Raw genomic sequence first — 43,774 nt, 5'->3', positions numbered from 1 at the left:
GCAATTCCAGCCGTTCGCACCGCCCGCAGCCCGATGACCTGCACCTTCAGCCCGCAAGAGCCTCCAAGGCGCTCGAATTACGTCGAACCCGGGATACGGGGAGTCCCTTCCGGATGTGCCCCCGGCCGTGGGGCGGGCCGAGCTCACTGGGGCACCCCGGGCCGCTCGGAGCCCGCCAGCCAGGCGGCGCCCTCCGCGTAGAGGCGGTCGACCGCCTCGCCGACCAGGCCCGGCAAGCCGGGCTTCACCGTGAACCCGGCCTTCGTCTGCACATATCCGAGGTAGCGGTAGCCGACCGGGAACCGGGCCAGCAGCTCGGGGGCGAGCTTGAGAGAGGCGCCGGGGTCGACGACATCGAGGCGGTCCTTCTCGTAGATGGGCTGTCTGCGGACGATCGTCCACTCGCCGTCGTCCCGCGAGAGGAAGTCGTAGAACCGGCCGGTGCACACCACATCCACCAGCACGCCGTCCACTTCCGCGCGCTGACTGATCGTCATCTTCGTCTGGGCGATCGCCCGTTCCCCCGCCACGTCCGAGGTGTGGCCGCCGAGGAAGTGCAGGATGCTGACCCCGTTGTCGAAGCCCTCCTTGCTGGCGGCTATGAACTCCGCGGCGGGGGCCTGCAACCATGTGGCGCTCATCCACCCGTCCATGTGCCAGACGGTGGCGAACCGTTCCCAGTCGCCGGCGTCCCGCCACAGCGCCCAGTTCTCCACGAGCTGTCTGATCTTCGCTTGATCCGCGTTCACCGAGATCTCCGTTTCTGGTCGGTCGTCGGGGACACCGCCCATGGGGGGAATGGCCGCCTGCTGTTTCCGGCGTATGCGATGCGCGTACGCCGATCAGATCGGGTAGTGCCGCTCCCCCGACTGGATCGTGACCCAGCGGAGTTCGGTGAACTCCTCCAGCGCCGCCTTGGAGCCGAAGCGGCCGAAGCCACTGGCGCCGACGCCTCCGAACGGCATCTGCGGCTCGTCGTGGACCGTGGCACCGTTGATGTGGCAGATCCCCGACCGGATGCGGCGCGCCACGTCCAGCGCGACTCCGCCGTCCCGGCCGAACACCGCGGCGGAGAGCCCGTACTCGCTGTCGTTGGCCTTGGCCACGGCATCGTCGATGCCATCGGCCTCGATGATCGATGCGACGGGCCCGAACGACTCCTCGGTATAGATCCGCATCTGCGGTGTCACGCCACGAAGAACGGTCGGTTGGACGTAGAGCCCGTCCGCATCGCCGCCGGTCAGTACCTGCGCGCCGCGCGCGCGGGCGTCCTCGACCAACGCGAGGAGGTGGTCGCGGCCCTGTGCGTTCACGAGGGGACCGATCTGGGAGGAGGGGTCATCGGGCGGTCCGACGACGAGTTTGGCGGCGCGATCGGCCAGCCGCCGACTGAACTCGTCGGCCACCGAACTGTCGACGATCACCCGCTCGGTCGACATGCAGATCTGGCCCTGGTTCATGAACGCGCCGAAACTGGTCGCGGCCGCGGCGGCCTCCAGGTCGGCGTCGGGCAGTACGAGCAGAGGTGCCTTCCCGCCCAGTTCCAGCACGACACGCTTGAGGTGCCGCCCGGCCAGTTCGCCGATGATCCGGCCGACCCTCGTCGACCCGGTGAAGTTCACCCGAGCCGTGCTGGGATGAGCAACCAGGGCCTCGACGACCTCGGCGGCGTCCTCGGGGGCGTTGGTGATCAGATTGACCGCACCGGCCGGCACACCCGCCTCGTGCAGCACCTCGACGATCGCGGTCTGGGTGAGGGGCGTCTGCTCGGACGCCTTGAGCACCACGGTGTTGCCGTAGACCAGCGGCATCGCGATCGCCCGCACGCCAAGAATCAGCGGCGCGTTCCACGGTGCGATTCCCACGACGACGCCGGCCGGCTGCCGGATCCCCAGGGCGGTCAGCCCCGGCACGTCGGAAGGGATCACCTCACCGACCGCGGAGTACGCCTGCGCCGCGGCCTCGGCGAGCATGCCCTTGGCGACGTGGGCGTTGAACATGCACCACGGCCGGGTCGCCCCCATCTCCGTGCCCATGACCGCGGAAATGTCGTCGGCTCGCGCCTCCAGCAGCGCCGCCGCACGCTCCAGCACCTCCCGGCGGCGGGCCGGTGGCAGTCCCGACCATGCCGGAAGTGCCGCGGCCGCGGCGTCGACCGCGCGGCGGGCGTCGGCGGCGGAGGCGGCCGCGACCCGAGCGATCGGCTTGCCTGTCAGCGCCTCGGTCGTGTCGATGTACCGCTCCGCCTCTGCCGCGACCCGGCGCCCGTCGATGAACAGGTCACAGGTCGGGGTGGCGGGCTTGGGCTCGGTCCCTGACATTCTTGTCTCCCTCGACAACACGGGCTGCTCGCCACGGCGGCGACAGCGACTATCTGAATTGACGCGGATGCCCCTGAAGCGGACTGCTCATCGACTTTCCACTGTTCGGGCCCGAGACCGCGCGGACCGCTGGTGACGATCACGGCTGTTCACTTCGGCCCCTCGGGTGCCGCCACGATGGTGTTCCGGAGCACACCGACGCCCGACACCTCGATCTCGGTCACGTCACCGGGAGCGAGAAGACGCGGCGGATTCGCGGCCAGCCCGATCCCGCCCGGCGTTCCCGTGGCGATGACATCGCCGGGGGCCAGCCGGGTGAACCCGGTGACGTAGCGCAGAATGGCCGTGAAATCGAAGACCAGGTCATCGAGCGTGGCGTCCTGCCGTTTCTCACCGTTGACTCGCGTGGTGAGCCGTACCGACCCGAGGTCGTCGAATTCGTCCATGGTGACCAACCAGGGACCGAACGAACCAACACCGGTGAAGTTCTTGCCCGGGAGCCACTGGCTGTTGTGCAACTGCCAGTCCCGCAGGCTCAGGTCGTTGTAGCAGGACAGTCCCGCGATCGCCGCCCGCGCGTCGGCGTCCGTCTCGATCCTCGACACGTGACGTCCGATGACGACCGCGACCTCGCCCTCATAGTCCAGCTGCTTCGAGTTCGGCGGATGCACGACGGGTTGTCCGTGGCCGACCTGGGTGTCGGCGAACCGGCTGAAGACGGTCGGGTGCTCCGGTTTCTCGACGTGCCCGGTCTCCTCCCGGTGGTCTGCGTAGTTGACCCCCACACACAAGATCTTCGCGGGGTCGGGGACCGGCGGCAGGAACTCGATCTCAGCCAGTGAGTACGTGGCCGCGCGGCGCGCGCTGAGCCGCTCCAGCGTCCCCACCAGGTCGCGCTCCAGCAACTCGCGGATCGATGTCGCATCCCCGGCGAGTGTTTCGGCGCCGTCGACGACCCCGTCGGCCGACAGGACGCCGAACGACTCCTTTTCACCGACGCGATAGGTGAGCAGCTTCATGGGCAGCCCTTTCGGAATCAGCCGTCACATCCCTGGGCAACGGACTCATGCGAGTGTCTTCTTCTCGGTCTCCAGACCCACATACCGGCCGCGGTGGAAGACCAGCGGCTGCTCCCCCGAAACCCCTTCGAAGTCAGCCGCTTCCCCGACGACGATGAAGTGGTCGCCGTGCTCGTGGACGGCCGTGATCCGGCAGTCGATCCATGCCCCCACCCCCTCGAGCACCGGAGAGCCTGTCGCCGGCGCAGGACGCCACGACAGGCCCGCGAACTTGTCGGCCGCAGGCACGGCGAAGGCGTTGGAAATGTGCTCCTGGTCCGCAGTGAGCACGTTCGCGCAGAAGGAACCGGACCGGCGTATCCGGCCGATGCTCGTCGACGACACCCCGGGCAGAAACCCGACCAGCGGCGGATCCGCCGACACCATGAGGAAGGTGGCGACGGTGAGCCCGACCGGTTCACCGTCGTCGACGGCGGTTATGACGGCAATGCCGCTCGGCATCGCCGTAAGAAGCTCACGGAAACGGTCGGCGTCCTTTCGGACGTCGCCGTGCGTCGGTTCGTAATCGTCACCCACGGAACCCTCCTCATCCCGCGATCGCGGCCTTCTCCGCGATCACGACCGCCATTGCGTCCACCCAGCGGCGCGCGGCTCGGGATCCACGACCGTCGCCAGGATCTGATATTTCAGGTCATGCTAGTTGATGTGACCTAGGCAGGCAGAGCCTCGCCACACCCCCGTCGGCCGACGATCTCGACCTGCGGACTGAGTAACCATTGACAAGTTTTCGTGCACTGACGCTATCTTTGATGTGTCAGATCGGCAAGATTGATGTTCCACAGTTCCCGATGAGGCAGCCGCACGCCCGGAGCCTTGGCTGACGTCCGAACGAGTTCGCCCTGCGGCGCCCACCCGACGCGACCAGAGTTTTCGAGCTCAAAGGAGAGAACGATGACTGTCACGTCTTCCGGCCAGGACACCGGGACCGGTTACGGCCGTCCCGCCTCATCGCATGATGCCCGCCTGACCGAGGTGGGGCCGGAGACCCCGATGGGCGAGGCGCTGCGCCGGTACTGGCATCCGGTCGCCTCGTCGAGTGCGCTGACCAGCGACCTGCCGCACCGCACGCGGATCCTGGGCGAGAACCTGGTCGTCTTCCGCGACGGCAGTGGCCGTCCCGGCGTGGTCTTCGAGCGCTGCGCGCACCGCGGCAGCAGCCTCTTCTACGGCCGCGTCGAAGAGGACGGCATCCGCTGCTGCTACCACGGCTGGAAGTTCGACGTGCAGGGCCACTGCCTGGAGCAGGCCTGCGAGCCCGGCCGCGGCCTGCGCCGTGACGTCGCCCGCCAGCCCTGGTACCCGGTCGAGGAGCGCTACGGCCTCGTCTTCGTCTACATGGGCCCGCCCGACCGCAAGCCCCCACTGCCCCGCTACGAATGCCTCGAGAACCTGGCGGACGGCGAGTCGCTGTTCTCCGAGGTGCCCGTCCCAGGCCAGAACGTCACCGGGCTTGTCGGGGACTTCAACTGGCTGCAGGCCTTCGAGAACGCGATGGACCCGGTCCACGCCATGTGGCTGCACTACACCCACAGCGGCCCGCAGTTCGAAGGGACCGGCACCATCGGCTTCCCCCCCTCCTACTTCGACCCGTACACGGTCTCCGACAAGATCCGGTACAACATCACGACCGACCACGGACTGATGTACCGCCAGCGCTGGCAGCGCGACCAACCGGACGGCACCACCGCCGACATGGACTGGTGCTTCGAAGTACAGCTGCCCAACATCATCGCCCTGCCCGACTTCGTCGAGGTCGTCCCCGACCGCCGCCACGACTGCCTGATCTGGATCGTGCCGTCCGACGACACCTCCTACCGGGCTTTCATGGTGGTCCGGGCCCAGAGCCCGGACCGGCTGATGCGGATCGTCCTGGGCATCAAGCAGAACGGCAAGCTGTTCTTCGAACTGACCGAGGAGGAGAAGCAGCGCTTCCCCGGCGACTTCGAAGCCCAAAGCTCCCAGGGCCCCATCACGCAGCACTCCGAAGAGACCCTGGCCACCTCGGACAAGAGCGTGGTGGCGCTGCGCCGCATGCTGAGGAAGATGGTCGACGACGTCGAAGCCGGCCGCGACCCCATCAACGTCGAACACGGCCAGGCCCAGCTGCGCCAGGTGAAGTCAGGCGTGTTCACGGTCAGCCCCGGTCTCACCGCCCGGTCCACAGCCGTTGCCCCGTCCGTCGCCGACGCACGAGTGGGTTGATCGATGACGGCTTCTTGGACCGACGCGGTCGTCGCCGGCCGGACCATGACGACCCCCCGTGTGGTCGTCCTCGACCTGGAACCGGCCGACGGCACCCCGTTCCCCCCGCACGAAGCCGGAGCCCACATCGACGTACTGCTGGAGCGCAACGGCCCCGACGCCGAGCTGGTCCGCCAGTACTCCCTGTGCGGCGAACCCGGCAACCGCAAGCGCTACCGCCTCGCCGTCCTGCGCGAGGAACACTCCCGGGGCGGCTCGTCGGCGATGCACCGACTCCAGGTCGGCGACCACGTACAGATCTCCGCCCCACGCAACAACTTCCCGCTCGCGCCGGCACGCAGGCACCTGCTGTTCGCCGGCGGCATCGGCATCACCCCACTCGCCGCGATGGCCCAGGAACTCGACGACGCCAACGGCGACTACACCCTCCACTACTGCGCACGCTCCGCCACGGACGTCGCGCTGACCGAATGGCTCTCCGGCCACCCACACATCGTCCTGCACCTCGACGACCAACCCGACGAGCAGAGACTCGACCTGCACCGTGACCTCGGCCACCCGGCCGCGGACACGGCCGTCTACGTCTGCGGCCCGGGCCCCTTCATCGACCACGTCCTCGACGGCGCCCGCGAGCTGGGCTGGCCGGCCGCCGCCCTGCACAAGGAACGCTTCACACCGACCACAACCGCCGCCGACAGCGACCCCGGCAACGGCTTCACCGTCCGGCTGGCCTCCACCGGCGCCGAATACGACGTCCCCCCGGACGAAAGCATCCTCGACGTCCTGCTCCGCAACGGCGTCGACGCCCCCTCGTCCTGCCAGCTGGGCATCTGCGGCGAATGCGTGGTCCGCGTCCTGGCCGGAGAGCCCGACCACCGCGACGACGTCCTCACCGACGACGAACACGCCGGCGGGCTGTTCACCCCCTGCACCTCCCGCGCCCTAAGCCCCCACATCGAACTCGACCTCTGAGCCCACACCCGGTGAAGGCGACAAACACCGTGACCACGAAACCCCCAACCACCCTCGAGGACGCCGAAACGGCCCTGCTCACAGCGTGACCCGCCCCCACCGCCGAGCCCCTGCGCGCACCCCGGTTCACCGCCGCCCACCACCCGCCGGTCCTCCCGGACCGCCCTCATCCTCAAGGAAACACATGACTGCCCCCTCCTCACGAGTGCTCCCGCCCCCGAGGCACGCCCACCCGTTCGTCGGCGGTGCGGCATGAGGGCCCCGCTGACCTACGAAGCCGCCCGCGCCGCCGCCGACGCCGTCCTCACCGCCGGCCGCGCCGAAGGACTGCACCTCGCGGTCGCCGTCGTCGACCGCGGTGGCATCACCCGCATCCTGCTCGCCGACGACGGCGCCGGACCCATCGCCATCGAAACCGCCCGCCGCAAGGCCTACACCTCCGCCGTCACCGGCTTCACCACCACCGTCTTCGCCCAGTTCGCCGCCAGCCCCCAGATGGCCGCCGTACCCCAGCACACCATCGACGCCAACCTCCTGCCCGCCCCCGGAGGACTGCCGATCACCGTCGACGACTCAGAAGTGATCGGCGGCATCGGCGTCGGCGGCGCCGACGGCGAAACCGACGACCGCATCGCCGCCACCGCCCTCAAGAGCATCGCCGACCTGCTCGCCTGACCGGCTCGACTGCCAAGGATGTGCCTCCTATGACCACTGTCCGTGATGTGACGTACGAGCTGCTGCGGACGCACGGCCTGACAACCGTCTTCGGCAATCCGGGTTCGAACGAACTGCCGTTCCTCGCGGGCATGCCGGACGACTTCCGCTACATTCTGGGCCTGCACGAGGGCGCGGTGCTGGCCATGGCGGACGGCTACGCGCAGGCATCCGGTGGGCCCGCCGTGGTGAACCTGCACGCCGCGGCCGGAACCGGCAACGCGATGGGCGTGCTGACGAACTCGGTGTACTCGCACACCCCGCTCGTGGTGCTGGCGGGCCAGCAGGTCCGCAGCACCATCGGCCAGGAGGTGGTGCTGTCCATCGTCGAGCCGGAGACGCTGCTTCGGCCGCTGGTGAAGTGGAGCGGCCAGCCGGCCTGCGCCGAGGACGTGCCGCGGGTGATCAGCCAGGCGATCCACACCGCGACCCTGCCGGCCCGGGGCCCGGTGTTCGTGTCGGTGCCGTATGACGACTGGGCCCAGCAGGCGCCCGAGGAGACGGCACACCTGCTGCGGCGGCGGACCGCCGCCGGGGCCTGCCTGAGCGGTGACCAGCTCGCCGAACTGGTCACCGCGCTCGACGAGGCGGCCAGCCCGGCGCTGGTGCTGGGGCCCGATGTCGACGCCTCGGGCGCGTACGGCGAGGCGGTGCGGCTGGCGGAGGCCCTCAACGTCCCGGTGTGGCTGTCCCCGTTCTCGCCGCGCTGTTCCTTCCCGACCCGGCACCCCAGCTTCCGCGGCCTGCTCCCGGCGTCGGTGCGGGGCGTGACACAGGCGCTGGCCGGGCACGACCTGATTCTGGTGATCGGCGCCCCGGTGTTCCGCTACCACCAGTTCGATCCGGGACCCTACCTGGCGCCCGGCGCCCGGCTCCTGCAGGTCACCAGCGATACGGGCGAGGCGACTCGCGCTCCGATGGGAGAGGCCTTCGTCGGCGCGATTCACGACACCGTCACCCGGCTGGCCGACGCCGTCACCCCCGGCCGGCGTCCCCCGCTTCCTCCCCTGCCCGACTTCCCCGTCCCGGCGGCGTCGAAGGACCGGGTCCACCCGGAGCGGCTGTTCGCCGACCTGCGTGCGCTCGCGCCCGCCGACACCATCTGGGTGTCGGAAACGACCTCCACGATAGGCGCCTTCTGGGCGCACATGGACATGCAGCACCCCGGCAGTTACCTGTGGCCGGCGTCGGGCGGTCTCGGATTCGGCCTCCCCGCCGCGATCGGCGCCCAACTGGCCCGGCCAGAACGGCAGGTCGTCGCGCTCATCGGTGACGGTTCAGCGAACTTCGGCATCACCGCGCTCTGGACGGCCGCCCAGCACGACATCCCCGTCATCACGGTCATCCTCAAGAACGGGACCTACGGGGCGCTGCGCTGGCACGCCGAGATCATGGACACCGGCGAGGTGGCCGGGATGGACGTCCCCGACATCGATTTCACCCTGCTCGCACGTGGCTACGGCATGGACGCCACATCGGTGAGCACACCCGAGGACTTCGCCGCGGCGTTCAAAACGGCCCTCGGCAGCGGCAAACCCACCCTGATCGAAGTCGAGACCGAGCTCACCCGGCCGTGACCGTGGTGCGGGCGGCCCGGGGTGGCAGCCGACGGACTCCGTACATCCCTGTCGATTGATGAGGAAACCGCGATGATCAAGCCTTGGCTCTTCGAGTTCTTCCAGTCCGTGCACGACCCGGCCGGACGCGACGACCCCGCCACCGTGCACGAGCAGTTCCGCCGCTACCTCGATCTGTGGGTCGACGACGAGGCACTCGGCTTCGAGGGCGTCTTCTTCAGCGAACACCACTTCGGCCCGGGCTACAGCCCGTCGCCGAACCTGGTGATCGCCCACCTCGCCGCCCGCACCACCACCCTGCGCCTGGGCGTACTCGGCTCCGTGTCGGTCTACGCCACCCCGTGGCGGGTCGCCGAGGAGTTCGCCATGCTCGACCACCTCACCGAAGGACGGCTGGAGATGGGAGTGGTCAGCGGCATCCCGCCCGAGCTCGCCGTCGTCGGCATCTCCCGCGAACACGCCGCCGAAGTGCACGCCGAGACACTCGACGTGCTGCTGGCCGCCGTCACCAAGCCCGCCGTCACACACCAGGGCAAGCACTTCTCCTTCGAGGACATACGCATCACACCCCACTTCCTGCGGCCCTCACCACCCGTCTGGACCGCCGCCACCAGCGAGGCCTCAGCCCGCCGCGCCGGGGAGCGGGGGCTGAAGATGTGCGGCGGCTTCGCCAACGTCGACAAACTGGTGCCGGTCTACGAGGCCTACCAGGACGCTGCCCGCTCCGCGGGCATGCCCACCGGCCCCGACCAGGTCGGCATCCGCCGCGAGGTCGTGCTCGTCGAGGACGAGGCGGACCTCGAGCGGGCCACACGGACGGCCAAGGACGGCCACGACGAGTTCTTCCGGGTGTCTTTCGAGAGTCTGAAGATCCCCGACGCACCGCAGATGAAGCTGGACCCCGACGAGCTCATCCTCGGCACACCGGCGCAGGTGGCCGACGAGATCATCCGCCAGTGCCGGGCCCTCGGCGCCGGCAACTTCATGGCCACCTTCAACTACGCCCCGGCCGAACTGCGCCGAACCCACGAGGTGTTCGGTCGCGAGGTCATTCCCCTGCTGCGCGCGGCAGGGATCGGCTGACCCGGCGATGAGCGACTTCTCCACCTTCGACTACGTTCCCGGCGGCGACCCGCGCCAACGGCTGGACGTCTTCGCCCCCGACCCGGCCGCCGATCTGCACACCGCCGTCCTGGTACTGCACGGTGGCGCCTTCCGGCTCGGCGACCGTGCAGCCGTCCACACCCGGTGCCAGGCACTCGCCTCGCACGGAATCACGGCGATCGCCGCCGGCTACCGGCTGCTGGACTCCGCGGCATGGCCCGCGCAGCTCGACGACGCCCGGGCGGCTCTGCGGTGGACACACGAGCACGCCGACGAACTCGGCATCGACGCCGGGCAGATCGTTTTGCAGGGGCACAGCGCGGGCGCCCTGCTCGCGCTGCTCCTGGCCGGAACCGCAGGCCGCGACGAACCCGACGTGCCCGGCGACGCGTCCCCGGTGCCGGTCCCCGCGGCCGTGATCGCGTACTACGCTCCCGCCGCGCTGTCGCTGACGCCCGGTCAAGATGAGCTGCCGGCCCAACAGATACTCGGGCCCGACGCCACGGCCGACGACGCCGCGGCGGCCAGCCCGATCAGCCACATCGACGGGCATTACCCACCGACCGTGCTGTTCCACGGCACCTCCGACCGGTTCCTCCCATCCGCCACGAGCCTGCGCCTCTTCGACGCCCTCACCGCAGCCGAGGTGATCAGCGAGCTCCACCTGATCGCCCGCCAGGACCACGAGTTCGACACGACACCGCGCTACACGCAGAGCAGCGCCCGACTCGTCGTCGACTTCCTGCGCGCGCAGGTCATCGAACCCGACCAGGTCGCGAAGGAAGTACTGGAGGGCAACCCCCTCGCCTCGATGCCCCCACCGGGGGGCACGGTCGGCGGGACAACCAACCATGCCTGACACATCGCTCGCGCCCTGTCCCTCAGCTGGTCCAGCGGCGCGATGAGCCCCGCCTGGACGCCACCGTCGAGCAGCGCCGGCAGATCATCGTCGCGTTCTCCGCGGCGCTCCGCGGCGGTCGCCTCTCCCCGTCGCATGGGCGCCTCGCCGCCGGTCGGGTCGCTTCGCCTGCCCTGCCGCGGTGGCCGACAACGACTACCTGACCAGGATCCACGACCGACTGCAGAACGACATCACCCGCGTCCTGGCGCGCATCCTCACCGAGTCCGACACCTCGATGGGCCGGTCGCTCGATCGGCACGGAGGTGGTCGAGTTCGTCGAACGCCGCCACGGTGGCGCCGCCGCGCATAACCGCGACTGCATCGGCGACTTGCACGCCCGCGTCCTGAGGCACGCCCGCGTCCTGAGACGGCCGACGGACCGTGTCGCAACCGGCTCGGCTGTGGCGGTCAGATGACCGCCACAGCCGAGCCGGTTGCCTTACACGGCCAGCGCGGTTTCCTCGACGGGTGCCATCGCCTGCTTCTCGGCCACGCCTCCGTCGCGGGGGCGAAGGAAGAGCACACCGATGAGCAGGGTCACGAAGGCGACACCGGCGACGGCCAGCAAGGCGGTCGAGATACCGGAGTCGCCGTAGATGAGCACACCGGGCGCCGGGGACTTCGCGGTGGGCGTCATGATGGCGAACACCGTGGTGGTCATGACGGCGCCGATGAGGCCCGAGCTGAGACCGCCGGCCGACGACATCGCCCCCTGCTCCGACGCCGACGTGCCCGCGATCACCAGGTTCGGGCTGGAGGCAATCGCCGAACCGCACCCGAGACCCGCGATCACACACGCGACGAGCATCTTCCCGAGCGTGTCGTGCGCGGACATCAGCACCAGATAGCCGACGGTGATCAGACCCAGGCCCAGATACATCAGCAGCCGGGGGCCGACCCGCCGGACGAGCACGCCGACGGCGACGCCGGCCACCACGCTGGCGAGGGTGAACGGCATGGTCACCAGGGCGTAGTGGGTCGCCGAGAAGCCCAGGCCGTAGGTTCCGCCCAACTTCCGCGGCGTCATGGCCAGCAACGCCAGCAGCGTCGTCAGCACCAGCGCGAGGCTGTTGCCCATTCCCCCGCCCAGCACGCCGAACAGGACGGTCCGGCGGGACAGAACCCTCAGGTTCAGCACCGGTTCCTGGGTCCGCAGCGAGACGAGCGCATAGACCGCGAGCACGACCGCGCCGCCGATCAGAAGGCCGATAACCCGGGCCGAGCCCCATCCCCAGTCCGCGCCCTTGCTCACCGGCAGAAGGATCAATGTGACGCCGCCGGCCAGCAGCAGCACACCGAGCACATCCATGCGCGCGGGGCGGCGCACGCTCGTCTCCGGGGTGGTCAGCACCAGGACCGCGCCCATCACGACCAGCCATGCGAGGTTGAAGACGTATATCGAACGGAATCCGAAGTTGTCGATCAGCGCGCCGATCAGGAACGGAGCACCGACCAGCAGCAGCCCCATGCCCGTCACCGACACGCTCGCCGCGAAGGGAACGAGCTGCTTCGGATAGACGTCCCGGATCAGCGAGTAGCACAGGAACAGCAGGGCGGTGAGCGCCCCGAGCAGAACATGGCCGACGATCATCACCCAGTACGCGGGAGCGGCAGCCGCGAGGATCTCGCCGAGGCCGGCCACGACCAGCGAAATCAGGATCATCCGGCGCTTGCCGTGCAGGTCGGCCAGCTTGCCGAACAGTGGGGAGGAAGCGGCTCCGGCCAGCGAGGAGACCGTGACCAGCCAGCCACCCTGGGTGGTGTTGAAGTGGCCGATGATCTGCGGAAGCGCGGTGTTGGTGGCTATGTTGGCGAACGCCGCCGACTCGACGAGGCAGACCAGGGAGATCAGGGACAGGACAAGCCGCGGAGTCCAGCCGGCACTGCGGATGGAGCCCGCAGCGGCGGGGACGGGAGTGGACGAGCTCAAGGGGTCCTCCGAACGCGTCGTCATTGAAACGTCGTGAGTTCCTTGAAATATCAACCTGGGTTTCCGGGATGTCAACTAGTCCGGTTGTTCTCTTGCTATGCAGGTTTTGACATCTCAGAATGTGCCTGCTGTCGTGCGAACCCTTGCGCGAACGTGAGGCGACGCGGTTGGGCCCGGTGACCGGCGGCTTTCTCCATCGCGACCAGAACCTCCCGGCCTTCTCCGGCCGCTTCGGCTTCGATGGCACTCGATGCAGGGCACGTTCCCGGCCAGCAGGCTGTGCCGGCGAATGGTGGTGATGTGGCAGTCGGCTCCGGATCACGTACCCACACCCATGACGGTGAGCGGAGGACATTTTTGTCCTCCGCTCACCGTGGAGATGACGGGCGCAGGGTGGTCAGGCCCCCGCGTTCCAGACGAGCGGCGCCTTGTGGATCCACGTGCCCTGCTCGACGGTGTCCAGCAGGAAGCCGGCGAGGTCGCCGCGGTTGATCCGCGTGCCCGGTTTCTCGGTTCCGGCCTCGGCGGCCCGCACCGGGGTGACGACGGGCTTGTCCCCGAGCAGGACCGCCCGGACGAGGGTCCAGTCGGTGTCGGAGGCGCGCACCACCTCGTCCACGCCGTCGTGGTCGTCGAAGGTGACCTTGAGGTTGGAGAGCTTGACGAGGGCCTTGAAGACCGGGTTCATCGAAGCCCGGCCGTCTCCGGTGTTCTGCGTGGAGGTGAGGACGATCCGGCGGATGTTCTGCTCGCCCATCACGGTCAGGGTGTTGCGGATGGCGTCCGTCATGAACATGGGCGGACTGACGGGCTTGGCCCAGGGGTTGTCGGAGGCGCGGGAGTTGTTGAGTGCGCTGATCACCGCCTCGCTGCCCTGGACGGCCTTGCGGATGTCGTCGATGTTCGAGGGCGTGCCCTGGATCAGCTGGACGCCGGCCGGGGCCTGGACGGTGGCGGGGTTGCGCACGAGCGCGCGGACGCGGTGGCCGCGTGCGGCGGCCTGAGTGAGTACATGGATTCCGGTGCGGCCGGTGCCGCCGAGAACGAGCAGATTGGTCATGGAAGTCACCTACAGGTTGATGAACCCGAGTGCCTTGTCCGCCTCGCGGTGCGGAACGGCCTTCAGGGGCGGGTGGACGGCTCGGGTTCCGGGGCCGGGCTGCCCGCCGACGGGGCCTCGAGGGGCTCGTCGGGCGGGTCGACGGAGAGGTGGGGCATCCTGCGGTCGAGCCAGGCCGGGATCCACCAGTTGGCCTTGCCGAACAGATGCATGGACGCCGGGACCAGGATGGTGCGCAGGATGAACGCGTCCAAGGCGACCGCGGCGGCCAGTCCGATGCCGAACTCGGCGATGGTGCGCTGGCCGCCGAAGACGAAGGCGATGAAGACGCAGACCATGATGGCCGCGGCAGCGGTGATGACCCGCGCGGTCTCCACCTGGCCGACGCGCACCGCTCGGGCGTTGTCCTGGGTGTGCACCCATTCCTCGTGCATCCGGCTGACCAGGAACACCTGGTAGTCCATGGACAGGCCGAACAGGATGGAGATCATCATCACGGGGAGGAAGGCCTCCACCGGCCCTGCCTTGCCGAGCCCCAGGGAGTCCGAGCCCCAGCCCCACTGGAACACGGCGACCAGGACGCCGAACGAGGCGCCGGCGGCGAGCAGGTTCATCACCGCCGCGGTGGCCGGGATCAGCAGACTGCGGAAGGCGAGCAGGAGCAGCAGCCCGCCGAGGACCACGATCACCGCGATGAACAGCGGCAGTTTGCCGGTGAGCACGGTCGCGAAGTCGTTGAATATCGCGGTCGTTCCGCCGACGTAGACCTTGAGGGTGGTGCCCTTCTCGGCCGCGGGGATCACCTTGTCACGCAGGTGATCGATCAGGTCGGAGGTCTGCTTGGCCTGGGGGGAGGTGGTGGGGATGACCTGGACGATGCCCACCGTGGAGCCCTGCCGGATGGGCGGCGCGGCGACGCTCGCGACCCCTTCCACGTTCTCCAGCTGGGCCGACAGTTTCGTCAGGGCGGCCTTGTCCGCGGCCGAGGGGGCCTCGGCGACCAGTTGCAGCGGCCCGTTGAAGCCCGGGCCGAATCCGTCGGCCAGCAGGTCGTAGGCCTTGCGCGTGGTGGTGGACGCCGGGTTGTTGCCCGCGTCGGACGACCCCAGGCGCAGGGAGAACACCGGAATGGTGAGGGCGACCATGACCACCAGGGCGACCAGGGACAGCACGCGCGGGCGCCGCTGCACCAGCGCGGCCCAGCGGACCCAGGGGCCGGAGGTGACGTTCTCGGGCAGTGGCTCGCCCTCGGCCAGCCGGCGCCGTGCCCGCCGGCCGAGGACCCGGGTGCCGAGCAGTCCCAGCATGGCCGGAAGCAGGGTGACCGAGGCGAGCACGGTCAGCGCCACCGTCAGCGCCGAGGCGATGGCGACTCCGTTGAGGAATTTGGTCTGGAGAACGAACATGCCGAGCAGGGCGATGCAGACGGTGCCACCGGCGAACAGTACGGCACGTCCCGAGGTGTTCACGGCCCTGACCAGGGACTCCTGGACGTCGAGCCCGGACTGCAGGCCCTTGCGGTGCCGGGTGACGATGAACAGGGCGTAGTCGATGCCCACACCGAGGCCGATGAGGGCGGACAGCGTCGGGGCGATCTCACCGATGGTCGTCGCATGACTGAGCAGGCCGGTGGCGAGGATGGCGGTGCCGACCCCGGCGACCGCGGTCAGGATCGGCAACAGCATGGCGAACAGCGAGCCGAAGGCGAGGAAAAGCACCACGGCGGCTGCCACCACGCCGACGAGTTCACTGGTGGCCGGCGGTGTCTGCTCGGTGCTCTCGATCGCCTGGCCGCCCAGTTCGACCTCCAGACCGTCGGTCCTGGCCGCCTCGGCGGTGTCGATCACCCGCTGGATGTCCGACTTGTCGAGGTCCTGCTGGACCTTGGCGAAGTTCACCTGGGCGTAGGCGGTGCGCCCGTCCTTGCTGATCTGGGCCGCACCCTGTGGGTCGTAGGGGCTGGTGACGTCGCTGACCTCGGGCAGCTTGGCGATCTTGTCCAGGGTGCCGGTCATCTGCGCCTTGGTCGCGCTGTCGCGGACGGACCCGGCCTCGACATGCCAGACCACGGTGTCCGAGTCACCGGCCCGGGCCGGGAAGGAGGACTTCAGCAGGTTCAGGGCCCGGGTGGACTCGGTGTTCGGCAGCGAGAAGCTGTTGTTGTAGGCGCTCCCGGCGCCCTGCGAGGCGGCGGCGAGCCCGACCAGCAGGCCGAGCCAGACCAGGACGACGACGAGCCGGTGCCGGTAGCACCAGCGTGCGAGAGTGGACAATTCGGGCTCCACGTTCATGGGGGGGGGGCAGTTCGGCGGGTGCCGAAAGACGGAACAGACCGGCTCGCCGCCGGCTGGGACGCTCCTGCTCCGCGCGGGGATGGTGAGGCTCACGCCAGGAGCCGGGCCGGTCATCGCGCACGGGCGATGACGAGGTCAGTGAGTGGCGCTCGTCGGCGGATCGGCGAGGCACCGGGGCTGTTCCGCGGTCGGGAGGTCTTCATCGCCTCGGCGGCTTCGCGCATGTGGTGCGGTTCGGAGCCGCCTGGTGGGACGACGACGGTGTGGCCCTGCCGGCGTGCCGTCGGACCCCTCTGACCAGGGTGACGCCCTGGGCCTGGTGAGCCATGGCCGCGGTGTCGGTGCGGGCCGGGCCGGGGACGTCATGCGCCCCATGCCCGCGAGACGGCGGGCGACGGCACCGCCGGCGAGCCCGGTGGCGCCGATCAGGAAGTTCTCCACGACGGTTTCCTCACACCGGCAGCCGACTGGTCTCGCCGCCGTCGGCGAAGACGATCGCGCCGTTGATGTAGCTGCTCGCGGGGTCGGCGAGGAAGGCGACGATCTCGGCGATCTCGCTCGGCTCGCCCGCCCGCCCTCGGGCGCCGGCCTGGTCGAGTACGGCGATCTGGTCCCCGAGCGCGGCGGAGAGGCCTTCGGTCCTCACCGGACCGGGTGAGACGGTGTTGACGCGTACCCCGCTGTCACCGAACTCGGTGGCCCAGTACCGGGTGAGGATCTCGACGCCGGCCTTGGAGACCCCGTAGGCCGCGCCGATCGGCGCGGGAGTCCTGACGGAGCTCGACCCGATCGTGATGATCGAGCCGTACCCCCGGTCGGCCATGGCCGGGGCAAGGGCGCCGACCAGGAGGAACGGGGCCCGGGTGTTGACCGCGATGTGGTGGTCGAAGGCGGCGGCGTCGGTCTGCGCGGTCGGTGTGAAGGCGGTGAAGACACCCGCGTTGTTCACGAGGATGTCGATGTCGCCCGCCTCCGCGGCCAACCGCAGGGTGTCCTCGGCGTCGGCCAGGTCCGCGGCGACGAACCGGGCGGATCCGCCCGCCTGCTCGATGTTCTTGGCCAGGTCCTCGCCGCGGGTGCTGTCCCTTCCGTGCAGGACGACCTGCGCGCCCTCCTCCGCCAGTCGCCGGGCCACTGCACGACCGATGCCCGCGGTGGCCCCGGTCACCAGGGCGGTACTGCCCTGCAGCGGGGTAGTGCCACTCATCGCGTTCTCACTCCCGATCCGCGCAGGTTGAGCTGATGGGCAGAAACTATGCACGACAGATGTTCTGCTGACAAGACTATCTGGAATGCTGTGAACGTGCGGTAAATTGGCCGGGTGAGCGCATCCCCTTCCCCTGCCGACGGAGCCGGAGTCGAGTCGGAACTGGGGTGGGCACTTCGTTTGGTCTCCTCGACCTTCGGCCGCATGGCCAGGAGTTGCGTGGAGGACCTGCCGGGCGGACCGCGCGGCTACCTCGTCCTGGTCGCCCTGGCCTCCGGCGAGCCCCCGTCGCAGCTCGCCCTCGCGCAGCAGGTGAACCTCGACCGCACCGTCATGACCTATCTGCTCGACGATCTCGAGGCCCATCAGCTGATCACGCGCAAGCCCGACCCCCGCGACCGACGGGCACGCCAAGTCCTGATCACCGAAGAGGGACGCGCCCAGCTCGCACGCGCCCAGCACAGCCTCTCGCTCGCCGAGACCCGCCTGCTCGCCGACCTCGACGAGGACGACACCCGCCAACTCCGCCTTCTCCTCATGCGGGTGGCCCGGACGGCGGCACGCGAGGCACTCGGCCCCGACACCGGCTGCTGAGCGGCCCCGGGGGCCCGGCGCTGCGCCAGGCCCCCCGCAGGTGGTCGGCGTCAGGCGTCGCCGTTGAGCATGGCGGCGGTCAGGACGTTGCCTGCAACGCCCCAGCCGCCGTCGACGACCTCGTCGACGAGCACGACGGTGGTGGGACGAGCCCGCTCACCGTAGATCTCCGCGTACAGATCGGTGGTGCGCTCGACGATCTTCTTCTTGTCTTCGGCGGTGAGGGTGCCTGCGGGGACCTTGAAGTTGGCGAGAGGCATGGGTATTTGCTCCTTTGAGTGGGTTTCTTCCATGGGATCGGAAAACTGCCTCAATCTGTTCAGCGAGGACGGCGGGCAGCGCCTGCTGTGGTTCACTCCCGCAGCCGGTACGGACAGTTCCGGCCTGCTCGACCTTCTCGCGGTCATCGGCACTCAAGAAATCACCGAACCGACACCCTGACGAACGGCTTGCGCGCCACCGGCCTTCGTCAACCGGGAGACAGTTCCGCGTTGTTGCCGACACCTCGGGCAGGCGTCTTGGCCTGCCGCGCCCCGCTCGGGTCCGGGTCGAGTGAGGGCGGGCACGATTCGGCAGCTGTACGGCCAGCCGTCGGGCAGCTGACCGTACTCCGCTTCCGCGCAGGCAGTTGCTCAGGCAGACGGCGGCAGACTGGCGGCACGGTTCCTCACCACGGCACGACGCCGTTGTCGTCGAACAGTTGGCCCGTGGGGCCGTCGTCGGGCAGCGCCGCCAAACGGATGGCGATCGCCGCACCCTGCTCAGGGGTCTGAGTACCGCTGAACCCATTGAGGTCGGTAGCCACGTAGCCGGGGCAGGCGTTGTTGATCAAAATGTTGGTGCCGCTCAGCTCCTTGGCGTACTGGATGGTGACGGCGTTGAGGCAGGTCTTCGTCGGCGCATAAGCCCCGCTGACCCCTCCGAGGTCGACACCGGGCGTGGTCTGCAAGGCCAGAGAGCCGACGTGGCTGGACTGGTTGACGATCCGCGGGTGCGCCGAGCGGCGCAGCAGAGGCAGCATCGTGTTGGTGACCCGGATGACGCCGATGACGTTGGTCTCCATCAGCCGTCGCACAGTGTCCAGGTCGATGGTCGACGGCTCCTCCGGCCAGCCGCCGGCGATGCCGGCGTTGTTGACCAGCACATCAAGGCGTCCCGCTCGCTCCTCGAGCAGCTGCGCTGCGGCAGTCACGCTCTCGTCGTCGGTCACGTCCAAGGGCACGCCGAACGCGTCGACACCTGCCGCGCGAAGTTTCGCCACGGCCTCCGCCCTGCGCTGCTCGTGTCGAGCGCCGACACCGACGCTCCAGCCCAGTGCGCCCAGCCCGGCCGCGATCTCGTACCCGATTCCCTTGTCCGCGCCGGTGACCAGCGCGATTGTCTTCTCGTTCACGACAGCGAGCATGGCCGGACTTCGACCGAGCACCAACACCACGTCGGTCATGCAGCAATACCCTGGCGACATCGATCGACCGCCCACCGAAGCTACTGTGCGGGCATGGACATACGCGAGCTGCGGTACTTCGTCGCCGTCGCCGAGGAACTGCACTTCGGCAAGGCCGCCGAGCGTCTGGAGATGGCCCAGCCACCCCTGTCCCGTGCGATCGCCCGGCTGGAAGGACAGCTCGGGGTCGTGCTGCTGGAGCGCACCAGCCGCAAGGTCACGCTCACCGAGGCCGGGGCCGTGCTGTTGTCCGAGGGGCGCGCGATCCTCAGCGCGGTGGCTGCCGCTGAGCGGCGCACCCAGGACGCTGCGCGGAGGCGTCCCCGCTTGGTCCTTGCCGTCAAAACCGGCACCGCCGACTTGTTGTTGGCCAAACTGCTCGATGCCTACAGCGCGGAGCCCGGCGCAGCGACCGTCGACCTGTTGCTCTGTGAGGCGCATGAGCAACAGAAGCTGCTGCAGGACGGGCAGGCCGACGTGGCTCTGCTGCATCTGCCATTCGACTCGGCGGTCGGACTCGACACCGAGACCCTGCACACCGAGGGACAGGTGGCGATCCTGCCCGCCTCTCACCCACTTGCCGGCCGCCGCGAGATCCGGGTGGCCGAGGTCACCGCCTTGCCGGAACTCCCGATGGCTCGCTGGCCCGGTCCTGGCGGCAGCTATCCGGAGGGACCAGGGGCAGAAGTGCGGAACCTGACACAGCTCTTCCAGCTCATCGCGCTCGGCCGCACCACCGTGATCATCCCCGAGTCAGCCGGCACCGACCTGCGCCGGGACCTCGCCGCCGTGCCGGTCTCTGACGCCCCGCCGGTGACGACAGTGATCGCTTGGCCGCCGCACAGCCGACTTCGCGCAGTCGCCGACCTGGTCCGCGTGGCATCACGTCTTTGACTGGCCGGCCGGGAGCATCGGACTTGGCGATCCGCCCGTACTCCATGAACGCCTGGCCCAGCGGGGTCGGGCGGCCCTCGCGGCCGAACATCCGCAGCCGTCGTAAGCCCGGACCTGGCCGGTCACGGGCGCTGTGCGTCACCCGGGACCAGTAGGCCGTCCACCACCAGTCCGGCCAGGGCCTCCGCCTTGGCGAGACGGTCCGCCAGCGTCAGGTGCTCGTCGCGGCTCATGCGCCGGGCGAGCGGCTCCTGCACCAGTCCTGACACCGGAGTGATGATGGCGAAGAACACCACGTCCATCGGGATCTGTGCCATGCGCCCGGATGCCATCAGCCTCTCGATACTGGGCGCGACGAGGGCCAGCGTCGGCTCGATGTAGCGCTGGTAGAGGTAGTCCAGCCGCTCGGTGTCCCGTGCGGATTCATCCGCCATCAACATGGCGAGGTGCGGTTCGCCGATCGTGGTGCGGTAGAACTCCCTGACGAACTGCCGCACCACGTCCTCGTCGTCGCTCCCGGGGGGAGCAGGCGCCATGCGGGTGAGCTGAGCCCCGAGTGCGGCGTCCACCACCGCACGCCAGTAGGCCGCCTTGGAACCGTAGCGGTCGTTGATGAAGGTGGGGCCGACCCCGAGACGGCGAGCGAACTCCCGCGCCGACGCCCGGTCGTACCCCAGCTCCGCGAACGCCTCCAGGCCCCGCAGCAGCACGTCTGGCTCCCCGGGCACCGCGGCGGAATCCGCGCTGGGACGGCCCGGGCGTCGCGTGGTGGTCGGCTTGCCTCCCACGTGTCCTCCTCAGTCGGCTGTGCGGGCGTGTGCCCGTCAGTCGGCCCAGCGTAGCCGCCCCGATCCGCGCATCCGAGCATCGTCCCAGGCCAGCACCTGTCCCGGAGCTGATGCAGCGGTCCCTGCCCGGGGCACCGGTTTGACACGGGCCCCACAACAGGTAATCCTACAGGTGTTGGATATTTCTTCGGGTGGCCGGCGCGGCGCCCCGAGGACAGGCGCCGCCCACCATCGGGTGGGCGTTCATCGGCATTGCAGGTTTCCTTCCACCCACAACCGCATCCATCGAGAGTACGAAACAGTTTCGTACATAGATCTCGCGCAAACCGTGCAGGACATCCGTACAAGGAGCCATCATGCGCAAGACCACCATCGGCGGGGCCGCCGTCGCCTCCGCCCTGATCGCCTCGTTCGCCCTCGCCTCGGGAGGAACGGCCACCGCGAGCACCGCCGCCGGCCCGGCCGCGGCGCACGGCACCGCCTCCGGACAGGGGCTGAGGCAGACCGGTCTGCCGGTCGCCGTCGACCCCTCCGCCGGCCTCACCGCCAACCCCGACCAGGTCAACGAGTCCTGGTATGTGACCGCGCACGTGACCGCGGGAGGTCACCGGTACGGATTCCTGGCCCACTATCTGAGCGCTGGTGACGCCAAGCAGGGCCGCGCCGCCTCAGCTGTGTCGATCACCGACGAGGACACCGGCTGGTACACCAGGTCGGAGGCCACCCTCCCGCCCCGGGCGGGCCTGTCCGACAAGCAGGGCGTGGACATCCACACCGACAACATCACCTGGACCGGCGACACCAAGGAACAGAAGCTGCGCGCCAAGGTCCCCGAGGGAACCATCGACGTCACCTTCCGCCCCCAGGGCAACGTCCTCTACAACATGGGCACCGGCTACTTCCCCATGTTCGGCGACGCGAAGTACCCGAACTACGAGTACGCGCTCCCCACCATGGACACCTCCGGCACGCTGACCCTCAAGGGCCACACCGAGAAGGTCCGCGGGGAGTCCTGGCTGGACCGCCAGTGGGGCCCCCTTCCCAACGTCGCCGAGGGCGAGGCCTCATGGGGCTGGATGAACCTCAACCTGTCCAACGACGACAAGATCAGCCTCTGGAAGACGAAGGACAGCAAGGAGAACACCTGGGCGACTGTCTTGAAGCCCGACGGCACGCAGACCGTCGCCGAGGCGACCCTCACACCTGACGAGTCCACCCTCTGGACCAGCCCGACCACCGGCAAGAGCTACCCCACGCGCTGGAAGGTCACCATCCCGGGCGAGCACGCCAAGCTGAACGTCAAGACCTACGCCGACGACCAGGAACTGGTGATCACCGGGCCCCGCTACGAAGGCGGCGCCGCCATCACCGGCACCTACGACCACCGCCCGGTCACCGGCACCACCTACATCGAGGTCGCCCCCTCGAAGTAGCCGTGACCTCCTTCTGACCGCACGAGCCAGGTCGTCGGTGTTCTCGGCGTCGCCCCATAGGGGCGGCGCCGAGCCGTTCCGGGGGCGTCGGCAGCAGAAGTCCGCAGCGTCCGGTGTCCCTGGTGGCCCGCCGCCTCACCGGTGAGGCCACCGGTGATCTGCTTTCCACGCGTGGGGGACGTGGTCCGACGAGGTCACCATCCCCTGCTTCGCGTCACTCGTGCTCCGTGTGCGAAGAGTCGCGTCTGGATGTGGCCGACCGCGCGTCCCACGGCGTCGGCCACCTCCCGTACCCGGGCCGTCGGCATGCGACTGATCGGTGCCGCGACGCCGACACTGCCGACCGGTTGCCCGAACAGGTCGAGGATCGGCACGCCCACCCCGGCGACACCGGCCGTGATCTGGTTCTCGATGTAGGCGAAGCCCTGGCGTCGGGTCCGGGCGATGAGGTCGTCGAGAGTCTGCTCGGTGATCCCCCAGTCCTGCTCGACCGGCTCCACGACGTCGCGCAGCACGTCGTCGCGTTCCGGCTGCTCGATGGCCGCGAGGATGGCGAGACCGGCGGCGCCCACACCGAGCGGACGGCGGCTGCCGATGCGCAGGGTGACGACCTGAATCGGCGCCGGGCCGCTTTCGACTTCCAGACAGACCGCTTCCGACCCGCTGCGCATCATGAGGAAGACGGTGTCACCCAATTCGGTCGCCAGCGTGATCAGGGCGGGGCGGCTCCGGCCGCGGATGTCGAACTGCTGGGCGGCGGCGACGCCGAGCTCGAAGGCGAGCGGTCCGAGGGAGTACATGCCGTCGGGTGCGTCCTGGTGCACCAGATGAGCTTCGCGGAGCTGGCTCAGGACCCGGTGGGCGGACGAGTGGGGCAGGCCGCATCGCTCGGCGATCTGGGTCAGCGCGAGACCACCGGGCCCGGCGCTCGCGAGAGCCTTCAGTACGACGACTCCACGCTTGAGCGAGCCCACGGCTCCTGTCTGCGGCATGGTCCGGATAGTGGATCGCTTCGCCATCCGAAGTCAAGAGCAGTCATGCCACAGGGCAGTGACCGCGCGAAAGAGGGGCAGAAGTGCCTTTCGATGTCTTTCCGATAAGCGGAAACCGCTCCTGACAGCCGCGCGACCCGTCTCTTCAATGGGACGCGAAGCCGACCGACTGGGGAAGGACCGCACAGTGAAGCTGGGCAGTTTGGTTGAAGGAGGCCGTGACGGCACTCTCGTCGTCCTCGATCGCACACTGACCCGTGCCGTACCGGCGACCGGGATCGCGTCGACGCTCCAGGCCGCGCTCGAGAACTGGGCCGAGGTGGAGGAGCCGCTGCGGAAGCTGAGCGAGGCCCTCGACGGGGACGGCGTCACCGACGCCCTGCGCGTCGCCGACCTCGAGATGGCAAGCCCGCTCCCCAGGAGCCACCAGTTCCTCGACGGCTCCGGCTACCTCGACCACATGCGCAAGGCACGTGCCGCCCGCGGGGCGGAAATGCCGCCGAACTGGGAGACGGAGCCCCTGATGTACCAGGGCCTGTCCGACCGTTTCCTCAAGGCCCGGGACGAGATGGTGATCCCCGACGAGGATCTCGGTCTCGACTACGAGGCCGAGATCGCGGTCGTACTCGACGACGTCCCGATGGGCACCACCGTCGAGGAGGCGGCGGCCCACATCAAGCTGTTCGTCCTGCTCAACGACTACACGCTGCGGACCCTGACGCAGAGCGAGCTCCCCAAGGGCTTCGGCTTCCTCCAGGCGAAGCCGACCAGCGGGTTCGCCCTCGCGGCGGTGACCCCCGACGAGCTCGCCGAGCGGTGGGACGGTGAGCGGATCCACCTGCGGGTGCGGACCAGCCGCAACGGATCGATCGTCGGCGAACCCGACTCGGGCACCGGCATGTACTTCACCTACCCGCAGTTCATCGCCCACGCCGCTCGCACGCGCGACCTCGCCGCCGGCACCATCCTCGGCGCGGGCGCGGTCTCCAACGAGGGCGCCGAGAGCGGACACGGATGCCTCGCCGAGGTGCGCATCTGGGAGACCGCGACCTACGGCGACGTACGCACGCCTTGGCTCCTTCATGGCGACGTACTCGAAATGGAGGCCTTCTCCGACGGAGATTCGGTCTTCGGCCCGCTCGAACACCGCATCACGGCGCTGAACAAGCTGAACAAGACGGGCGAGCCCGCGGGCGACCAGCGATGAAGCGGTACGACGCGGTGATCGCGGGCATGGGCCCGACCGGGGTCACTCTCGCCAACCTCCTCGCGCGCAGAGGGTGGAGGGTCCTCATCGCGGACCCCGCACACGAGGTCTACCCACTGCCCCGGGCGATCACCGCCGATCACGAGGTGATGAGAACGTTCCAGGCCATCGGCATCGCCGATGAGGTCGCCCAGGAGTGCATCCCGCATCCGGGATCGGACTACCTCGGTGTCGACGGCGGGCTCATCAAGACGTTCTACCCGGCTCCGCCTCCCAACCCGCTGGGCTGGGAAGCCAACTTCCTCTTCTACCAGCCGCGGCTCGAAGCCCGGTTGAGGCGGGAGCTGGAGCGCTACCCGAACGTCGAACAACGACCGGGGACCTCGCTCGTCGACGCGGCCGAGAACACGGACTCCGTCGTGGTCGTCCTGGAGCGCGACGGAGCGACGGAGCGCGTCGAGGCGGAGTTCCTGATCGGGTGCGACGGCGCGAGGAGCCGCACGCGCTCACTCGTCGAGCCCACGATCACCGATCTCGACTTCGACGAGTGGTGGGTGATCGTCGACACCAACCTCGTCGCCGACACCGACCTTCCCTCCAGGGCCACCCAGTACTGTCAGCCGTCCCGGCCGGGCACCTTCATCATCGGACCCGGCTCGCTCCGGCGCTGGGAGATCAAGCTGCTCCCGTCGGAATACCCCCAGGACTTCAAAGACCACGCCGTGGTGAGAAGGGTCCTGTCCCATTTCGTCGATGTCGACGCTCTGGAGATCGCACGGGTCGCCGTCTACCGGTTCCATGCCCTGGTCGTCGACAACTGGCGGCGCGGACGCATCCTGCTCGCCGGCGACGCGGCCCATCAGATGCCGCCCTTCCTCGGGCAGGGAATGTGCGCCGGAATCCGGGACGCGGCCGGACTCGCCTGGAAACTCGACGCCGTCGCCAAGCGCGGCTGGCCGGAACACGTGCTGGACACCTACGAGGCCGAGATGCGGGTGCATGTGCGCGAAGTCGTCGCGCTCGCCAAGGAGTTCGGAAAGATCATCGGCGAGCTCGACCCGGACCGCGCGAGGGCTCGGGACGCCCGGCTCCGCGAGGCACGCCGGCTGCGTCCGGACCCCACACGGCAGCAGGTCATCCCGCCGCTGTCGGCGGGGCTGATCGCGTCGCCGCCGAACGTGGCGGCGGGCACCCAGTTCCCTCAGCCGTGGGTGCGGGACGCGAGCGGTGACCGGGTCCGCCTCGACGAGGTACTGGGCGACTGGTTCGCCGTCGTGCGCATCGAGAACGCCGACGAACCCGCGGCCGACGCCGAAGACGAGTCCAGGCAGTTCTTCGAGAGCGTGTGCCGAGCACTCGGTGCCCGACACGTGGCCGTCAGGAGACCGACCGATCACGAGAACGGCCGTACGACGACCAGGGCGGCGGACACGGCGGACGCGGAGGTCGTCGACCTCGACGGCACTCTCGTGGGCTGGGCCTCCCGGCTCGGCATCTCATGGGCGGTCGTCCGGCCGGACCGTTACGTCTACGGCACGGCCGACTCTCAAGGCGCGGTCCTCGGGCTCATGGAGGAGCTATGCCTGCGGGGAGAGGTGCTCGCGTCCGAGCCGGTCGTCGATCGGCACTGAGCGCTCCGCTGGAAGAGCGGTGACAAATCCGCGGGCCGGCGGGGGCTGGTCGCTCCCCCACTCTCGGCTTCGCTCGAGCGGGGACCCCCATCGCGGCGGAGCCGCATATCGATACAGCCCCGCGCCCCTTACGGGGGCGGTACCGCTGAGACGTCTCCCCCTTCGCCCAAGCCGATCCGCAACTCCCCCGTCCCCTCCCGCCCTGCCGACGAACCGGCCGTGAAAGGAACCGACATGGCTGTCATCAACCCCACCGCCACCGAGGCGCTGCACGAACTGCTGTCCGACGGGATGACCCTGGCCGTAGGCGGGTTCGGCCTGAGCGGCATCCCCGACGACCTGATCGCGGCGGTCCGCGCGTCCGGCGTCCGGGATCTCACCGTCATCTCCAACAACATGGGCGTGGACGGGATCGGCCTCGGTGTCCTCATCGAGGGCGGTCAGGTCCGCAAGGTCATCGCCTCCTACGTGGGTGAGAACAAGCTGTTCGCGCAGCAGTACCTCGACGGAGTGCTCGAGGTGGAGTTCAACCCGCAGGGCACCCTGGCCGAACGGCTCCGCGCGGGCGGCGCCGGGATCCCCGCCTTCTACACCCGCACCGGGGTGGGCACCGAGGTCGCGGCGGGCAAGAAGACCGAGGTCTTCGACGGAGTCGAGTACGTCCTCGAACGCGGCCTGGTCGCCGACCTCGCGCTGGTGCGCGCCCACCGCGCGGACACCGCCGGCAACCTCGTCTACCGCTACACCGCCCGCAACTTCAACCCGGTCGTGGCGACGGCCGGCCGGGTCACCGTGGCCGAGGTCGACGAGATCGTCGACGAAGGCGCCATCCATCCCGACCACGTGGTCACGCCGAGCATCTACGTGCAGCGCGTCGTACGGACGTCGAGCCGGGTCAAGCACATCGAGCAGCGCACCACGCGGCAGCGGACCGAGACATCCGCGTGAGCGTCTGCCCCGCAGGTACGAAGAGCCGCGTTATGGAGAAGAGGAGCAGTCATGACATGGTCGCGTGACGAGATGGCCGCCATCGCCGCCTCCGAACTGAGAGACGGCGCCTACGTCAACCTCGGCATCGGCATCCCCACCCTGGTCGCCAACCATCTCCCCGAGGGCGTGAAGGTCACCCTCCAGAGCGAGAACGGCCTTCTGGGCATGGGCCCGTTCCCGTATGAGGGGGACGAGGACGCCGACTTGATCAACGCGGGCAAGCAGACCGTGACCGTGCTGCCCGGCGGCAGCATCTTCGACTCGGCGGCCTCCTTCGCGATGATCCGCGGCGGGCACGTCGACCTCACGATCCTCGGCGCCATGCAGGTGTCGGGCTCCGGAGACCTCGCCAACTGGAGCATCCCGGGATCCGTCGTCAAGGGCATGGGCGGGGCCATGGACCTCGTCGCGGGGGCGCGCCGCGTGATCACCCTGACGACCCACATCGCCAAGGACGGCTCCCCCAAGATCGTCCGCAAGTGCACCCTCCCGCTGACCGGTGTCGGCGTCGTGGACCGTGTCATCACCGACCTCGCCGTCTTCGACGTCGTCGAGGGCGGTCTGCTGCTGGCCCGGACCGCGCCCGGGGTGACGGTCGACGACCTCCGTGACGTCACCGAGGCGGAGTTCACCGTCGGCTCGGCGTACGGGGCGGCGGCATGACTCTCGCCCAGACCTTCGGAACCGACATCGTCATCTCCGGTTGGGGGCACACGCGCTTCGGTTCATTGCGCGACCAGTCCCTCGAAGACCTCGTCACCGCCGTCGCCCGTGACGCGATCGTCTCGGCGGGAATCGACGCCGGGGACGTCGACGAGATCTGGTTCGGCCAGTTCAACTCGGGCCTGTGGCCACTGGCCTTCGCCTCGTCCCTCGCCCTCCAGATCTCCGACGACCTGTTCGGCGTACCCGCCACCCGGGTCGAGAACGCCTGTGCCTCCGGCTCGGCGGCCGTCCACGGCGGCGTCAGGTCCCTGCTCGCGGGCACCGCCCGGACCGTCCTGGTGATCGGCGCCGAGAAGATGTCCCACGCCCCGGCGGAGCAGGTCGGCGCCGCCCTGCTCGGGGCCGACTACGAGCTCGCCGGCCAGGAGTCCCGCACCGGTTTCGCCGGGCTGTTCGCCAGGGTCGCCGAGGCCTATCAGGAGCGTTACGGCGACCTGGGCGACGTACTCGGGCAGATCGCGGCGAAGAACCACGGCAATGGGCTGGCCAATCCGTGGGCTCACCTCCACAAGGAGCTCACCCCCGAGTTCTGCGCGACGACCTCGCCCAAGAACCCTGTCGTCGCCGGTCCGTTGCGGCGCACCGACTGCTCCCCGGTCTCCGACGGCGCGGCGGCGCTCGTCCTCACGACCAGGCCGAGCGGCGGCGCGGCCCAGAGCCCGGTCCGGCTGATCGGCTTCGGCCAGGCGAACGACTTCCTGCCCGTCGGCAAACGCGACCCGGTCGAGTTCGCCGGCAGCGCCGCCGCCTGGAACCGCGCGAAAGGCATGGCCGGCGTGGAACTCGGTGACCTCGACCTGATCGAGCTGCACGACTGCTTCACGATCGCCGAGCTGGTGATGTACGAGGTGCTCGGCATCGCACCCCGGGGGAAGGGGCGCGTCGCGCTCGACGAGGGCACCGTGTTCCGGGGCGGCAGCCTGCCGGTGAACCTCTCGGGCGGGTTGAAGAGCAAGGGCCACCCGGTCGGCGCCACCGGGGTCTCCCAGCACGTGATGGCCGCGATGCAACTGTCCGGCACCGCCGGTGACATGCAGCTGCCGGGAGCCCGTCGCGCCGCCGTGCACAACATGGGCGGGCTCGCGGTGGCCAACTACGTCAGCGTCCTGGAGGCGACCTGAGCCCGTCCCAGGTCCCCAACACCCAACGGAGTTACTCATGACCACAGTTGACAGGTCACTCACCGACATCACCGGACCGGCTTCCGCGCGCGACCTCGCGTATCTCTCGGGTTTCGGCAACCAGCACGTCACCGAAGCCGTCCCGGGGGCCCTGCCGCAGGGCCGCAACAGCCCGCAGAAGGCACCGCTGGGGCTCTACTCCGAGCAGCTGAGCGGCACTTCGTTCACCGCGCCGCGCCAGGACAACCTGCGTACGTGGGTCTACCGCATCCGGCCGTCCGCGAAGCACTCCCCGTTCCGGCAGGTCGACGCCGGCAACCTGACCGCGAGCCCGATCGCGAACGCCGCCCCTGCCCCCAACCGCCTGCGGTGGGACCCTTACGAATTCCCCGCCGAGCCGAAGACGTTCGTCGAGTCGCTGTTCACCATCGGCGGCAACGGCGATGTGCGCGCGCAGACGGGTGTGGCCATCCACATGTACGCCGCGGCCAGGTCGATGGACCGCGAGTACTTCGTCAACAGCGACGGCGAGATGCTCATCGTCCCGCAGCAGGGCGGTCTGCGCGTCGCCACGGAGCTCGGCGTCCTCGCCGTCTCCCCCGGCGAGATCCTGGTCATCCCCCGCGGCCTCCGCTTCAAGGTGGAGCTGCCCGACGGTGTGGCCCGTGGATACACCATGGAGAACTACGGCCAGATCTTCAGGTTGCCCGAACTCGGCCCGATCGGTGCCAACGGCCTGGCCAACCACCGGGACTTCCTGTACCCGACAGCGGCCTACGAGGAACGGGACGAGGAGGTACAGGTCTTCAACAAGTACCTCGGCAACCTGTGGGTCTCCGACTACGACCACTCCCCCCTCGACGTCGTCGGCTGGCACGGCAGCCTCGCGCCCTACAAGTACGACCTGAGCAACTTCATGGTCATCGGCACGATCTCCTTCGACCACCCGGACCCGTCGATCTACACCGTGCTGACCTCACCCAGCGGAATCCCCGGAACGGCGAACGCCGACTTCGCGATCTTCCCGGACCGCTGGCTCGTCGCCGAGAACACCTTCCGTCCGCCGTGGTTCCACCGCAATGTCATGAGCGAGTTCGTGGGGCTGGTGCACGGCACCTACGACGCGAAGGCCGAGGGCTTCCTCCCCGGCGGCGCCAGCCTGCACAACTGCTTCGCCTCGCACGGTCCCGACCGTGAGACCTACGAGACCGCCAGCACGGCGGAGCTCAAGCCGCGCAAGATCGACAACGGTCTCACGTTCCTCTTCGAGACCCGACTCCCTGTCATCCCGACCGCCGCCGCCCTGGCGCTGCCGACGCTCCAGGACGACTACGACGCGGTCTGGGACGGCCTCCAGCGCCACTTCGAGGGCTGACCCCGCCGTACGACACATCTTCCGGCCCGCCATGGAGTGCGGGCCGGAAGCGTGTGTCCTACGGCATCGTCAGTGGCTTTCGCGCCACCTGTCGAAGTCCTCTTTCCAGCGCCCCGTTGGAGGGAACAGTCCCTCGACCGGATTCCCCTCCGCGATCCGCTCCGCCACCCAGGCGTCCTGCTTCTCCTGGTCGGCCGCGGCGGCGGCCACCTCTTCGACGAGGTGTGCCGGGATGACGACGACACCGTCGTCGTCTCCGACCACGATGTCCCCGGGCTGGACCGCCACTCCCCCGCACGTGATCGTCGTGTCCCTCTCCCAGGGGACATGGCGCCGGCCGAGGACCGCGGGGTGAACCGACTGGGTGAAGGTCGGAATGCCTACGGCAGCGACGGCGGCCGAGTCCCGAACGCCACCGTCGGTGACGATCCCGGCAGCGCCGAGCGCCTTCGCGCGCAGGGCGAGGACATCGCCGAACGTCCCCGTGGAGGGATCCTGGCGTGCCTCGATCACCAGCACGTCGTCGGCCTGGAGATCGTCGAAGGCCTGTTTCTGGGCGTTGTAACCGGATCCGTACTCAGTGGAGAGGTCGGGCCGGTAGGCGACGAAGCGGAGCGTTCGTGCAGGGCCGACGAGCTTGCTGCCCGGCAAGCGGGAGTGAACGCCGTCGATCGACATGTCCGGGTAGCCTCTCCGGCGCAGTTCCGCGCTGATGGTGGCGACGGCTGTGTGCAGCAACTTGTCCCGCACTTCGGCGTGCAACGCGGTGCCCTTCACGGCGTGCCTCCTCCCATGTAGGCGGACATCAACCGCTCACTGCCCCGCGCCAGCAGGTCGACGTCGGCGCCGACGAGGATGAAGTCGGCGCCCGCTTCGATATAGCGCTGGGCGAGGGCGGGGGCGAACGCGTTCACCCCGACCTTCCTTCCCGCACGCCTCGCAGCCGTGATGCAGGTGGTGACGGCGTGGATGACATCCGGGTGATCCTGTTGGCCCAACAACCCCATGGATGCCGCCAGATCGGACGGGCCGACGAAGACGCCGTCGATGCCGGGCGTGGTGGCGATCTCCGCGATGTTCTTCACCGCGGTGCCGGACTCGACCTGCACATACACCGAGAGCGTTTCCCGGGCCTGTCCCAGGTAGTCCGGCACCCGGTTCCAGCGCGACCCGCGGGCCAGCGCACTGCCGACGCCCCGGATCCCCTCCGGCGGATAGGTGACGGCTCGTGCCACTTCCCTGGCCTGCGCACTGTCGTCGATCATCGGAATCAGCAGGTTCTGGACGCCGAGGTCGAGATACTGCTTGATCGTGACCGGGTCGGCGCTGGGGGGCCGTACCACCGGGGTGATCGGGTAGGCGTGGGTGGCCTGCAACTGGCCCTGCAGCGTCATGAGGTCGCCTGGACTGTGCTCTGTGTCGATGAGCAGCCAGTCCAGGCCGCTGCCGGCACAGATCTCGGCGACCAGGGCACTGCCGCTGCACACCCACATCCCGATCAGTGTCCGGTCCGCCTCGGCCAGCACCGAAGCGAAGGGCGGGTCTAGACGAAGCGGCATGTGACCGCCCCCAGGTTTCCGTAGTCGGCGTGGATCGTGTCACCGCGCTCGACCCACAGGGGACGGGTGAAGGATCCCGAGAGGACGATGTGACCGGCGCTGAGTGTGGTGCCGTGATGGAACAGCTTGTTCGCCAGCCACGCGACTCCATTGGCAGGGTTGTTGAGCACCCCGGCGGCGAGACCGGTCTCCTCGATGGTCTGGTTGCGGTAGAGGAGCGCGCCGACACGCCGCAGGTCGATGTCGCCGACGGGCACGGGACGACCACCGATCACCATGGCTCCCATGGCCGCGTTGTCGCTGATCGTGTCGACAATGGTTCGTCCGGCGAGCTCGATGTGGGAGTTGAGGATCTCGAGCGCCGGTACGACGTACTGGGTTGCGGCAAGAACGTCGAAGACCGTGCAGCGCGGTCCTGTGAGGGGCCGACTCAGCACGAAGGCCAGCTCGACTTCGATGCGCACGTTGGAGAAGGCGTCGTGCGGGATGTCGGCACCGCTCTCCAGCACCATGTCGTCGAAGATGACGCCGTAGTCGGGCTCGGTGATGCCGGTGGCCTCCTGCATCGCCCGGGACGTCAGGCCGATCTTGTGTCCGACGACGGTGTGGCCTTCCTCTTCACGCCGCCGCGACCACAGCCCCTGCACGGCGTAGGCGTCCTCGATCGTCATTCCCGGGTTGCGGGCCGCCAGCAGTGGCACCACCTTGCGGTTGTGACCCGCTTTGGCCAACTCGTCGGCGATCTCCTCGATGCGTGCGTGTTCGAGCATGTACCCTCCCAGCCAATCGTGAGCTAAAATCATATACGATTACAGCTATGAAACCATGCATGATAGTGCGCGGAGCGGCTCCACCGGCCCACTCCCGGTGGCTGTGACGGCGAAAGGACGCTCTGGTGATCAACCCACTCCACGATCGACCTTCGAAGATGGTGGCCGTCCACCTCAACTACCGAAGTCGCGCCGATCAGCGCGGCAGGACGCCCGCGTTCCCGTCGTACTTCCTCAAGGCGCCTTCCACCCTGGCGCCCTCCGATTCCGTGCTCGGCGTACCCGCCGACTGTGAACTCCTCGCCTTCGAGGGAGAGATCGCCCTCGTCATCGGAGCCGAGGCGCACCGCGTCAGCCGGGAGACCGCGTGGCGACACGTCGGCGGGGTGACGGCGGCGAACGACTTCGGCCTGTACGACCTGCGCTATGCCGACCCCGGGTCGAACGTCCACTCCAAGGGCCTCGACGGCTGCACCCCGATCGGCCCGGCGGTCCTGGACGCGGCCCGGCTCGACCCTTCGAGCCTGCACCTCCGGACCTACGTGAACGGCCGGCTGGAGCAGGACGCGCGAGTCGCGGACGACATGATCTTCGACTTCGCCTATGTGATCGCGGATCTGTCACGGTTCATGACGCTCCAGCCGGGTGACGTGATCCTGACCGGCACACCAGCCGGCTCCTCCGTCGCACAGCCGGGGGACGTGGTCGAGGTCGAAGTGTCCGGCACACAAGTGAACGGACTTCGCACGTCGACCGGCCGCCTGCGCACGTCGATCGCCAAGGACGACTACCGCGTCGGACCGCTGCTGCCGGCTCCACAGGCCGACGCGGCCGCGAAGGAGGCGGCGTACGGGCACCCCGCCCCTCAGGCCACGGACGGCGCCCCGCGCGCGTAGCCGCCGCCCGACGGCCGGGTCGACAATGTCCCAACCCAGGAAGCTGAGGAACTGACCAGGTGAATGCGCCATACGAGGCCCCCGAGACCATCAAGCGGATGCTGTTCTCCACGTGGGCGCTCTTGAACTCACTGACGCCCGATCAGCGTGCCATCGCTTCGTACCCCATGTCCGATCCCCGGCGCCTCGACTGGGACTTCATCCCGAAGCCCGACCGCACAGGGATCGCGATGTCGGCGCTGCACGGGCACCAACGAACCCTGGCCCAGCACCTGTTGGCTTCGGGCCTGAGCACACGGGGCTACAGCCAGGCGCTGCAGATCATGGCCATGGAGAACATGCTGCGCGAGAAGGAGGTCCATGAGCGCGGCCTCGGCGTCATCGCGGGTGACTTCCGCGATCCCGACAACTACTCCTTCTCGTTCTTCGGCCGCCCCGGCTTCGAGGACACATGGGGCTGGAGAGTCCTCGGTCATCACCTCTCCCTGAGCTACACGATCATCGGCCAGCGCTACCTGACGGTCACACCGTGCAACATGGGTGCGCAGCCGGTTCCCTCGGGCGTCTTCCACCCGCTCAGGGACGACGAGGAACTCGCCTTCGAACTGCTGCACGGCATGTCGGACGTCCACCGCAAGGCGGCGGTGATCCACGACGTGGCGCCCGCCGACTACGTCACCCGGCAGGTGCCCCGCGTCGGCCGTGTCGAGCTGCCCGACCACGTCGACCTGGGCATTCCGAGCTACCGCATCTCGGACGCGGACCGGGAGGCGCTCAAGTTCGAGGCCGACCGGCCGCGCGGGGTGGCCGCGTGCGACCTGGACAGCCGGGGGGCCGCGTTGGTCAGGCACCTCATCCGGACCTACGTCGGCCGCGTCCCCGACGAACTGGCCGACACCTATCTGCGCACGCTCGACGGTACGAACGACGACAAGATCTTCTTCTGTTGGGCGGGCGGGACCGAGCACGGAACGTCGCACTACTACCGGATCCAGACCGATACGTTGCTCATCGAGTTCGACAACGCGATCGACAGCGGCAACCACATCCACTCGGTCTGGCGGGACTACCACAACGACCTGGGACACACGTTGCTGATCGACCATTACGAACAGCGGAAGGACAGCGATCACCATCTGTCCCGCCGGACTCGCTCCACCGTGCCCGCAGAGGAATGACATGCTGAGGAACGCCGGTCCCCCGCCTGCCAGCCGGCTGTGCCCCTTGTACGTTCCAGACCAGACCCACCGGCGAGGATGAACCGATGCCTTCCCCCGATGCACAGACGACTCGGCTGTCGAAGTCACAGCTGGTGTATCGCGCACTTCGCGAGCGCATCATGGACGGCACCTACAGCCCGGGATACCGCCTGGTCCTCGAACAACTGGCGCGCGAGTTCTCGGTCAGCGCCGTCCCGGTACGCGAAGCGGTACGGCTCCTGGAAGCCGAGGGCCACGTCACCTTCGAGCGGAACGTCGGCGCCCGGGTCGCGATCGACGAGACGAAGTACGAGACGGCGGCGGAAGCGCTGGCGGTGGTCGACGGTGCCGCCGTCGGGCTCAGCGGTCCGCACCTCACCGAGGACGACCTCCAGGCGGCCCGCGAGGTGAACGAGAAGATGCGCCGGAGCCGCGAATCCTTCGACCCGGTCGGCTTCGCCAGGCTGAACGGCGAGTTCCACGCCATCCTGCGCAGCAGATGCCCGAACACCGACCTGCTGACCATGGTCGACCGGCAGCTGCAACTCCTCGACCGGATCAGAAGGTCCCCCTTCGACTTCGTACCGGCACGCTCGCTCCAATCGGTCGAGGAGCACGAGGAGTTGCTCGCGCTCATCGAACGGGGTGCGGAACCGGACGAGGTCGAGCGCTACGCGCGGCAGCACCGGCTGAACACCTTGCAGGCGTTCATCGAGCAGCGCAGGCAAAACGCCGAGTGAGCGCGCGCCCTACGCGCGGGCGGCGAGTGCCAGGAGGCGCCGCGCGCGTTCCAGGACGGGCCTGTCGACCATCTGGCCGCCGACCGTGGTGACGGAGTCCCCGGCCTGGACCACGGCGCGGGCCCAGTCCAGTTCGTCTGCGGTGGGGGCGAATCCGTCGGTCACGTACGAGAGTTGGTACGGGTGGACGCAGAGCTTGCCCGTGAAGCCCAGGCGTCGGGCGTGGGCGATGTCCGAGCCGAGCGCTTCCCCGTCCCGTACGGCGGTGGTGACGCCGTCGATCGGCGGGCTGATGCCCGAGGCGGCCGAGGCGAGGACGAGGCTGGAGCGGGCGTAGGCCAGTGCCGTGTGGTCATCGTGGGCGACGCCGAGCTGGGCGGCGAGGTCGACGTTGCCGAAGGCCGCCCGGACGACACCGGGTGCGGCGCACACCTCGCGGGCCCGCTGGACGCCGAGGGCCGTCTCGATGAGCGGCACGAGGGCGCACCGTCCGGCCGTACGGTCGGCGAGTTCGGTGAGCACCGTCGGATCCTCGGCCTTGGGCACCATCACCGGGAAGCCGTGGTCGGCGGCCACGGCGAGGTCACTCTCGGACCAGGGGGTGCCGGGCGGGTTGATGCGTACGACCGCCTGGTTGCCGAGGGCGAGCCAGGCGGCGGTATTGTCCCGGGCGCGAACCTTGTCCTCGGGGGCGACGGCGTCCTCCAGGTCGACGATGACCAGGTCGGCACCGGAGGAAGCCGCCTTGTCGAAGCGGTCGGGCCGGTGTCCCGGGACGAACAGCAGGCTGGTCGCGATGGCGATCCGGTCGTGGGGCGCGGTCATGCGAAGGTCACCTCGGCCGTGGCGTGCCGGTCTTCCCGGTGGGTGGCGATGTACAGTTCGGCGCCGCCGCCCGCGGGCGTGCCGCAGGCGATGAGGTGTTCGCCGGCGAACACCGGCCGCCGGAGCCGGTAGGACAGCGAGCGCACGGGCCGGTCGGGGGCATGGCGTCGGGGCAGTTCGAGCATGAGCAGGGCGAGCAGGGGGCCGTGGACGACGACTCCGGGGTAGCCCTCCTCGTCCCGGCAGTACGGGGCGTCGTAGTGGATGCGGTGGGCGTTCGCGGTCAGGGCGCTGAACCGGAACAGCAGGGCGGGACCCGGGCGCAGCGGAAGCTGCCACGGGCGGTCGGGGTGGGGAACGGCGGATTCGTCGAGGGCGGCCGGGTGCTGTCCCGCCGTGCGCCCGGACCGGTAGACGATGTCCTGTTCCTCCACCAGGCAGACCAGGCCGTGCTGACGGAACTCACGGCGTTCGGTGACGAACAGCATCTCTCCGGTGCGGCCCTGCTTGGCGGTCACCGCGCCGAGGCTGCCGGTCCGCTCGGCCGGCTCCCCCAGGAGCAGCGGCCGGACGATCTCGCAGCGGCCGCCCGCCCACATGCGCTGCCGCTGCGGGACGGGCGGCAGGAAGTGGCCGTCGCGGGGGTGGCCGTCGGGGCCGAGATCCCGCCCGGCGGGCCAGCTGAGGAAGTACAGCCAGTGCCACAGCGCGGGAAGCGGATCCCCGGCCTTCGCGACCGGGTCGGGCAGGTCCAGGACCGCCGAGAGGGCGGCCACCGGCCCGGTGGGCAGGGGGTCCTCGTCGGTGACCGGCCCGGGAGTCCAGGACTCCACGTATGAGTCGAGTGGGGGCGGAGTGGGCTGCATCGTCCTGCTGTCCTTGTGTCCCGGTGTCCTGCTGGCCTTGAGTCCTTCTGGCCTTCTGGCCTTCTGGCCTTCTGGCCTTCTGGCCTTCTGGCCTTCTGGCCTTCTGGCCTTGTGGCCTTGTGGCCTTGTGGCCTTGTGTCCCTCTGTCCCTCTGGTCCTTGTGTCGTTCTGTCTTTCTGTCCCTCTGTCTTTGTCGGCCGCCGCAGGTTCTCTCAGCGCAGGACGAAGGGGTTGCCCGTGGGGGCGCCGGTGTTGATCCAGACGGACTTGTCCTCCAGGTAGGAGGTGATGGCGCCGATGCCGTTCTCGCGGCCGATGCCGGAGTCCTTGAAGCCGCCGAAGGGAGCCAGGTAGCTGACCGCGCGGTAGGTGTTGACCCAGACGGTGCCGGAGCGGATGCGGTCGGCCATGCGGAAGGCGCGGGAGATGTCGCTCGTCCACACGCCGGCGCCGAGGCCGTAGCGGCTGTCGTTGGCGATCTCCACTGCCTCGTCCTCGTCCTTGAAGGGGATGACGGACAGGACGGGGCCGAAGATCTCTTCCTGCGCGATGCGCATGCCGTTGCTCACGCCGGTGAAGACGGTGGGTTCGACGAACCAGCCGCCACGCTCGGCGGCCTTGCCGCCGAGGACGAGCCGGGCGCCCTCCTGCCGGGCGATGCCGATGTAGTCGAGGACCTTGGCGTACTGGGCGGGGGTGGTGATGGGGCCGACCTGGGTGGCCTCGTCCATGGGATCGCCCATGCGCGCGGTACGCGCCAACTCCACGAGCCTGCCCACGACTTCGTCGTGCACATCCTCCTGCACCAGCAGCCGGGAGCCGGCGATGCAGGTCTGTCCGGTGGCGGCGAAGATGCCGGAGACGGCGCCGTTGACCGCGGCGTCGAGATCGGCGTCGGCACAGACGATGTTGGGGGACTTGCCGCCGAGTTCGAGGCTGACGTGCTTGAAGTCGCGGGCCGCGGCCTCGTTGATACGACGGCCCGTGGCGTCCGAGCCGGTGAAGCTGACCTTGCGGACCAGCGGGTGCTCGACGAGTGCGGCGCCCACGTCCTGGCCGAAACCGGTGACGACGTTGAACACACCCGGCGGCAGCCCCGCCTCGTGGAAGACCCGGGCCAGTTCGAGAGTGGAGGCGGAGGTGAACTCCGACGGTTTCACTACCACCGTGCAGCCCGCGGCGAGGGCCGGAGCAACCTTCCAGGCCAGCAGCAGGAGCGGGGAGTTCCAGGGCGTGATGACGGCGACGACCCCGACCGGCTCCTTCTTCGTGAAGGCGAAGTAGCCCTTCTTGTCCAGCGGCGGGACGGTGCCCTCGACCTTGTCGGCGAGTCCGCCGTAGTAGTGGAACCACTGGGGGACGTAGGCGACTTGCCCGTGCATCTCCGTGAACAGCTTGCCGTTGTCACGGACTTCGAGCTCGGCCAGGTGCCGGGCGTTCGCGGCGATGGCGTCGCCGAGCCGGCTCAGCAGGGCGCCACGGGCGCTGGCGGTCAGCTCGGCCCAGGGGCCGGTGTACAGGGCGTGATGGGCGGCGCGGACCGCGTCGTCGACGTCCAGGGCTGTGCCCTTGGCGATCTCGGCCCACGGGGTGCCCAGGTAGGGGTTGTCCGTGGGAAACCACTCACCGCCGGCGGCCTCGCGGCTCTCCCCGTCGATGAACAACTCGTAGCGCTGCATGGAAGGGGGATCCCGTCAGCTAGAGGTCGGCTCTCATCACTCCCCATCATGAGTGCTGATGGACAGGGTTGGACAATAGAAAGCTGTGATGTCCGCATGCGTCGCGTGCATGTATGCGGAGCCTCTCCGCATGGGCACCCTGAACCTGGGCGAGTCACTCTCCCGCGGCAGGGGCGTCGTCTTGCTGGACCTGGGCCGAGGGCCATCTGCCCTGAGTCACCGCGGAGTTGATCCGGCGGACCAGCTCCCGTGCGACGACCTCCACGGCGGGCGGGGTGCGCCGGAACCGCGGCGTGCCGAGGACGACGGAGCGCCACACGTCGGGCTCACTCAGCGGCGCGGCGCTCAGCGTGCCCCGCGCGACGTCCTCGGCGATGCCCACGCCGGGCAGGACGGTCCAGCCGTGCCCCGCCTGGACGAGCTGCTTCTGCACCCGCATGGAGTTGGTCTGCGCGGCGACGTCGATGGCGGCCCCGGACCGCACCGCGGCCGCGTCGATCAGCCGGCGCAGCGCGTGCCCCGAGGTGGGCATGACGAGCCGGTGCTTCGCCGCCTCCGGAAACGGCACGGGCTGGTCGGCCCGGAGGCGGGCCGACGGGGGCGCGACCGCCCACAACCGTTCCCGCAGCAGCGGATGCGCGCTGAGGGAGGGTGTGCTGTCCAGGTTGTAGAGCAGGGTCAGGTCGAGGTCCCCGTCGTCGAGCCACTGCTGCAGATGACCGGAGTAGGCCGTCATCAGGCGGAGTTCGACGCCGGGGTGGTCACGGGCGACCGCGGTCACGAGCGGCTCGGCCAGCAGGTCGCTGGTGCTCTCCAGCAGCCCGACGGTGACGATGCCGGTCACCACGCCCGGGGTCGGCTGCACCTCGGCGCGGGCCCGCTCCAGCTCGTTCAGGGCGCGCCGGGCCCGGTCGACCATGATCGCCCCGGCCTCGGTGGGCCGCATGCCCGTCCTGGTCCGTTCGAAGAGGGGGGTGCCCAGTTCCTGCTCCAGGGTGCGGATCTGCCGGGTCACCGCGGGCTGCACCAGGTGCAGCAACTCCGCGGCGCGCGTGACGCTGCGCACCTCGGCGACCGTGACGATCGCCTTGAGCTGCTTGAGGTCCAAGACGTTCTTCCTTCCCCCGCCATCCGAGGTACGCATGGTGGTATGCCGTATTGGTATTTCACCTACGTCGTCATGAGTGTTCATGATGGCACTAACGGCACGGGATCCACACCCTCCTGGAGGTCACCTCATGACCGCGCTCCCGGCAGCACCGCCCCTCTCCGGCATCACCGTCGTCAGCGTCGAACAGGCGGTGGCCGCCCCCTTCGCCACCCGTCAGCTGGCCGACCTCGGCGCACGGGTGATCAAGGTGGAGCGGCCCGGCGGGGGTGACTTCGCCCGTCGGTACGACACCACGGTGCACGGCGAGTCCAGCTACTTCGTGTGGCTCAACCGCTCCAAGGAGTCGGTGACGCTCGACCTGAAGACGGACGCCGGCCGCGCGATCCTGGAGCAACTCCTCGCCGGCGCCGATGTGTTCGTACAGAACCTGGCCCCGGGCGCGGCCGTCCGGATGGGCCTGGGCGCCGAGGCCCTCGCCGAGCGCTTCCCCTCCCTCGTCCCGTGCTCGATCTCCGGCTACGGCTCGACCGGGCCGTGGTCCGACCGCAAGGCGTACGACCTGCTGGTGCAGTGCCAGACCGGGCTGGTCTCCCTCACGGGCAACGAACACGGGGGCGCCCGGGTCGGGGTGTCGATCGCCGACATCGCGGCCGGCATGTACGCCTACTCGGGCATCCTCACCGCCCTGTTCACCCGGGCCACCACGGGTGTCGCCCGGGCCGTGGAGGTCTCGCTGTTCGAGGCGCTGGCCGAGTGGGTGAGCCAACCCGCCTACTACACCCGTTACGGCGGCACCCAGCCCCCACGCCTGGGCACCCAGCACGCCACCATCGCACCCTACGGCGCCTTCACCGCCGCCGACGGCAGGGCCGTGCTGTTCTCCGTCCAGAACGAGCGCGAATGGGCCGCCCTGTGCGAGCGGTTCCTGGGCCGGCCCGGGCTCGTCACGGATCCGCGCTTCGCCACGGGCTCGGCCCGGGTGGCGCACCGCGAGCAGTTGAACGCGCTCGTGGCCGAGCGGTTCGGTGAACTGGACAGCGACGAGGTGACGAAGCTGCTGGACGCGGCGGGCATCGCCAACGCCAGCGTGAACGACATGACCGACTTCCTGGCACACCCGGTGCTCAGCGGCCGGGACCGCTGGCGGGACGTACCGATTCCCGGCGGAGCCGCGGTGTCCGCGCTGCTGCCGCCGGTGGATCTGGCCGGAACGGCCCCACGCATGGACGCCGTCCCCGCCGCCGGGCAGCACACCGACGCCATCCTGGCCGGCCTGGGATACGGCCCGGCCGACATCGAGGGCCTGAAGGCCGAGCACGACATCTGAACCGCCCTTCGTCACCCGTCACTTCAGCAAGGAGCACCGCCGCATGGGCACCCTGGACCTCCTGTCCGAGGACGAACAGCTCGTCGTCCGTACCGTGCACGACTTCGTCGACAAGGAAGTGAAGCCCGTCGTCCGGGAGTTGGAGCATGCCAACACCTACCCCGAGGCCCTCATCGAGCAGATGAAGACCCTCGGGATCTTCGGCCTCGCCGTCCCCGAGGAGTACGGCGGCACCCCGGTCTCCACCCCCTGTTACGTCCTGATCACCGAAGAGCTGGCCCGTGGCTGGATGAGCCTGGCCGGCGCGATGGGCGGCCACACCGTGGTCGCCAAGCTGCTGCTGCACTTCGGCACCGAGGAGCAGAAGCGCCGGTACCTGCCGAGGATGGCCACCGGCGAGATCCGCGCGACCATGGCCCTGACCGAACCGGGCGGCGGCTCGGACCTGCAGGCCCTGCGCACCGTCGCCCGCAAGGACGCCGACGGCGGATACGTGGTCGACGGGGCGAAGACCTGGATCACCAACTCGCAGCGCTCCGGGCTCATCGCCCTGCTGTGCAAGACCGACCCGGACGCCACTCCGGCGCACAGGGGCATCTCGATCCTGCTCGTGGAGCACGGCCCGGGCCTGACCGTCTCGCGTGATCTGCCCAAGCTCGGCTACAAGGGCGTGGAGAGCTGCGAGTTGTCCTTCGAGGACCACCGGGCGCCGGCCGACGCGCTGCTCGGCGGCGTGGAGGGCAAGGGCTTCGCGCAGATGATGAAGGGCCTGGAGACCGGCCGCCTTCAGGTCGCCGCCCGCGCGCTCGGGGTCGGCCGTGCGGCGCTGGAGGACGCCCTCGCCTACGCCCAGGAACGCGAGTCGTTCGGCAAGCCGATCTGGCAGCACCAGTCCATCGGCAACTACCTGGCCGACATGGCGACTTCACTGACCGCGGCGCGGCAGCTCACCCTGTACGCGGCACGGGAGGCGGACGAGGGCCGCCGTGTGGACATGGAGGCGGGCATGGCCAAGCTCTTCGCCTCCGAGACCGCGATGCAGATCGCGCTCAACGCCGTCCGCATCCACGGCGGTTACGGCTACTCCACCGAGTTCGACGTCGAACGGTACTTCCGCGACGCCCCGTTGATGATCGTCGGCGAGGGCACGAACGAGATCCAGCGCAACGTCATCGCGAGCCAGCTCGTCAAGCGCGGAGGACTGGACGGCGGCTGACGCGATAAAGTCTTGACACATCAGATTCAAATTGAAATATTTACGTAAGGCCATTTAAACATGTTTCAATGGCCGCGAGGCCTCACGAGCAGGATCACCCAGCTTCCCCTGTGATCGAAAGTTGGCCCCCCATGACATCTGCATCCGCAAAGTACGGCTCCGCCTTCACCGAAGGTGTCGCCCAAGCCGACGGTCACCCCATCCGCTACTTCCGCGCCGGCGCCGGCGACACTCTCGTCGTCATCCACAGCGCCGTCGGCCTCCGCTTCTCCCCCTTGCTGGACCGCCTCGCCGAGCAGTACGACGTCATCCTCTTCGCACTGCCCGGATGGGGCGACGAGCCCGACGGCGGCCGCGGCCGCAACTTCGGCGAACTGGCCGACACCGTCTACCAGGCGACCCAGGACCTCGGACTGAAAAGCTTCCACCTGCTCGGAACCACGCTCGGCGGCAACGTCGCCCTGAACATCGCCCTCGATCACCCGGAACGGGTGGCCTCACTGGTCCTCGAGGCACCCAGCACCTTCCAAGAAGGTGTCGACCCTTCGGCACAGGCGGACCTCACACCCGAGGAAGCCCTGCGCTTGGTTCGCGTCCACCCCGAGCGGGAGCCGGTCTTCGTACCGCCCCACCCCGACTCCCAGGCTCGGATGTTCGCGCTGATCTCCAGGCTCGACGGAGCGAACCCCGACCACGCGAAGCAGATCACCGAACGTCTGCCGGAGAGTTCCGTTCGCACGCTGGTGGCGTTCGGCGAGCAGGACGGCTTGATACCGCCCCAGAACGGACGCACTTTCGCCCGTCTCATGCCCGACTGCAGCTTCGTCCTCCTTCACGACGCCGCACACGACCTGCAGGGCGACCGCGCCGAGGATCTGGCCGCCCTCATCGCGGACTTCCTCGCTCACGGACCGGACTTCCAGCTTCCCCAGGACGCCACCCTCGTCACCCCGTGAGTCACGCCATAGCGCCATGAAAGTGGGCGGGGGGGGGGCGGAAACACGCCCACACCCCCCCAAAGGGGGGAAGC

At 69.2% G+C, this 43,774-nt stretch carries 40 protein-coding genes and 2 pseudogenes; 22 read left to right on the top strand and 20 right to left on the bottom strand.

The features are described from left to right. Nucleotides 1–143: 143 nt before the first annotated feature. From ACWCQ1_RS39990 to ACWCQ1_RS39975, 4 genes are all read right to left on the bottom strand, one after another. Nucleotides 144–749, bottom strand: coding sequence for a nuclear transport factor 2 family protein (locus tag ACWCQ1_RS39990; RefSeq protein WP_451028600.1), 606 nt, complete (start codon nucleotides 747–749; stop codon nucleotides 144–146). Between the two features lie 93 nt (nucleotides 750–842). Beyond that, nucleotides 843–2,321, bottom strand: a complete 1,479-nt coding sequence (locus ACWCQ1_RS39985; protein WP_451028599.1) for an aldehyde dehydrogenase — start codon at nucleotides 2,319–2,321, stop codon at nucleotides 843–845. A gap of 149 nt (nucleotides 2,322–2,470) precedes the next feature. Further along, on the bottom strand, nucleotides 2,471–3,340 hold the full coding sequence (locus tag ACWCQ1_RS39980; protein WP_390700673.1) for a fumarylacetoacetate hydrolase family protein: 870 nt from the start codon (nucleotides 3,338–3,340) through the stop codon (nucleotides 2,471–2,473). A gap of 45 nt (nucleotides 3,341–3,385) precedes the next feature. Then, nucleotides 3,386–3,916: a flavin reductase family protein gene (locus ACWCQ1_RS39975; RefSeq protein ID WP_390700672.1), complete on the bottom strand. Its 531-nt coding sequence runs from the start codon at nucleotides 3,914–3,916 to the stop codon at nucleotides 3,386–3,388. A gap of 375 nt (nucleotides 3,917–4,291) precedes the next feature. Between ACWCQ1_RS39975 and ACWCQ1_RS39970 the strand changes: the two genes are divergently transcribed. The 6 genes from ACWCQ1_RS39970 (at nucleotide 4,292) to ACWCQ1_RS39945 (ending at nucleotide 10,828) form a co-directional block, all read left to right on the top strand. Further along, entirely contained in the window at nucleotides 4,292–5,602 is a 1,311-nt protein-coding gene (locus ACWCQ1_RS39970) for a Rieske 2Fe-2S domain-containing protein (RefSeq protein ID WP_451028598.1), read from the top strand. 3 nt (nucleotides 5,603–5,605) lie between these two features. Further along, on the top strand, nucleotides 5,606–6,574 hold the full coding sequence (locus tag ACWCQ1_RS39965) for a PDR/VanB family oxidoreductase (RefSeq protein WP_451028597.1): 969 nt from the start codon (nucleotides 5,606–5,608) through the stop codon (nucleotides 6,572–6,574). A gap of 252 nt (nucleotides 6,575–6,826) precedes the next feature. After that, entirely contained in the window at nucleotides 6,827–7,249 is a 423-nt protein-coding gene (locus tag ACWCQ1_RS39960) for a GlcG/HbpS family heme-binding protein (protein ID WP_390700669.1), read from the top strand. A 29-nt stretch (nucleotides 7,250–7,278) separates the two neighbouring features. Beyond that, nucleotides 7,279–8,865 (top strand): benzoylformate decarboxylase, encoded by a 1,587-nt coding sequence (gene mdlC / locus ACWCQ1_RS39955; RefSeq protein WP_390700668.1) that lies wholly within the window; start codon nucleotides 7,279–7,281, stop codon nucleotides 8,863–8,865. Between the two features lie 72 nt (nucleotides 8,866–8,937). After that, a complete protein-coding gene (locus ACWCQ1_RS39950; RefSeq protein WP_390700667.1) occupies nucleotides 8,938–9,948 on the top strand; it encodes an LLM class flavin-dependent oxidoreductase in 1,011 nt (336 codons plus the stop codon). A gap of 7 nt (nucleotides 9,949–9,955) precedes the next feature. Further along, entirely contained in the window at nucleotides 9,956–10,828 is an 873-nt protein-coding gene (locus ACWCQ1_RS39945; protein ID WP_451028596.1) for an alpha/beta hydrolase, read from the top strand. A gap of 481 nt (nucleotides 10,829–11,309) precedes the next feature. On the opposite strand, the gene ACWCQ1_RS39940 is transcribed toward ACWCQ1_RS39945, so the two are convergent. The 4 genes from ACWCQ1_RS39940 to ACWCQ1_RS39925 form a co-directional block, all read right to left on the bottom strand. Beyond that, the gene (locus tag ACWCQ1_RS39940; RefSeq protein ID WP_451028595.1) at nucleotides 11,310–12,800 is read right to left on the bottom strand and encodes an MFS transporter; all 1,491 of its coding nucleotides are present in this window, start codon (nucleotides 12,798–12,800) and stop codon (nucleotides 11,310–11,312) included. A gap of 397 nt (nucleotides 12,801–13,197) precedes the next feature. Continuing rightward, nucleotides 13,198–13,860, bottom strand: a complete 663-nt coding sequence (locus ACWCQ1_RS39935) for an NAD(P)-dependent oxidoreductase (protein ID WP_451028594.1) — start codon at nucleotides 13,858–13,860, stop codon at nucleotides 13,198–13,200. Between the two features lie 62 nt (nucleotides 13,861–13,922). Beyond that, nucleotides 13,923–16,133 carry an MMPL family transporter gene (locus tag ACWCQ1_RS39930; protein ID WP_390700808.1) on the bottom strand — a complete coding sequence of 737 codons (2,211 nt, stop codon included), beginning with the start codon at nucleotides 16,131–16,133 and terminating at the stop codon, nucleotides 13,923–13,925. Between the two features lie 472 nt (nucleotides 16,134–16,605). Next, the gene (locus ACWCQ1_RS39925) at nucleotides 16,606–17,361 is read right to left on the bottom strand and encodes an SDR family NAD(P)-dependent oxidoreductase (protein ID WP_390700809.1); all 756 of its coding nucleotides are present in this window, start codon (nucleotides 17,359–17,361) and stop codon (nucleotides 16,606–16,608) included. 204 nt (nucleotides 17,362–17,565) lie between these two features. Here ACWCQ1_RS39925 and ACWCQ1_RS39920 point away from each other — a divergent pair, with 204 nt between their 5' ends. Next, nucleotides 17,566–17,955: a MarR family winged helix-turn-helix transcriptional regulator gene (locus tag ACWCQ1_RS39920; protein ID WP_451028593.1), complete on the top strand. Its 390-nt coding sequence runs from the start codon at nucleotides 17,566–17,568 to the stop codon at nucleotides 17,953–17,955. Nucleotides 17,956–18,005: 50 nt separating this feature from the next. On the opposite strand, the gene ACWCQ1_RS39915 is transcribed toward ACWCQ1_RS39920, so the two are convergent. Then, the gene (locus ACWCQ1_RS39915) at nucleotides 18,006–18,215 is read right to left on the bottom strand and encodes a tautomerase family protein (protein WP_390700811.1); all 210 of its coding nucleotides are present in this window, start codon (nucleotides 18,213–18,215) and stop codon (nucleotides 18,006–18,008) included. Nucleotides 18,216–18,258: 43 nt separating this feature from the next. Between ACWCQ1_RS39915 and ACWCQ1_RS39910 the strand changes: the two are divergent. Continuing rightward, nucleotides 18,259–18,396 (top strand): annotated as a pseudogene (locus ACWCQ1_RS39910) (transcriptional regulator); the annotation flags it as partial. A gap of 226 nt (nucleotides 18,397–18,622) precedes the next feature. Here ACWCQ1_RS39910 and ACWCQ1_RS39905 read toward each other — a convergent pair. After that, complete coding sequence (locus ACWCQ1_RS39905; RefSeq protein ID WP_390700835.1) at nucleotides 18,623–19,360, bottom strand: SDR family NAD(P)-dependent oxidoreductase; 738 nt, start codon at nucleotides 19,358–19,360, stop codon at nucleotides 18,623–18,625. Nucleotides 19,361–19,453: 93 nt separating this feature from the next. Here ACWCQ1_RS39905 and ACWCQ1_RS39900 point away from each other — a divergent pair, with 93 nt between their 5' ends. Beyond that, a complete protein-coding gene (locus ACWCQ1_RS39900; protein WP_451028592.1) occupies nucleotides 19,454–20,293 on the top strand; it encodes a LysR family transcriptional regulator in 840 nt (279 codons plus the stop codon). On the opposite strand, the pseudogene ACWCQ1_RS39895 reads toward ACWCQ1_RS39900, so the two are convergent. Then, nucleotides 20,256–20,419: pseudogene (locus ACWCQ1_RS39895) on the bottom strand (Tn3 family transposase); the annotation flags it as partial. The gene ACWCQ1_RS39900 and the pseudogene ACWCQ1_RS39895 sit on opposite strands and share 38 nt — an antisense overlap. Further along, nucleotides 20,416–21,081: a TetR/AcrR family transcriptional regulator gene (locus tag ACWCQ1_RS39890; RefSeq protein WP_390700813.1), complete on the bottom strand. Its 666-nt coding sequence runs from the start codon at nucleotides 21,079–21,081 to the stop codon at nucleotides 20,416–20,418. The pseudogene ACWCQ1_RS39895 and the gene ACWCQ1_RS39890, both read right to left, overlap by 4 nt. Before the next feature lie 356 nt (nucleotides 21,082–21,437). Here ACWCQ1_RS39890 and ACWCQ1_RS39885 point away from each other — a divergent pair, with 356 nt between their 5' ends. Continuing rightward, nucleotides 21,438–22,514 carry a lipocalin-like domain-containing protein gene (locus ACWCQ1_RS39885; RefSeq protein WP_451028591.1) on the top strand — a complete coding sequence of 359 codons (1,077 nt, stop codon included), beginning with the start codon at nucleotides 21,438–21,440 and terminating at the stop codon, nucleotides 22,512–22,514. Between the two features lie 194 nt (nucleotides 22,515–22,708). Here ACWCQ1_RS39885 and ACWCQ1_RS39880 read toward each other — a convergent pair whose 3' ends face one another. Next, on the bottom strand, nucleotides 22,709–23,506 hold the full coding sequence (locus ACWCQ1_RS39880; protein WP_451028590.1) for an IclR family transcriptional regulator: 798 nt from the start codon (nucleotides 23,504–23,506) through the stop codon (nucleotides 22,709–22,711). 187 nt (nucleotides 23,507–23,693) lie between these two features. Between ACWCQ1_RS39880 and ACWCQ1_RS39875 the strand changes: the two genes are divergently transcribed. The 6 genes from ACWCQ1_RS39875 to hmgA all read left to right on the top strand — a co-directional run bounded on the left by ACWCQ1_RS39875 (nucleotide 23,694) and on the right by hmgA (nucleotide 30,556). Continuing rightward, on the top strand, nucleotides 23,694–24,713 hold the full coding sequence (locus ACWCQ1_RS39875) for a fumarylacetoacetate hydrolase family protein (protein WP_390700816.1): 1,020 nt from the start codon (nucleotides 23,694–23,696) through the stop codon (nucleotides 24,711–24,713). Next, nucleotides 24,710–26,344, top strand: coding sequence for a bifunctional 3-(3-hydroxy-phenyl)propionate/3-hydroxycinnamic acid hydroxylase (locus ACWCQ1_RS39870; protein WP_390700817.1), 1,635 nt, complete (start codon nucleotides 24,710–24,712; stop codon nucleotides 26,342–26,344). The genes ACWCQ1_RS39875 and ACWCQ1_RS39870 overlap by 4 nt, the downstream gene beginning before the upstream one ends. Before the next feature lie 234 nt (nucleotides 26,345–26,578). After that, nucleotides 26,579–27,292, top strand: a complete 714-nt coding sequence (locus ACWCQ1_RS39865; RefSeq protein ID WP_390700818.1) for a CoA transferase subunit A — start codon at nucleotides 26,579–26,581, stop codon at nucleotides 27,290–27,292. A gap of 51 nt (nucleotides 27,293–27,343) precedes the next feature. Then, nucleotides 27,344–27,997: a CoA transferase subunit B gene (locus ACWCQ1_RS39860; protein WP_451028589.1), complete on the top strand. Its 654-nt coding sequence runs from the start codon at nucleotides 27,344–27,346 to the stop codon at nucleotides 27,995–27,997. After that, nucleotides 27,994–29,181: an acetyl-CoA acetyltransferase gene (locus ACWCQ1_RS39855; RefSeq protein ID WP_451028588.1), complete on the top strand. Its 1,188-nt coding sequence runs from the start codon at nucleotides 27,994–27,996 to the stop codon at nucleotides 29,179–29,181. The genes ACWCQ1_RS39860 and ACWCQ1_RS39855 overlap by 4 nt, the downstream gene beginning before the upstream one ends. Nucleotides 29,182–29,218: 37 nt before the next feature. Next, nucleotides 29,219–30,556 (top strand): homogentisate 1,2-dioxygenase, encoded by a 1,338-nt coding sequence (hmgA, locus tag ACWCQ1_RS39850; RefSeq protein WP_390700821.1) that lies wholly within the window; start codon nucleotides 29,219–29,221, stop codon nucleotides 30,554–30,556. 69 nt (nucleotides 30,557–30,625) lie between these two features. On the opposite strand, the gene ACWCQ1_RS39845 is transcribed toward hmgA, so the two are convergent. Genes ACWCQ1_RS39845 through hpaH form a run of 3 tightly spaced genes read right to left on the bottom strand, consistent with a single transcriptional unit; the run spans nucleotide 30,626 to nucleotide 32,885 of the window. Further along, entirely contained in the window at nucleotides 30,626–31,333 is a 708-nt protein-coding gene (locus tag ACWCQ1_RS39845) for an RraA family protein (RefSeq protein ID WP_390700822.1), read from the bottom strand. After that, nucleotides 31,330–32,115, bottom strand: a complete 786-nt coding sequence (locus ACWCQ1_RS39840; RefSeq protein WP_390700823.1) for an HpcH/HpaI aldolase family protein — start codon at nucleotides 32,113–32,115, stop codon at nucleotides 31,330–31,332. The genes ACWCQ1_RS39845 and ACWCQ1_RS39840 overlap by 4 nt, the downstream gene beginning before the upstream one ends. Beyond that, a complete protein-coding gene (hpaH, locus tag ACWCQ1_RS39835; RefSeq protein ID WP_390700824.1) occupies nucleotides 32,100–32,885 on the bottom strand; it encodes a 2-oxo-hept-4-ene-1,7-dioate hydratase in 786 nt (261 codons plus the stop codon). Before hpaH ends, ACWCQ1_RS39840 begins: the two co-directional genes overlap by 16 nt. A 125-nt stretch (nucleotides 32,886–33,010) precedes the next feature. Between hpaH and ACWCQ1_RS39830 the strand changes: the two genes are divergently transcribed. From ACWCQ1_RS39830 to ACWCQ1_RS39820, 3 genes are all read left to right on the top strand, one after another. Beyond that, nucleotides 33,011–33,781, top strand: coding sequence for a fumarylacetoacetate hydrolase family protein (locus ACWCQ1_RS39830; RefSeq protein WP_390700825.1), 771 nt, complete (start codon nucleotides 33,011–33,013; stop codon nucleotides 33,779–33,781). Nucleotides 33,782–33,840: 59 nt separating this feature from the next. Further along, a complete protein-coding gene (locus ACWCQ1_RS39825) occupies nucleotides 33,841–34,959 on the top strand; it encodes a DUF3500 domain-containing protein (protein WP_390700826.1) in 1,119 nt (372 codons plus the stop codon). 86 nt (nucleotides 34,960–35,045) lie between these two features. Further along, on the top strand, nucleotides 35,046–35,720 hold the full coding sequence (locus tag ACWCQ1_RS39820) for a GntR family transcriptional regulator (protein WP_390700827.1): 675 nt from the start codon (nucleotides 35,046–35,048) through the stop codon (nucleotides 35,718–35,720). 9 nt (nucleotides 35,721–35,729) lie between these two features. Here ACWCQ1_RS39820 and ACWCQ1_RS39815 read toward each other — a convergent pair whose 3' ends face one another. From ACWCQ1_RS39815 to ACWCQ1_RS39800, 4 genes are all read right to left on the bottom strand, one after another. Then, the gene (locus tag ACWCQ1_RS39815; RefSeq protein WP_390700828.1) at nucleotides 35,730–36,545 is read right to left on the bottom strand and encodes an HpcH/HpaI aldolase/citrate lyase family protein; all 816 of its coding nucleotides are present in this window, start codon (nucleotides 36,543–36,545) and stop codon (nucleotides 35,730–35,732) included. Continuing rightward, complete coding sequence (locus tag ACWCQ1_RS39810) at nucleotides 36,542–37,411, bottom strand: hypothetical protein (RefSeq protein WP_390700829.1); 870 nt, start codon at nucleotides 37,409–37,411, stop codon at nucleotides 36,542–36,544. The genes ACWCQ1_RS39815 and ACWCQ1_RS39810 overlap by 4 nt, the downstream gene beginning before the upstream one ends. Nucleotides 37,412–37,623: 212 nt before the next feature. Next, nucleotides 37,624–39,090, bottom strand: coding sequence for an aldehyde dehydrogenase (locus ACWCQ1_RS39805; RefSeq protein ID WP_390700830.1), 1,467 nt, complete (start codon nucleotides 39,088–39,090; stop codon nucleotides 37,624–37,626). Nucleotides 39,091–39,244: 154 nt separating this feature from the next. After that, on the bottom strand, nucleotides 39,245–40,198 hold the full coding sequence (locus ACWCQ1_RS39800) for a LysR family transcriptional regulator (RefSeq protein ID WP_451028587.1): 954 nt from the start codon (nucleotides 40,196–40,198) through the stop codon (nucleotides 39,245–39,247). Nucleotides 40,199–40,328: 130 nt separating this feature from the next. Between ACWCQ1_RS39800 and ACWCQ1_RS39795 the strand changes: the two genes are divergently transcribed. The 3 genes from ACWCQ1_RS39795 to ACWCQ1_RS39785 all read left to right on the top strand — a co-directional run bounded on the left by ACWCQ1_RS39795 (nucleotide 40,329) and on the right by ACWCQ1_RS39785 (nucleotide 43,700). Further along, entirely contained in the window at nucleotides 40,329–41,528 is a 1,200-nt protein-coding gene (locus ACWCQ1_RS39795; RefSeq protein ID WP_451028586.1) for a CaiB/BaiF CoA transferase family protein, read from the top strand. A 43-nt stretch (nucleotides 41,529–41,571) separates the two neighbouring features. Beyond that, complete coding sequence (locus ACWCQ1_RS39790) at nucleotides 41,572–42,744, top strand: acyl-CoA dehydrogenase family protein (RefSeq protein ID WP_451028585.1); 1,173 nt, start codon at nucleotides 41,572–41,574, stop codon at nucleotides 42,742–42,744. Nucleotides 42,745–42,875: 131 nt separating this feature from the next. Next, nucleotides 42,876–43,700, top strand: coding sequence for an alpha/beta fold hydrolase (locus ACWCQ1_RS39785; protein WP_390700834.1), 825 nt, complete (start codon nucleotides 42,876–42,878; stop codon nucleotides 43,698–43,700). Nucleotides 43,701–43,774 lie beyond the last annotated feature (74 nt).

Source organism: Streptomyces sp. NPDC002144, from assembly GCF_053593695.1.
Note: the sequence above shows the minus strand (reverse complement) of the source record. Positions and strands in the feature narration are given on the sequence as shown.

Bases quoted from the DNA above. Each gene is read 5' to 3' on its own strand.
- ACWCQ1_RS39985 (WP_451028599.1), bottom strand. From the start codon at position 2,321: ATGTCAGGGACCGAGCCCAAGCCCGCCACCCCGACCTGTGACCTGTTC.
- ACWCQ1_RS39980 (WP_390700673.1), bottom strand. From the start codon at position 3,340: ATGAAGCTGCTCACCTATCGCGTCGGTGAAAAGGAGTCGTTCGGCGTC.
- ACWCQ1_RS39970 (WP_451028598.1), top strand. From the start codon at position 4,292: ATGACTGTCACGTCTTCCGGCCAGGACACCGGGACCGGTTACGGCCGT.
- ACWCQ1_RS39965 (WP_451028597.1), top strand. From the start codon at position 5,606: ATGACGGCTTCTTGGACCGACGCGGTCGTCGCCGGCCGGACCATGACG.
- ACWCQ1_RS39960 (WP_390700669.1), top strand. From the start codon at position 6,827: ATGAGGGCCCCGCTGACCTACGAAGCCGCCCGCGCCGCCGCCGACGCC.
- mdlC (WP_390700668.1), top strand. From the start codon at position 7,279: ATGACCACTGTCCGTGATGTGACGTACGAGCTGCTGCGGACGCACGGC.
- ACWCQ1_RS39950 (WP_390700667.1), top strand. From the start codon at position 8,938: ATGATCAAGCCTTGGCTCTTCGAGTTCTTCCAGTCCGTGCACGACCCG.
- ACWCQ1_RS39945 (WP_451028596.1), top strand. From the start codon at position 9,956: ATGAGCGACTTCTCCACCTTCGACTACGTTCCCGGCGGCGACCCGCGC.
- ACWCQ1_RS39935 (WP_451028594.1), bottom strand. From the start codon at position 13,860: ATGACCAATCTGCTCGTTCTCGGCGGCACCGGCCGCACCGGAATCCAT.
- ACWCQ1_RS39925 (WP_390700809.1), bottom strand. From the start codon at position 17,361: ATGAGTGGCACTACCCCGCTGCAGGGCAGTACCGCCCTGGTGACCGGG.
- ACWCQ1_RS39920 (WP_451028593.1), top strand. From the start codon at position 17,566: ATGGCCAGGAGTTGCGTGGAGGACCTGCCGGGCGGACCGCGCGGCTAC.
- ACWCQ1_RS39915 (WP_390700811.1), bottom strand. From the start codon at position 18,215: ATGCCTCTCGCCAACTTCAAGGTCCCCGCAGGCACCCTCACCGCCGAA.
- ACWCQ1_RS39905 (WP_390700835.1), bottom strand. From the start codon at position 19,360: ATGCTCGCTGTCGTGAACGAGAAGACAATCGCGCTGGTCACCGGCGCG.
- ACWCQ1_RS39900 (WP_451028592.1), top strand. From the start codon at position 19,454: ATGGACATACGCGAGCTGCGGTACTTCGTCGCCGTCGCCGAGGAACTG.
- ACWCQ1_RS39885 (WP_451028591.1), top strand. From the start codon at position 21,438: ATGCGCAAGACCACCATCGGCGGGGCCGCCGTCGCCTCCGCCCTGATC.
- ACWCQ1_RS39880 (WP_451028590.1), bottom strand. From the start codon at position 23,506: ATGCCGCAGACAGGAGCCGTGGGCTCGCTCAAGCGTGGAGTCGTCGTA.
- ACWCQ1_RS39870 (WP_390700817.1), top strand. From the start codon at position 24,710: ATGAAGCGGTACGACGCGGTGATCGCGGGCATGGGCCCGACCGGGGTC.
- ACWCQ1_RS39865 (WP_390700818.1), top strand. From the start codon at position 26,579: ATGGCTGTCATCAACCCCACCGCCACCGAGGCGCTGCACGAACTGCTG.
- ACWCQ1_RS39860 (WP_451028589.1), top strand. From the start codon at position 27,344: ATGACATGGTCGCGTGACGAGATGGCCGCCATCGCCGCCTCCGAACTG.
- ACWCQ1_RS39855 (WP_451028588.1), top strand. From the start codon at position 27,994: ATGACTCTCGCCCAGACCTTCGGAACCGACATCGTCATCTCCGGTTGG.
- hmgA (WP_390700821.1), top strand. From the start codon at position 29,219: ATGACCACAGTTGACAGGTCACTCACCGACATCACCGGACCGGCTTCC.
- ACWCQ1_RS39840 (WP_390700823.1), bottom strand. From the start codon at position 32,115: ATGCCGCTTCGTCTAGACCCGCCCTTCGCTTCGGTGCTGGCCGAGGCG.
- hpaH (WP_390700824.1), bottom strand. From the start codon at position 32,885: ATGCTCGAACACGCACGCATCGAGGAGATCGCCGACGAGTTGGCCAAA.
- ACWCQ1_RS39820 (WP_390700827.1), top strand. From the start codon at position 35,046: ATGCCTTCCCCCGATGCACAGACGACTCGGCTGTCGAAGTCACAGCTG.
- ACWCQ1_RS39815 (WP_390700828.1), bottom strand. From the start codon at position 36,545: ATGACCGCGCCCCACGACCGGATCGCCATCGCGACCAGCCTGCTGTTC.
- ACWCQ1_RS39810 (WP_390700829.1), bottom strand. From the start codon at position 37,411: ATGCAGCCCACTCCGCCCCCACTCGACTCATACGTGGAGTCCTGGACT.
- ACWCQ1_RS39805 (WP_390700830.1), bottom strand. From the start codon at position 39,090: ATGCAGCGCTACGAGTTGTTCATCGACGGGGAGAGCCGCGAGGCCGCC.
- ACWCQ1_RS39795 (WP_451028586.1), top strand. From the start codon at position 40,329: ATGACCGCGCTCCCGGCAGCACCGCCCCTCTCCGGCATCACCGTCGTC.
- ACWCQ1_RS39790 (WP_451028585.1), top strand. From the start codon at position 41,572: ATGGGCACCCTGGACCTCCTGTCCGAGGACGAACAGCTCGTCGTCCGT.
- ACWCQ1_RS39785 (WP_390700834.1), top strand. From the start codon at position 42,876: ATGACATCTGCATCCGCAAAGTACGGCTCCGCCTTCACCGAAGGTGTC.